General features: G+C 39.1%; 51 protein-coding genes (2 of these 51 cut by a window edge). 41 read left to right on the top strand and 10 right to left on the bottom strand.

Annotated features, from left to right (window positions below; all coding sequences use genetic code 11):
* The 6 genes from Q4550_RS18145 to Q4550_RS18120 form a co-directional block, all read left to right on the top strand.
* On the top strand, window positions 1–686 hold the 3' portion of the coding sequence (locus tag Q4550_RS18145) for an aminotransferase class I/II-fold pyridoxal phosphate-dependent enzyme (RefSeq protein ID WP_303535076.1). It extends 490 nt beyond the left edge of the window; only the last 686 of its 1,176 coding nucleotides appear in the window; its start codon lies beyond the left edge, outside the window; the stop codon is at window positions 684–686.
* Between the two features lie 73 nt (window positions 687–759).
* A complete protein-coding gene (locus tag Q4550_RS18140; protein WP_303535075.1) occupies window positions 760–2,592 on the top strand; it encodes a polysaccharide biosynthesis protein in 1,833 nt (610 codons plus the stop codon).
* A gap of 19 nt (window positions 2,593–2,611) precedes the next feature.
* On the top strand, window positions 2,612–3,841 hold the full coding sequence (locus Q4550_RS18135) for a glycosyltransferase family 4 protein (RefSeq protein ID WP_303535074.1): 1,230 nt from the start codon (window positions 2,612–2,614) through the stop codon (window positions 3,839–3,841).
* Window positions 3,842–4,035: 194 nt separating this feature from the next.
* Window positions 4,036–4,710 (top strand): YdcF family protein, encoded by a 675-nt coding sequence (locus Q4550_RS18130; protein WP_303535073.1) that lies wholly within the window; start codon window positions 4,036–4,038, stop codon window positions 4,708–4,710.
* 26 nt (window positions 4,711–4,736) lie between these two features.
* Window positions 4,737–5,852, top strand: coding sequence for an acyltransferase family protein (locus Q4550_RS18125; protein ID WP_303535072.1), 1,116 nt, complete (start codon window positions 4,737–4,739; stop codon window positions 5,850–5,852).
* Window positions 5,853–5,916: 64 nt separating this feature from the next.
* Window positions 5,917–6,264, top strand: a complete 348-nt coding sequence (locus tag Q4550_RS18120) for a helix-turn-helix domain-containing protein (RefSeq protein ID WP_303535071.1) — start codon at window positions 5,917–5,919, stop codon at window positions 6,262–6,264.
* A 222-nt stretch (window positions 6,265–6,486) separates the two neighbouring features.
* Here the strand turns inward: Q4550_RS18120 and Q4550_RS18115 are convergent, their stop codons facing one another.
* Window positions 6,487–7,845, bottom strand: a complete 1,359-nt coding sequence (locus Q4550_RS18115; RefSeq protein WP_303535070.1) for an SLC45 family MFS transporter — start codon at window positions 7,843–7,845, stop codon at window positions 6,487–6,489.
* Between the two features lie 566 nt (window positions 7,846–8,411).
* Here Q4550_RS18115 and Q4550_RS24595 point away from each other — a divergent pair.
* The 14 genes from Q4550_RS24595 to Q4550_RS18045 all read left to right on the top strand — a co-directional run bounded on the left by Q4550_RS24595 (window position 8,412) and on the right by Q4550_RS18045 (window position 23,748).
* Complete coding sequence (locus Q4550_RS24595; protein WP_303535069.1) at window positions 8,412–9,128, top strand: GntR family transcriptional regulator; 717 nt, start codon at window positions 8,412–8,414, stop codon at window positions 9,126–9,128.
* Between the two features lie 179 nt (window positions 9,129–9,307).
* Entirely contained in the window at window positions 9,308–10,486 is a 1,179-nt protein-coding gene (locus Q4550_RS18105; RefSeq protein ID WP_303535068.1) for an SIS domain-containing protein, read from the top strand.
* 23 nt (window positions 10,487–10,509) lie between these two features.
* The gene (gene nagA, locus Q4550_RS18100; protein ID WP_303535067.1) at window positions 10,510–11,658 is read left to right on the top strand and encodes an N-acetylglucosamine-6-phosphate deacetylase; all 1,149 of its coding nucleotides are present in this window, start codon (window positions 10,510–10,512) and stop codon (window positions 11,656–11,658) included.
* A gap of 8 nt (window positions 11,659–11,666) precedes the next feature.
* A complete protein-coding gene (gene lacD, locus Q4550_RS18095) occupies window positions 11,667–12,638 on the top strand; it encodes a tagatose-bisphosphate aldolase (RefSeq protein WP_303535066.1) in 972 nt (323 codons plus the stop codon).
* A 234-nt stretch (window positions 12,639–12,872) separates the two neighbouring features.
* Entirely contained in the window at window positions 12,873–13,325 is a 453-nt protein-coding gene (locus Q4550_RS18090) for a PTS sugar transporter subunit IIA (RefSeq protein ID WP_303535065.1), read from the top strand.
* A 2-nt stretch (window positions 13,326–13,327) separates the two neighbouring features.
* Window positions 13,328–14,062: an SIS domain-containing protein gene (locus Q4550_RS18085; protein ID WP_303535064.1), complete on the top strand. Its 735-nt coding sequence runs from the start codon at window positions 13,328–13,330 to the stop codon at window positions 14,060–14,062.
* A 13-nt stretch (window positions 14,063–14,075) separates the two neighbouring features.
* A complete protein-coding gene (locus Q4550_RS18080) occupies window positions 14,076–14,345 on the top strand; it encodes a PTS sugar transporter subunit IIB (protein WP_303535063.1) in 270 nt (89 codons plus the stop codon).
* Between the two features lie 79 nt (window positions 14,346–14,424).
* Window positions 14,425–15,795 carry a PTS ascorbate transporter subunit IIC gene (locus Q4550_RS18075; protein ID WP_303535062.1) on the top strand — a complete coding sequence of 457 codons (1,371 nt, stop codon included), beginning with the start codon at window positions 14,425–14,427 and terminating at the stop codon, window positions 15,793–15,795.
* Window positions 15,796–15,826: 31 nt separating this feature from the next.
* Window positions 15,827–17,200: a hypothetical protein gene (locus Q4550_RS18070; RefSeq protein ID WP_303535061.1), complete on the top strand. Its 1,374-nt coding sequence runs from the start codon at window positions 15,827–15,829 to the stop codon at window positions 17,198–17,200.
* A 603-nt stretch (window positions 17,201–17,803) separates the two neighbouring features.
* Window positions 17,804–18,856: a M14 family metallopeptidase gene (locus tag Q4550_RS18065; protein ID WP_303535060.1), complete on the top strand. Its 1,053-nt coding sequence runs from the start codon at window positions 17,804–17,806 to the stop codon at window positions 18,854–18,856.
* 269 nt (window positions 18,857–19,125) lie between these two features.
* A complete protein-coding gene (locus tag Q4550_RS18060; protein ID WP_303535059.1) occupies window positions 19,126–19,920 on the top strand; it encodes an SDR family NAD(P)-dependent oxidoreductase in 795 nt (264 codons plus the stop codon).
* Window positions 19,921–19,959: 39 nt separating this feature from the next.
* Window positions 19,960–21,432, top strand: coding sequence for an FAD-binding oxidoreductase (locus Q4550_RS18055; RefSeq protein WP_303535058.1), 1,473 nt, complete (start codon window positions 19,960–19,962; stop codon window positions 21,430–21,432).
* 10 nt (window positions 21,433–21,442) lie between these two features.
* A complete protein-coding gene (locus Q4550_RS18050) occupies window positions 21,443–22,876 on the top strand; it encodes an FGGY-family carbohydrate kinase (RefSeq protein ID WP_303535057.1) in 1,434 nt (477 codons plus the stop codon).
* Between the two features lie 155 nt (window positions 22,877–23,031).
* The gene (locus tag Q4550_RS18045) at window positions 23,032–23,748 is read left to right on the top strand and encodes a MurR/RpiR family transcriptional regulator (protein WP_303535055.1); all 717 of its coding nucleotides are present in this window, start codon (window positions 23,032–23,034) and stop codon (window positions 23,746–23,748) included.
* A 64-nt stretch (window positions 23,749–23,812) separates the two neighbouring features.
* Here Q4550_RS18045 and Q4550_RS18040 read toward each other — a convergent pair whose 3' ends face one another.
* From Q4550_RS18040 to Q4550_RS18025, 4 genes are all read right to left on the bottom strand, one after another.
* Entirely contained in the window at window positions 23,813–24,151 is a 339-nt protein-coding gene (locus Q4550_RS18040; RefSeq protein WP_194218542.1) for a hypothetical protein, read from the bottom strand.
* Between the two features lie 24 nt (window positions 24,152–24,175).
* A complete protein-coding gene (locus tag Q4550_RS18035; protein WP_303535054.1) occupies window positions 24,176–26,026 on the bottom strand; it encodes a DUF6792 domain-containing protein in 1,851 nt (616 codons plus the stop codon).
* 4 nt (window positions 26,027–26,030) lie between these two features.
* On the bottom strand, window positions 26,031–26,630 hold the full coding sequence (locus Q4550_RS18030; RefSeq protein WP_194218544.1) for a hypothetical protein: 600 nt from the start codon (window positions 26,628–26,630) through the stop codon (window positions 26,031–26,033).
* A 388-nt stretch (window positions 26,631–27,018) separates the two neighbouring features.
* The gene (locus Q4550_RS18025) at window positions 27,019–27,684 is read right to left on the bottom strand and encodes a hypothetical protein (RefSeq protein ID WP_303535052.1); all 666 of its coding nucleotides are present in this window, start codon (window positions 27,682–27,684) and stop codon (window positions 27,019–27,021) included.
* A 119-nt stretch (window positions 27,685–27,803) separates the two neighbouring features.
* On the opposite strand from Q4550_RS18025, the gene Q4550_RS18020 reads away from it, so the two are divergent.
* Window positions 27,804–28,706, top strand: coding sequence for a DUF1672 family protein (locus Q4550_RS18020; protein ID WP_303535051.1), 903 nt, complete (start codon window positions 27,804–27,806; stop codon window positions 28,704–28,706).
* 116 nt (window positions 28,707–28,822) lie between these two features.
* Here Q4550_RS18020 and Q4550_RS18015 read toward each other — a convergent pair whose 3' ends face one another.
* A complete protein-coding gene (locus tag Q4550_RS18015) occupies window positions 28,823–29,308 on the bottom strand; it encodes a MarR family winged helix-turn-helix transcriptional regulator (protein WP_303535049.1) in 486 nt (161 codons plus the stop codon).
* A 166-nt stretch (window positions 29,309–29,474) separates the two neighbouring features.
* Between Q4550_RS18015 and Q4550_RS18010 the strand changes: the two genes are divergently transcribed.
* A complete protein-coding gene (locus Q4550_RS18010; RefSeq protein WP_303535047.1) occupies window positions 29,475–31,127 on the top strand; it encodes an alpha-keto acid decarboxylase family protein in 1,653 nt (550 codons plus the stop codon).
* A gap of 277 nt (window positions 31,128–31,404) precedes the next feature.
* Here Q4550_RS18010 and Q4550_RS18005 read toward each other — a convergent pair whose 3' ends face one another.
* Window positions 31,405–32,139, bottom strand: coding sequence for a PIG-L family deacetylase (locus tag Q4550_RS18005; RefSeq protein WP_303535046.1), 735 nt, complete (start codon window positions 32,137–32,139; stop codon window positions 31,405–31,407).
* Window positions 32,140–32,248: 109 nt separating this feature from the next.
* On the opposite strand from Q4550_RS18005, the gene Q4550_RS18000 reads away from it, so the two are divergent.
* From Q4550_RS18000 to Q4550_RS17920, 17 genes are all read left to right on the top strand, one after another.
* The gene (locus Q4550_RS18000) at window positions 32,249–33,373 is read left to right on the top strand and encodes an acyltransferase family protein (RefSeq protein ID WP_303535045.1); all 1,125 of its coding nucleotides are present in this window, start codon (window positions 32,249–32,251) and stop codon (window positions 33,371–33,373) included.
* A gap of 247 nt (window positions 33,374–33,620) precedes the next feature.
* Entirely contained in the window at window positions 33,621–35,072 is a 1,452-nt protein-coding gene (locus tag Q4550_RS17995; RefSeq protein WP_303535044.1) for a cell wall-binding repeat-containing protein, read from the top strand.
* A gap of 127 nt (window positions 35,073–35,199) precedes the next feature.
* Window positions 35,200–36,465 carry a LysM peptidoglycan-binding domain-containing protein gene (locus Q4550_RS17990; protein ID WP_303535043.1) on the top strand — a complete coding sequence of 422 codons (1,266 nt, stop codon included), beginning with the start codon at window positions 35,200–35,202 and terminating at the stop codon, window positions 36,463–36,465.
* Window positions 36,466–36,727: 262 nt separating this feature from the next.
* Window positions 36,728–37,255 carry a sigma-70 family RNA polymerase sigma factor gene (locus Q4550_RS17985; RefSeq protein WP_303535042.1) on the top strand — a complete coding sequence of 176 codons (528 nt, stop codon included), beginning with the start codon at window positions 36,728–36,730 and terminating at the stop codon, window positions 37,253–37,255.
* Window positions 37,256–38,191 (top strand): hypothetical protein, encoded by a 936-nt coding sequence (locus Q4550_RS17980; RefSeq protein WP_303535041.1) that lies wholly within the window; start codon window positions 37,256–37,258, stop codon window positions 38,189–38,191.
* Between the two features lie 28 nt (window positions 38,192–38,219).
* Window positions 38,220–38,747, top strand: a complete 528-nt coding sequence (locus Q4550_RS17975) for a DUF6241 domain-containing protein (protein ID WP_303535040.1) — start codon at window positions 38,220–38,222, stop codon at window positions 38,745–38,747.
* A gap of 441 nt (window positions 38,748–39,188) precedes the next feature.
* Window positions 39,189–39,443, top strand: coding sequence for a hypothetical protein (locus Q4550_RS17970; RefSeq protein WP_303535039.1), 255 nt, complete (start codon window positions 39,189–39,191; stop codon window positions 39,441–39,443).
* 214 nt (window positions 39,444–39,657) lie between these two features.
* Window positions 39,658–40,896 (top strand): multidrug effflux MFS transporter, encoded by a 1,239-nt coding sequence (locus Q4550_RS17965; protein ID WP_303535038.1) that lies wholly within the window; start codon window positions 39,658–39,660, stop codon window positions 40,894–40,896.
* A 216-nt stretch (window positions 40,897–41,112) separates the two neighbouring features.
* Window positions 41,113–42,171: an acyltransferase family protein gene (locus tag Q4550_RS17960; RefSeq protein WP_303535037.1), complete on the top strand. Its 1,059-nt coding sequence runs from the start codon at window positions 41,113–41,115 to the stop codon at window positions 42,169–42,171.
* A gap of 504 nt (window positions 42,172–42,675) precedes the next feature.
* The gene (locus tag Q4550_RS17955) at window positions 42,676–45,624 is read left to right on the top strand and encodes a CDP-glycerol glycerophosphotransferase family protein (RefSeq protein ID WP_303535036.1); all 2,949 of its coding nucleotides are present in this window, start codon (window positions 42,676–42,678) and stop codon (window positions 45,622–45,624) included.
* Window positions 45,625–45,927: 303 nt separating this feature from the next.
* The gene (locus Q4550_RS17950; protein ID WP_303535035.1) at window positions 45,928–46,932 is read left to right on the top strand and encodes a LacI family DNA-binding transcriptional regulator; all 1,005 of its coding nucleotides are present in this window, start codon (window positions 45,928–45,930) and stop codon (window positions 46,930–46,932) included.
* A 201-nt stretch (window positions 46,933–47,133) separates the two neighbouring features.
* A complete protein-coding gene (locus Q4550_RS17945) occupies window positions 47,134–47,889 on the top strand; it encodes a sugar phosphate isomerase/epimerase family protein (protein ID WP_303535034.1) in 756 nt (251 codons plus the stop codon).
* A 42-nt stretch (window positions 47,890–47,931) separates the two neighbouring features.
* Window positions 47,932–49,212: an extracellular solute-binding protein gene (locus tag Q4550_RS17940; RefSeq protein ID WP_303535032.1), complete on the top strand. Its 1,281-nt coding sequence runs from the start codon at window positions 47,932–47,934 to the stop codon at window positions 49,210–49,212.
* Window positions 49,213–49,266: 54 nt separating this feature from the next.
* The gene (locus Q4550_RS17935; protein WP_303535030.1) at window positions 49,267–50,205 is read left to right on the top strand and encodes a carbohydrate ABC transporter permease; all 939 of its coding nucleotides are present in this window, start codon (window positions 49,267–49,269) and stop codon (window positions 50,203–50,205) included.
* Window positions 50,205–51,026, top strand: a complete 822-nt coding sequence (locus Q4550_RS17930; RefSeq protein WP_226615551.1) for a carbohydrate ABC transporter permease — start codon at window positions 50,205–50,207, stop codon at window positions 51,024–51,026. The genes Q4550_RS17935 and Q4550_RS17930 overlap by 1 nt, the downstream gene beginning before the upstream one ends.
* Before the next feature lie 25 nt (window positions 51,027–51,051).
* Window positions 51,052–52,155: a Gfo/Idh/MocA family protein gene (locus Q4550_RS17925; RefSeq protein WP_303535028.1), complete on the top strand. Its 1,104-nt coding sequence runs from the start codon at window positions 51,052–51,054 to the stop codon at window positions 52,153–52,155.
* Window positions 52,156–52,158: 3 nt separating this feature from the next.
* Complete coding sequence (locus Q4550_RS17920) at window positions 52,159–53,202, top strand: Gfo/Idh/MocA family protein (protein WP_303535026.1); 1,044 nt, start codon at window positions 52,159–52,161, stop codon at window positions 53,200–53,202.
* A gap of 100 nt (window positions 53,203–53,302) precedes the next feature.
* On the opposite strand, the gene paaK is transcribed toward Q4550_RS17920, so the two are convergent.
* Window positions 53,303–54,643, bottom strand: coding sequence for a phenylacetate--CoA ligase PaaK (paaK, locus tag Q4550_RS17915; RefSeq protein ID WP_303535024.1), 1,341 nt, complete (start codon window positions 54,641–54,643; stop codon window positions 53,303–53,305).
* 291 nt (window positions 54,644–54,934) lie between these two features.
* Here paaK and Q4550_RS17910 point away from each other — a divergent pair, with 291 nt between their 5' ends.
* Complete coding sequence (locus tag Q4550_RS17910) at window positions 54,935–55,750, top strand: alpha/beta fold hydrolase (RefSeq protein ID WP_303535023.1); 816 nt, start codon at window positions 54,935–54,937, stop codon at window positions 55,748–55,750.
* Between the two features lie 210 nt (window positions 55,751–55,960).
* Window positions 55,961–56,338, top strand: coding sequence for a hypothetical protein (locus tag Q4550_RS17905; protein ID WP_303535021.1), 378 nt, complete (start codon window positions 55,961–55,963; stop codon window positions 56,336–56,338).
* A 112-nt stretch (window positions 56,339–56,450) separates the two neighbouring features.
* Here Q4550_RS17905 and Q4550_RS17900 read toward each other — a convergent pair whose 3' ends face one another.
* Window positions 56,451–57,101 (bottom strand): DUF1796 family putative cysteine peptidase, encoded by a 651-nt coding sequence (locus Q4550_RS17900; RefSeq protein ID WP_303535020.1) that lies wholly within the window; start codon window positions 57,099–57,101, stop codon window positions 56,451–56,453.
* A 117-nt stretch (window positions 57,102–57,218) separates the two neighbouring features.
* Window positions 57,219–57,671, bottom strand: partial view of a cyclase family protein gene (locus tag Q4550_RS17895; protein ID WP_303535019.1) — the 3' portion only. The gene runs 198 nt beyond the window's last position; 453 of the gene's 651 nt are visible here — the last part of the coding sequence; the start codon falls outside the window, past its right edge; it ends in the stop codon at window positions 57,219–57,221.

Below are 57,671 nucleotides of genomic sequence, written 5' to 3'. Positions count from 1 at the left end.
CGGCTGAATCACTTGGTTCGTTATATAAGCATCATAAAAGCGGAAGTATGGGGAAGTTTGGTGTTTATTCATTTAATGGAAATAAGATCATTACAACATCTGGTGGAGGTATGCTTGTATCCAATGATTTAAAAGCACTTGATCAAGCAAGGTTCTTAGCAACTCAAGCGAGGGATAAAGCGTTACATTATGAGCATAGTCAAACAGGCTATAATTATCGTATGAGTAATATACTTGCGGGAGTCGGGATCGCGCAAATGGAAGTGATTAATGAACGAGTGGACCAGAAGAAAGCGATTTTTAATAGATATCAAAGGGAACTGGGAGGATTGAAGGGACTATCATTTATGGAAGAGGCTAAAGGAACCTTGCACAATCGCTGGTTATCTACTTTACTACTTGATTCTGAGCTATACGCTTGCACCCCAGAAGAAATCGTAATAGAACTCGAAAAAGAAAACATCGAATCGAGACCACTTTGGAAACCATTGCACCTACAGCCGCTTTTTAAATCTAACAAATTCTATCCACATACTAAAGATAGACGTATTTCAGAGGAGTTATATGAGAATGGGCTTTGTCTTCCTTCAGGAACGGGGATGACAAATCTTGAGCAAAAGCGAGTAATTGAAGCACTTGAAATGCTTTTATTAAAGAAGTCACAACCCTCTATTCTTCATGCATAACTGGTATTAAGTAATGTTGCACCATTCCGTTCTTAATAAAGAATGATATACCAAATGAAAGGAGCGAATCGAATTGAACATTCAAAATAAATTGTGGTACGCACTTTTAGTAGACTCCATTATTGTATTTACATCTGTGTATATTAGCACCATTTCATTGTTTCCTGTCTCAGAGGTATTTACAACTCCTCTCTTGATCATAGCGACAACACTTATTATCAGTCATCATGTATTCGCTCATTACTATAAAATGTATAAAAGAGCATGGGAATACGCGAGTATAGGTGAATTGATTATTATTTTCAAGGCAGTTACTTTCTCTATTCTAGTAGCGGCATTCTGTCAATTTGTCTTTATGAATGACATCTACTTTCGAGTGTTAGCTTCTACATGGATGATTCAAATCTTCTTAATAAGTGGGTCACGATTCTCATGGAGGTACTTCAAAGATAACGGGATGCTAGGGAACAAACCACAGCTCAAGCCAACACTTATCGTAGGGGCTGGGTCGGCAGGTACTCTCGTAGCAAGACAATTAAGGTATAACAAGGATAGTGGTCTTGAACCTGTAGCATTTATTGATGATGATAAGCGAAAGCAAAATTTAGATATCATGTGTCTCCCTGTAGTTGGAGGGATTGACTCTCTTGAAGAAAATGTCCGTAAACTTGGAATTGATACGATCGTGATTGCGATTCCATCCTTGAAAAAGAAAGAACTGAACAAAATTTATATGGAATGTGTTAGTACTAACGCCACTACTCAGATGATTCCGATGTTTGAAGACCTTGTGACAGGAAAGGTTTCTGTAAATGAGATTAGAAACGTCCAAATACGTGATCTTTTAGGAAGACCTGCGATTGAGTTGGATACGGATTCAATTGAGAACTTTGTGAAAGATGAAGTCATTATTGTTACTGGTGCAGGGGGTTCGATTGGTTCTGAGATCTGTAGACAACTTTCACAATATCAACCTTCACAAATTGTGTTACTAGGTCACGGAGAAAATAGCATTTATTCAATCGAAATGGAGCTACGTTCAAGTTATGGGCACGAGATAGAATTTACAACAGAAATAGCTGATATTAAAGATAGGGATAAAATATTTAAGATAATGGAGTATTACCGTCCAAAAGCCGTTTTCCATGCAGCAGCTCATAAACATGTTCCTTTAATGGAGCGCAATCCAGAAGAAGCAATTAATAATAATATATACGGAACAAGAAATGTTGCTGAAGCAGCAGATGCTGGTGGTGTGGAAACGTTTGTAATGATTTCTAGTGACAAAGCAGTCAATCCAACGAGTGTTATGGGGGCTAGTAAGCGCATCGCAGAAATGATTGTTCAAAATCTTGATAAGAAAAGTAATACGAGGTTTGTGGCGGTTCGTTTTGGAAATGTGTTAGGGAGCAGGGGGAGCGTCATTCCACTATTTAAGGAGCAAATTCGAACAGGTGGTCCGATTACAATTACGCATCCTGCTATGGAAAGGTTTTTCATGACAATACCTGAAGCGTCAAAACTCGTTTTGCAGGCTGGTTCGCTAGCTCAAGGTGGGGAAGTTTTTGTTCTCGATATGGGAGAACCAGTAAAGATTGTCGACCTTGCTAAAAATTTACTTCGACTTTCTGGACTTACAGAAGATGATATCGGAATTGAATTCACTGGAATGAGGCCAGGAGAGAAATTGTATGAAGAGTTATTAAATGATTATGAAGTCAGAGAGAAACAAATTTATCCTAAAATCTACATTGGCAAGTCTGTTGAGATAGATGTTGAAGAAGTGATGAACATGGTTCGCTCGTGCAGAACAGGAGATAAAGATGTTATACGGGAAACGTTGTTGTCGATCGCTAACAATGCACCTGTAGCGGAAGAAGTGAATTCTGAGATAGCTATCATCTGAGGAAGGGATTGAAAGACATATGAATTCTAAAAAGAAAAATGTCTTGCTGGTTGCGCCATTTACCAACCTACCAGGCGAAAAGGGCTTTAACCGGTTTACTTACATTACTAAGAAACTGAGTGACATTGGCCATCATGTCACACTGTTAACAAGTAGTTTTAAGCATGGAGAAAAAGAATTCAGAGATCCTCAAAAGATCAATGTTCTATCAGAAAGTCTTCCTTATAAAATAGTTATTATCCAGGAATTAGGTTATTCAAAAAACGTAGGTTTTGATCGTATATGGAGTCATAGGCATTTTGCTAAACAATTAACAACTTATTTGAAAACTCTTGAACAAAAGCCTGATGTCATTTACTGTGCCTATCCCATGATGGGAGCAGCATACGAAGTAGGAAAGTACGCTAAACGAAATAAGATTCCATTTATTATTGATATTCAGGATGTTTGGCCGGAATCGATAAAAAACACGTTGAAGTTTCCGGATCCTCTCACAGATACCTTACTCTATCCATTAACCGTTTATGCCAACCGAATTTATCAGTTAGCTGATTCAGTTGTGGGGGTTTCGCAAAGCTATATTGAGCGTGTCGAAAAGGTGAACCATCATGCTAAGAATTTTGTACCAGTTTTTATTGGGACAGACCTTAGTCATTTTGATTCATGTACAAAACTTGAAGTGTTCAAAAAGCCCGGGGAGTTCTGGATTACTTATGTTGGAACATTGAGTTATAGCTACGATCTTCCAACTGTTATAAGGGCAGTTGCTCAGCTGAAGAAAAAAGGTTTTAATCAAATTGTTCTTAAGGTTATGGGTGATGGGCCGTTTAAAGATAAATTTGAGCAATTAGCTAAAGAATTGGATGCACCAGTTGAATTCATGGGCTATTTATCTTATGAACACATGGTTCCTACTTTAGTTCGATCAGACATTGCTGCAAACGCTATAAGCAAAGGTGCACAACAGAGTATCACGAACAAGATTGGTGATTACGTAGCAGCTGGGTTACCGGTTTTGAACAGTAGTTTAAATAAAGAATTCTCTGATATCGTTACATGTAAGAAGATTGGTTATAATTACGCTCCCGGCGATGCAAGCACACTCGCCGATCTGATTTTATCACTTTATCATAACGTGGACCTAAGAAGAAGTTTTGGAGCCAATGCTAGACTTCTAGCGGAAGAGAAGTTTGATCGTAGAACAAGTTATCAAGAAATTTATTCTGTAGTGGAAAGTGTTTCTATATGAATAGGACGAGAGAAAAAAATGACTCTTCGATATACTTAGAGCTTTTTAAGGAAATTGGACAATATGTGCAATCCATTGAAAGTCAAAAAAACGAGTCTTTATCTACTCAGTCTGCAATCGCTGATCTGAAAGACATTTTCGTGAAGCATTTAATGCACGAATAATGAAGGATGAAATGAAAATAGGTGATTGAGATGAATGGCCAAAAAGCCTTTTTAAAAAGTAAAAAAAGCGCTAAGGATAAACCTATTTCTATATCAAAACGATCATATAAGTGGATAAAAGGAATAACATTTGTGGCCTTAGCTGTTCTGATAACAATGTTTCTGAATGCTGGGAATTGGCTAACGGTAAATCAAAAACCAGTAAAGGCGGATATTATTATTGTATTAAGTGGAGCGGATGGTCGTTCGGAGGCAGGACTACAGCTCATTGATGAAGGATATTCCGACATTTTAGTCCTTTCAAATGCCTATGGGTTCTCCGAACAGGAATATAATTTAATAGATGATTCCCTTCCTTCGGATTCGGTTTGGAAAGATTACGATTCCTTCAGTACGTTAGACAGTGCATATTACTCAAGAAAGTTAATGGATGAGCAACAGTTGCAATCCGCTATTATTGTTTCATCCGACTATCACTTAAGAAGGGCTAAATTAAACTATGGGAGAGCTTTTAAAGACAGTGAGATAGATTTGACTTTCGTTGCAAGTAAGAGTAAATATCAATCAAGTTTTTGGTGGACTGATAAACATAGTATTGGTGTGACAGGTAGTGAATATATCAAATTGGTCGGTAACTTAGTAGGGATCCATGGCTCATTTGCTAAAAAGAAACTATATGATTTTGACAATTATTTCTTCTCTTGATAATAAAGATAGGAGGATGAACGAACGTGAATAAAAAGGTAATAGATGAAATATTTCTACTCAGAAGTATAGCGTGCTTAAGCATCGTATTCTTGCATGCCTTTGCCAGGTCGTTCTTAGAAGAGAACGGGATTGTAAACTCCATAAATATGCTACTTACCTTTGGTACGCCAACATTTGTATTCATATCGGAGTTTATTCTAGCACGTTCTTATCCTGATAAGCTTCCTTCGAACTTCTGGGGGAAAAGAATGAAATATGTTCTACTTCCATATCTATTATTCGGCACCTTTTATGCTGGGTCTAAGGGGTTAGAGCTTACGCTTAGTTCTGATATAGGTTTTGCTAGTGCCTTTTTACAATACTGGTGGAAACATTTGTTATTAGGAGATTTTCATGGATATTTCATACTTATTATTCTTCAATTCTACATCCTACATTATTATTTTCATTCTTATTTAAAGAAATGGAATCCGAAGATTGTACTTCCAATTTCCTTTCTTATTAGCGCAGTATATTTAGGATTCTTTAACTTTGTACCAGCGGTTCAAACCCCAGTTGGCCAATACGTGTGGGATAAATTTTATTGGATTCCATTCGTTGGATGGGTATTCTACTTTACCCTTGCTTATTATTGTGGGCGATATTATGCAGCATTTATGAAACTATTAAAAGATCATTCAAAAGCAGTAGTTATAGCTCCAATTGTTATCGCTGGAATGTCTGTATTTCTATTTAACCAGGGTATTTTTGCGAAAATATCTTCTAAGCAAATTGATATTCTTTTTTTTGCAACGAGCATGATCTTTCTAATTTACTATATTGGAATGAAAACTCGAAGAATCTCAACTTTTTTTGTAGTCATTAGCCAGTATTCTTTTGGGATTTATTTGTTCCACCCGCTATTTATGGCAGTTATTTATATTGCACTAAGTATTTTATCTGTTTCACTGCATCCTCTAATTGAGACAGTAATCTATTCAGTTATAAGCGTAGGGCTTTCTATAATAGCTAGTTATATTGTAAATAAGGTACCATATGGCTATTACTTTAGTGGCAAGATTGGTATGGGTAGAAAGGATGAGAGTCGAGAGAAAACGACTGCTCCACTCCCAACTGTTCCGCAAAGTGCTACTAAATAAAGAGAGATGATAATTTGAATTTTTTGTTGTTAGAAGGGGTCTGTAACTGGAGGTGAAAAGGTAAATGATAGGGGCAAATATAAAAAAATTTAGATTGGCAAAAGGAATGACACTCACTGAACTAGCCGAGCGCTCAAATGTATCGAAGTCTTATCTAAATAATCTAGAAAGAAATAAAAAGAATAACCCGTCTATCAATGTTCTTTTCCGACTCTCAAAAGAATTGAATATAGATATTTATCAAATAATAGGCGTTAAGAAAGGTGTAGATCATACTCACGATATTTCTCAAGATTGGTTGCTTTTTATAGAAGAGGTTAAAAGGGCAGGAATCGAAAAACAGAGTTTAAGTGAATATAAAGAGGTAATTGAATATATTAAGTGGAGAAATAAAGAGAGAAAGGCTTTGTAAGGTTTGGAAATGGAGAAAGTAGGGCTAGTGGTTTCACACTTTTACCTTTAAAATAATCAAGTTGTGATAGTCGTAAAAACTAACATATGGAAAGCCCCGATTAATTTGGCTTAATCGGGGCTTTCAGTCTGAATAAGTAAATCATATAAAGGGTATCGAGCATATAGAATAAGATAACGTTAGACACTCACACTTTTTGAGCGTTCGTATAAAAATGACTTCCTACTCCGCATAAGTCTCCTTAATAACCGGTACAGACAACGCCCCAACCACAAGTAACACACCTGAAAGTAAAATCATAAACGGCATAGAAGATCCGATCAGCGGGAACAGCACGAAGCTTAAGCATGAAGCAATGATTTGCGGCAAACAAATGCTACCGTTAAAGAGACCAAGATATGTACCCATATTCTTTCCTTTCAGTGCGTTCGTTAAGATCGTGAATGGGAAGGTCATCATCGCGGCCCAAGCGATTCCGATTAACGTAAAGGAAATAACCAGTGCCCACTGATTGTGCACGAAGAAGACAGATCCAAATCCGATCCCACCTAGCAATAAGCTCATGGAGTAATAGAATTTGCGTGAGTTGTTTGGAATTCTGGATAAAGCGAGAGACCAGAGTACGGCGCCAATCGACTGAACGGCTGTTAAAATCCCAAACCAGTTCCCGGCATCTTGATAAGCTGCGCTAGAAGGGTCGCTCGTATTCCAAACATTTAACGCAATGGCACCGGTGCCATACGTCCACAAGTATTGAAAACCCATCCAGCAGAATAATTGAACGAGTGTAACGCTCCAAAATACTTTTGGAGCGCTTCCAAGTAGTTTGAAAATGTTTACCTTTTCTTTCGTCGATTCTTTCGAAATGCCGTGATAAACAGCAAACTCATCTGGTGTATACTCTTTTACTTTCCATACCGTTATCAGACTACAGAAGATAAGAACTCCTGCACCAACATAAAATGAAAGGACGACAGATTGTGGCACAACGCCTTTTGGTGCGCTGTTTGAAACGCCGATAATCGTTAATAGAAACGGGAAAATACTAGCTAACACAGCACCACTGTTTGATAAAAAGCTTTGGATCGAATACGCAAATCCTTTTTGTTCTTTATTCACCATGTCTCCAACCATCATTTTAAATGGCTGCATGGCCATGTTTGATGAGACATCCATAAAGAGAATGGCGATGGCTCCAAACGTCATAGCTGTGACTGCAGTAAATCCGAAACTACCCGAATTGGGCAAGAGACACATGACAATGACAGCAACTACAGCTCCAACGAGTAGATAAGGAATTCGTCGGCCAAGCCCTGGAATCCAGGTCCTATCGGAAAAATATCCAACTAAAGGTTGAACAACTAATCCAGCGAGTGGCGGTAGGATAAAGAATAAACCGAGATTATGAGGATCTGCTCCTAAGGTTTGGAAAATGCGTCCCATATTCGCGCTTTGTAATGAAAAGGCCATCTGAACCCCTAAAAAACCGAAGCTAATTAACCAGATTGTAGTAAGCGGCAGAGCGGGTAATTCTTTTTGATATCGTTTTTCATTCGTTGTGGCAACTTGTTCTTTAAGCATAATTCCCTCCAGAAATTAATGATTAGGTTTTCCCATCAATGTGCAATCGCTTGCACATTGATGGGAAAATAAAAGCTGTTACCGCATGGCGATCAGCATTCTATTAAAGAAGCGATTAGAGCGTTCAACAATAACAGTTGAATCCTAAACTAGCCCCTTCCTGTGCTATATAAAAGATATGTAAGACTTTCGAAAATCTGAAAGAATACCAAATGATGTTTCGTTTAAATAGTATATACTATATGACACCGTTTACGCAACCGCTTGCACATGTTTGGTTGAGGAGATGAAACAGTAGGAAAGGTTAAATCGCGCGATATCATCATTGAATATGTTTTTCTTTAGAATAAGTCCAGTGGGTTAAGGTAATAGAAACTAATAGAAGATGATTTCTTCCATACATATATTTTACTGAATTCTGATTTTCAACATAGCTATATGACGGTTTTGCTTAAGAATAGCGAACCGGTGTTTAAAATTATTCCTTTACCTTTATGTATAAAAAGGTTAGAATAAACTTAACTGGTAATAACCACTTACCTAAAATTCAAAATAGGAGATAAAATGTGAATAGGCAAAAGAGAATTCCTTTATATTTACAGCTAATGGATGACATTATAAAGAAAATTGAACTTCAAAAGTATCGAGAACAAGAAAAGTTGCCATCTGAAAGGGAACTTTGTGAAATGTATGGAATGAGTCGTATTACTGTGAGACAAGCGATGCAAGAGCTTGAGAGTGAGGGCTTTATTTATAAGCAGCATGGAAAAGGTACTTTTGTAGCTCCTAAATCTTATAGTCAAAACTTGGTGAAATTATATAGTTTTACAGAAGAAATGAGAAAGATAGGCAAAATCCCAACAAGCAAGGTACTATCATTTGAGATAATGAAAATAGAAGGCGATATTGGAAATAAGATAGGGTTAGAAAAAGATGAAGAAGTTTATAAAGTTGTTCGACTTCGATTAGCTGATGAAGAACCCTTGATGTATGAAACTTCGTATATGCCGCTATCGAAATTCCCTGGGCTAACTCAAGAAACCCTGGATACTTTGCCAATGTATGAGGTGTTCTACAATGATTATGGTGTATTAGTAAATAAAGCGGTTGAAAGTTTTTCTCCAACTTTGATAAGAGAAGATGAGGCAGAAAGTCTACAAACAACTACCCAGCAAACTGCAATGTTGATAAAGAGGTTTGCTTATTCCAATGAAGAAATTGTAGAGTACACCGTCACTGTTGCTAGAGGAGACAAATTTGAATATACGATTGAGTTAACATGAAACGATCTCCACTGATAGCTCTTTCCCTTATGCTAATGAAGGGTTCCCGTGTGATGCTCAATTATAGTAATTGAATGTATATTGCGTAATTGGTCATCACAGGTGTAATTGAGCAAACGTTCATTATACTTTTTACTCAAACTGGTTATGACGACATTACCAAATTGGAGGTAAGGAAAATGTTCAATCTATCTAAAGATGATGTTAATGAAAAGGGGGCTTTACATACAGCTACGGAAATTTATCATCAACCCGAAGTATGGAGAGAACTGATCATTTCTTTGAAAGATACCCAGCCTGCTTTCAGTAACTTTATGGAAGGAATTAATAAGAAGCATAAACGAATTGATTTTATTTTAACGGGTGCAGGAACTTCTGCCTATGTGGCAGAAACAGTCGCTCCAGTACTAAATAAGTGGAGCGACAAGAATATGGTTTTTAATGCCATACCAACGACTGATATAGTTTCGAACCCGAGTGAATTCTTATCTCCTGAAACAGCAACCGTTATGGTTTCTTTTGCACGGTCTGGGAATAGTCCTGAAAGCAAAGCTGCTGTGTCATTGGGTCAGCAATTAGTAAAAGACTTTTATCAAGTAGTGATTACGTGCAATCAGGATGGTCAGCTTGCGAAAAATGTCGAGTATGATGAAAAAGGTTTCACTGTGCTTATGCCAGAAAAAGCTAATGATAAATCGTTAGCGATGACAAGTAGCTTTACATCTATGCTGCTGGCAGCTTATGAACTGTTCATACCAGAACAAGGGAAGGACCTGGAAACAGGTCGGTTGATCGAAGCAGGTGATAAGCTCCTTAAACAAGTAGACGATGTCGTAAACACGATTCTTAGAAATCACTTTGAACGTGTCATATACCTTGGTTCAGGTATTCTAGGTAAGTTGGCTCAGGAGGCCTCCCTAAAAATGCTTGAGTTAACTGGAGGGCGAGTGATTGCTCTTCATGAATCTACTCTAGGTTTTCGTCATGGGCCGAAATCAGTATTGAATAAAAATTCCATAGTTATTGTTTTTGTTTCCCAAGATGAGTATACAAGGAAATACGATCTTGATATGATCCGCCAGCTTCAAGAAGAGAAAGCCTGTTCTATGGTTGTTGCTTTATCAATTCAAGCTGACAAAGAGATAGAAGAACTGGCCGATTTAGCTTTCTCCCTTGAAGAAAATGAAGGAGAAGAAGCAAGTGATTTTCTTTCTGCTCTCACGTACATTCTATTTGCTCAAACACTTGCGATGAAAAAATCAATTCAGTTAGGTATTACTCCGGATAATCCTAGTCCAACAGGTGCGATTAACCGAGTGGTACAAGGGGTGACCATTTACAAGTATGAGGATGAGTAAGTAAGGAATTGGAGGTGATGAAATTGCGCTATTTCATTAAAGCAGATCACTTTTTACTTGAAAATAAAGTAATTGATAAAGGATATTTACTGATTGAAAACGGAATCTTTTCTTCCATAGTTCATGATGTTTCTTCGGAAGATAACGTCGTAGATTGGTCTGGGTTTTCAGTTGCTCCAGGTTTGTTTGATACCCATATCCATGGAATCGATGGTTATGACATTATGGATGGAACTGAAGAAGCAGTGAAGAAAATTTCTATATCATTGGCTGCCCGGGGGGTTACCCGCTTTCTACCTACTACGCTGACATCTTCTTCTGAAGATTTGAATAAGGCAATAATGGCAGTGAAGAGTATGGTTCAACAGGGATTACCAGGTGCTCAATCAGAAGGAATATTTCTAGAAGGACCGTATTTTACGGAAACCCATAAAGGTGCACAAAATGAAAAATACTTCAAAGACCCTTCTTTAGAAGAATTTAACGAATGGCAGAAACTTGCAGATGGAATGATTAGGAAGATTGCGTTAGCACCCGAAAGAACAGGCACGCAGGAGTTTATCCGAAGCGTCAAACGCTCTGGTGTTCAAGTGAGTATTGCTCATACTGATGCAGATTACGTTTGTTGTGAAGAGGCCATTGAGAATGGAGCAAATAATTTCGTTCATTTATACAATGGGATGAAAGGGATGCATCATAGAGAACCAGGTACAGTCGGTTCTGCGCTAAGATCAAAAAACTCATTTGTTGAAATCATTTGTGATGGGTTACACGTCCACCCAGAAGTTGCAGCGTTAACTTATCAATTAAAACAAGATCGTCTCATGCTTATTACAGATTGCATGCGAGCAGGTGGGATGCCTGATGGGGAATATACATTAGGAGAGTTTCCAGTTGCAATAACAGATGGAGTCGCGCGTACTGAAACAGGATCTCTCGCTGGTAGTACTCTTGAACTGATCGATGGCGTTAAGAATTTGTGTGAGTGGACAAAAGAAGAATTAACAGATATCTGGCATCTAGCTTCTCTAACACCGGCGAAAAGTTTAGGTTTGGAAAGTAAGTTTGGTAGTATTGCGGAAGGAAAAAAAGCTGACTATGTTGTACTTAATTCAAATTTAGAAGTAGAGTGTACTGCTGTTAATGGTAAAGTTATTTACTCTCGAGAATAGAAAGGGGAATGACATTGAATAGTGGTGTAAAACAAAATCGTCTCAATAGGTTAATGAACGATCACGGGTTTTTTAGTGCTCTGGCTATTGATCAAAGAGGAGCTTTGAAACGCATGATGGGAGAAGATACTGCTAAAGAGGAAATTGAAGCGTACAAATCGCTTGTCTCTTACCAATTGACTCCACACGCATCAGCAATTCTATTAGATCCAGAGTATGGATGGCCAGCAGTTGAAAAGAAAAATGAAGAATGTGGCCTTCTTGTTGCTTATGAAAAAACAGGCTATGATACTGATGAACCAGGTCGTATGCCAAGCTTACTTCCTGAATGGTCTGTTAGAAGACTAGTAGAAAAAGGTGCGGATGGCATTAAGGTTTTGCTCTACCATGATGCTGATGGAGCACCAGAAATTAATGAAAAGAAAGATGTTTTTATTGAAAGAATTGCTTCTGAATGTGTGGCTGAGGAAATTCCATTCTTTCTTGAAATTCTTACTTATGACGAAAAAATTGATGACATGAAGGGCCTAGAATATGCCAAAATAAGACCTAGGAAAGTTATCTCATCGATGAAACATTTTTCTGAAGAACGCTTTCATGCAGATGTTTTGAAGGTCGAGGTCCCGGTCAATATGAATTATGTAGAAGGGTATACAAAAGAAGATGCAGTTTACTCGAAAGAAGAAGCGGCTGAATATTTTAGGGAGCAAAGTTACGCTACTCCACTTCCTTTTATTTTCTTAAGCGGAGGTGTTAGTGCAGAACTTTTCCAAGAAACGTTAAAATTTGCTAAACACTCGGGTGCAGATTTTCACGGCGTTCTTTGTGGACGAGCAACATGGAGTGGTTCTGCGTATGAATATAAACAGTCAGGGCAAGAAGCAGCTGAACAATGGTTAGCGACAGAAGGCAAGCGCAATATAATGGCTCTCAATGATGTTTTAAAAGAAACGGCTGCTTCGTGTAAAGAATACATCTAATGAATTGAATCGGGATAGTGAGCATCAATCAATCTTAGGATGAGACAATTGATGAAAATTCCTGTGACATTACGTAACGAAAACTACGTGGTTCATTAATCTGTATGGTACTATTTTTAGCTATAAGGAGGAAAAATTTTTTTCTAAGGGTTTTCTAAAGATTAACTGGTTATGACGACATAACTAGTTTGTGGTTATTAAGTAAATTTGAGAAGGATAGGAGAGAAGAGAATCATGATAACGACCATGTTAAATACTTCAACGATTAGGTTGAATGAACAAGTAGCCAACTGGGAAGAGGCAGCAAACAAAGCAGGGAATTTATTACTTGAAAATGATTCTATTAACAAAGGTTACATTGATAGTATGGTTCAATCTGTTCATGAATTTGGTCCCTACATAGTCATTGCACCAGGGATTGCATTGTTTCACGCTCGTCCTGAATCAAACGTGAAAGAAATTTGCTTAAGTATGATGACTCTTGAGAACCCTATTGAATTTGGAGCAGGTGACAAAGATCCTGTAGATTTGATCTTTGCATTCGGTGCTCTCGATCATGACTCTCATTTGCAATTAATGGCTGAATTAATGAAAGTTCTGCAAGATGGAGAACTCCTTGATTCAATTAGGAATGATAACGATGTTGAACATGTTCTAACAATGATACAAACCAAAGTGGAGGGATAACCATGTTGTACAAACAATTTTTTGGCAATATCGAAAAAATGCTACGTCAGGTTTCTGAGGTAGAAGAAGAGAATATTATTCAAGCGGTGCAAATAATTAAGGAATCGATTAAAGAAGATGGCGTGCTTCATGTTTTTGGATGTGGACATTCCCAAATGTATGCGATGGAGTTGTTTTATCGGGCAGGAGGATTAGTACCAGTAAATGCTGTCTTAGCTCCTTCCCTCTCACTTGAACCATCTGCTCCAATTAGTACATTTTCAGAACGACAGGAGGGGCTTGCTAAAGTAATTTTGGACAAAGAAAATGTCCATTCGCAAGACGTAATGCTCATCGTTTCTACATCTGGAAGGAATGCAGTTCCAATTGAAATGGCAATTGAAGCGAAAAAGAAAGGTATGAAAGTTATTGCCCTTACTTCCCTTGCTTTCTCTAAAGAAGTGGAGTCGAGGCATCATAGCAACGAAAAATTATTCGAAAAAGCAGATGTTGTTCTAGACAATCATGGTGAACCCGGAGACGCCATTATGAGAACGGAAGGATTAGAATCTAAATTTGGTTCAACTTCTTCGATTATTGGGTTTACGATATTACAATCCATTATTGTGCAGGTGATTGAGGATTTAGTAAAAGATGGAGTTGAACCACCGATTTATGTTAGCTCAAACCTTGATAAAGGTGATCAAATTAATAAGGAATTTATCCAAAAATATCGTGATAGACTAACATGCTTATAATGGAGGAGATCAAATGGAAATTTTAACTGTATGCGGAATGGGATTTGGTACGAGTTTAATGTTGAAAATGACGGTGGATGACATTCTAGCAGAAGAAGGGGTTAAAGCTGAGGTTAGTGCGCTGGATGCAGGGTCAGCCAAAGGGAGGTCAGCAGACTTAATTATGGCCTCTGCAGACTTAGACTCTGCACTAGAAAGCGTCGATGTTCCCAAAATATATATTCATAATTTAACAGATACGGACGAAATAAAAGAGAAATTACTTCAATATTTGAATAAATAGTGAATGATAAGTGCATCTAGGCGTATGTCTAGGTGTACTTGTAATGATTTAAGGCCGTCAACGAAAGGGAGTGTGCAAATTGTTAAAAGCCATTGCTGAGATACTAACGGTGCCAGCGATTACGTTGGGCTTAGTTGCTTTACTAGGTCTCTTGCTTCAAAGGAAAGAATTTACTGAGGTTATTAAAGGTACAACGAAAACAATATTAGGGATATTAATATTAGGCGCCGGTTCCTCCTTAATTGTCACGAACCTTGTCCCCTTTGCCACGATGTTTGAAGAAGCCTTCAATTTAACAGGAGTTGTTCCAGTAGATGAGGCTGTTATTGCAGCTTTAGTAGATTCAGTAGCTGCTATTGGTAGAATGACTTCTTTCATCTTACTGTTTGGTTTTATAACCAATCTTCTATTAGCACGTCTCTCTCCATTTAAATATATCTTTTTAACAGGGCATATGATGTGGATTCTTGCTGGTTCACTTGCATGGGCTTTTCACGACTTAGGAGTATCTGAGACAAACGGCATCATCTTTGGATCTATCATCCACGGTATGGTATTAGTACTGCTACCAGCAATAGCTCAGCCTGTCGTTAGAAAAATAACAGGAAACGACAAGGTGGCTTATGGTCATTTAACGACTACTGGAGTAGTTCTTTCTGCTTGGATTGGTAAACTATTGGGAGATAAAAAGAAAAATAGTGAAGAGATGAAGATGCCTGAGAAGTTGAATTTCTTTAAGGATACAGCGGTATCGATTTCACTAATAATGTTTTTAATTTATATTATTACTGCACTATTTGCTGGACCGGAAGTGGTGGAACCATTTTCAGATGGTCAAAATTATTTAGTGTTCAGTACATTGAACTCCCTTGGATTTGCAGCTGGCGTACTCGTTCTTCTTCAAGGGGTACGAATGTTTCTAGGCGAAATCGTCCCGGCCTTTCGTGGTATTGCCCTTAAGGTGGTGCCAGGGGCGAAACCAGCGCTTGATGTTCCGATATTCTTTCCATATGCGCCTAATGCGCTTATGCTAGGGTTCATTTTCTCTATTATTGGAATGGTAGTTGGTATGCTTCTCTCTACGCTATTCGGTACGATTGTTCCACTACCGTCTATTATTGGAGGCTTTTTCACAGGGGGTATGGCAGGAATATTTGGGAATGCTTTAGGGGGAAGACGCGGAGCTATGATTTCTGGAGCTGTCTATGGCATTATTTTAACAGTTCCAGTCGCTTTGTTCTATCCACTCTTTGGATTACAAGTTTATGGTGTTGAAGGACTAGCTCTGTTAGTACCCGATGTGATCATTGTAATGGGGCTTATGAAACTCTTTTTTGTCTTAAATATTCCACTTGTTGGCTTTGGTTTGGCTGTGTTAGCTTTCATTATTTGCAGTGTGCTTTATAAGAAGAAAGCGGTCGAGCCAATTAATAAGACCGAAAGTATGTGATTAAATTCAAGCAAGGAGGCATTCTAAGATAATGAAGGGTTTAACACTAAGAATGGGTATGTTATGCATGTTAACTTTCGCCGTATTTATAGGACAAGGAGATTTGGCTCTGGCCAAAAGCGATAATGCTAATCTCCATAAAGATTGGAAGTTGAAATACCACGAGAATTTTAATCGAAGTTTGTTGATTGACGAGGCTCCATGGGTTATCGATAATTATGGTGACCAAAGCCCTTGGAATGTGGATCATCTGGACGATGATGGAGAATTTTATCAAATTAAGGGAGGAGAAAATTTCGAGGAGCAACTTAGTAGTTTTAACTTACTAAGAAAACGAGTGGATTTTGGTAAGGATGGTTGGCTTACGGCCGAAGTTGCGACAAGAGATTATAATAAAGACGGAACGCCAGATACAGAAGCTTCCTTTAAAAATGTGAAATTAGATAAAGGGAAGCATGCGGCTGAATTATCAACAAGCTTTGATTCAGGATTAATTATTCGTTCGACTGAAGAGCTTCCATCCGAATACCGAGTTGAGTATGTCCTTAGAGGTATTGATTTTGGAGGGAAAAGAGACGGATCATTCGATTATGATGGTAAGCATAATGGCTATACATTAGATGAGCGAAAATCGAATTTCCCGTGGAAGCGTAGCGGTGATTTTTCAGGTGAACCTTCTCATCAAAATCAAAATTTTGGAGAAGTGACAAAAGAAAATGGCTACTACTTCCTTTCAATCATGGATTATGCAAACCCGGCTCCACATAACAATGTGTTTATTCATAATCATAGAAAAGTCGGGATGGATGCCTATAATGTGAGTGGCTCATGGGCGAGCAGTTATGGCGTTTGTAATCCAGATACAGGTGATTTATATAGCCAAACTAGTGAAGAGAGCTCGAATAATGCAATCAATAGTATTTTCTTTGCTGGAGATACGTTCCGTGATCCTTCTATTGGTTATAACTCCTTTATGTTTGAAACAGATTGTGGTTCTTTCTCAGACAAGGATTCTCCTTATTCGATCGTATCGAATGCGGAAATACAGCCTGAGTTAATGCCAGAAGAATCCTATAAATTTGCCATTGAACGGAATGAAACTGGATATGTAATGGAGATGACAGGAAACTTTAAGTATAGTGGGTACAAAACACTGCGCTATGAAAGAAATTTTGTTGAAGATGATAGACCAATTTGGCACTATAATAACTCACCTGAAGAATATGATGGTGAGTATAATTCTTCATTGACATTTACTGGCCCATATGGCAGTTATTCAGTAGAGCAATGGCCGGATGATTCAGCTTATCCTGATTACTTTATACTTGGGATTCCTCATCTCAATTACTATGAGGGATCTGCGGTAATTGATGATATTAAGCTTTATGTACCTAAAGAAGGTTAGATTGGATAAATAAACTTAGTGTATACATGAATTAAGAGGTTTTATAAACCGTCTATAACCCCTGAGCTGTGGAAAAACACAGTACAGGGGTTATTTTATTCAATTGAATCAAAGGAGATCCTCGATATAATAAGAAATTTATTTTATCAAATCTCGAGTAAGCGGAAAATTTACAAGCCATTACCTTCTTATTATTCCGAGTATGAGTGAGTTAACTAATGGATGTGGGTGAGAAATTTGAACTATGTAAACATTTGAGCCTAATGAGAAGAAGTAGTCATCAATTAGTGAAATTTGTTTTATAGCTGGTGAAAATGGATGAGTAAAGTCTCACAGAAACTTTAGTGTTTATTAATCTCTATGTAAAGCGACCTATAAAAATTAAAATCTACTAGTTCAAACGTTTCGTTTTAAATTTAATCCAAAGGAGTGTAGGTGAAAAAACTAGAAATCCTTAGTTATAGACTTTTTATCCAGAGGAGGAATCTGATGAGAATGAAAGAAAATGAATTTATTATGTAGCGAGTTTGTTGTTTTCAACTGATACATAACTTTGTGAACGGGAACAAAATGAGTCGATTATAATTTTATAGGAGGATAAATATGAAGAAACAAATTCTTACATTAACAGTAGCAGGAACGATGCTTGTGTCTGGCTCCTTTTTAACAGGGAATACGGCTTTAGCGGGAGATAACGGACCGAATGGACCGAACTATGGTGGCAATGAAACGATTAAAAATGAACGCCTGCATTCTTATGAAGAAATGGTGAGCTTTTTAGAAAAAGTTGATAAGCGTTCTGAAGCGTTGGAGCTTGAAGTGTACGGTCAGTCGGTTAAAGGGAGAGATCTTTACCTTGCTAAGTTTGGTACCATGAACCCAGATAATCCAACGATTTTATTCTTAACACAGCAACACGGAAATGAAACGTTAACGACGGAAGGCGCTCTTGAGATGATTAAGTATTTATCGTCAAATGGAAAGAATGTGCAGAATATCCTTGATAATGTGAATGTGCTGATTGCACCTCGACTTAATGTCGATGGGGCAGAAGGCGATGTGAATTTTTCATTAGAAAACTATGTTTCTGGTACGCATACACGCTATAACGCTAACGAGGTTGATCTTAACCGTGATCATGTGGATCGCGAGCAGCCCGAAACGAAGGCGCTACACGAGAATGTGCTACAAAAATATTCGCCGGATTATATGATTGACCTTCATCATCAGGGAACACAAACAACGTTAGGCGACACGGGCGAACTTGTGTCTGGATCTATTCTTTATCCTACCAACGAAGACGTTGATCCAGAAGTGGTGGAGCAGTCTAAAGAACTTGGATCCGTTGTTTATAACGCCGTTGAAGCAAAAGGATATGGTTTACTTTCGAAGTATCCAGGAGGAAGTGCGCCAACAATTAGTCGAAATGGACTCGCGATGGAATATGGCATTGCAACACTTCTTTTTGAAATGCGCGGTATGGCCGATCATTATCGCGATGATTATGTTCTCGGGCAAAAGAGTAATGGTTATTTAATCCAACAAGCGTTTACGGCAATGAAAGCGAGTCTAAATGCCCTGGCAGATGATTCAATTGATTCTGCCGACACTACTTTCTGGGATACGCTTCCGGAAAGTAATTATGATGGGGAATAAATAAAAAAAACTTACGATATAAGAAAAAGATAGTTTAAATGGAAGAGACAAACCTAGTAGAGATTAGAGAGGTTTGTCTCTTTTTTCTTGTTTTAATGTAAAAGGAATTATAGGGGTAACACTAACTTTTGGTCTTTAAGAAAATTTTCCTTTTTTATGACTTAAATAATCTATTAAAGAGAAATTTCTCTATAAAATACTTGATATTGAAGTAGTGAAGTCTTAAACTAAACGTAGTTAAACAATTCTGAAAGGTGGCTAGATGGAGTATGAACCCCGATTTAAATCAAATTACTGATTTTACGATGGATTTTTTTAATCTTAAAGGAAAAGTTGCAATTATCACTGGAGGCAATTCAGGTATAGGGCAGGGGTTTGCACTTGCATTAGCGAAAGCTGGTGCCGACATCTTTGCTGTTAGTATGGCAGAAGATGACGACCAGACGAAGAAGCTGATTGAAGCAGAAGGTGTTCGTTATCATTTAATGCTTGGCAATTTGACAGAAGACGGTTTTTGTAAAGCGATTGTTGATGAATGTTTAGTAGTTTTTGGACAAATCGATATTCTTATTAATAACGCTGGGATTAACATCAATGAGCCTGACGTTACAAAGTTTACGAGATTACATTGGGATAAAATGGTGTCGGTTAACTTGGATGCGCCGTTTGAACTGTCACATGAAGTAGCGAAGCAATTGATTCCACAACAAAGTGGAAAAATCATTAACACGTGTTCTCTGTTTTCGTACCTTGGGGGTCAATGGTCTCCGGCCTATGCTGCTACGAAACATGGTTTAGCAGGCTTCACAAAAGCGTATTGCGATGAACTTGCTCAATACAATATTCAAGTAAACGGCATTGCGCCGGGTTATTTTGCAACAGACGTAACGAAGGCGACAAGAGAGAATGTAGAAAGCAACCAGCGTATACTCGATCACATTCCGGCAAATCGTTGGGGGAACATTCAGGATCTCATGGGAGCGGTTGTTTTCTTGGCATCTGACGCTTCTAACTATGTAAATGGAACGTTACTTAATGTCGATGGTGGCTATCTCGTACGATAAATTCTATTAAACTATCATAATAAAAAAGGAGAATCAATTATGAAAAACCTATTAGAAGAATTAAAAGCTCAACTTTCTGAGGATCAAATCGTAACAAATGAAGAGGCGCTCTACGACGCATCAGCCGATCGCTATAAGAAATACGCAAAAACGAAAAATGTACTTGATGTTCCAGCACCACTTGCGATCGTGTTCCCTCATTCAACGGAAGAAGTTAAAACGCTTCTCATGTTCTGTAATGAAAATAACATTAATGTGATCCCGAGAAGTGGGAAAACAGGCACTGAGGGTGGACTTGAGAACTGGAAAGAAACGACGCTTGTCATTGATGGTTCTAAAATGAATGAAATTATTAAAATGGATACGTACAACATGCAGGCTACGGTTCAGTCTGGCGTGAAGCTTCAAACGCTTGAAGATGAGCTACGTAAATTAGGCTATACGACCGGTCACTCACCGCAGTCCAAGCCAGTTGCTCAATATGGTGGCCTTGTTTCAACAAGAAGTATTGGTCAGCTTTCCACTTTGTATGGTGCGATTGAAGATATGGTTGTTGGTCTTGAGTGTGTATTCCCAGAAGGACAAGTTTCAAGGATTAAGAACGTCCCTAGACGTTCTGGTGGCCCGGATATTCGCCACATCGCAATTGGGAACGAAGGTGCACTTTGCTATATCACAGAAGTAACAGTGAAAATCTTTAAGCACAATCCAGAGAATAATGCGTTCCACGGCTACTTGATTAAAGATGTTGAAACTGGGATCAAAGTGCTACGTGAAGTCATGGTGAATGGTTACCGTCCATCTGTTGCGCGCGTTTATTCTGAAGAAGATGCAAGACAGCATTTTAAACATTTTTATAATGATAAGTGCGTTTTGATTTTCATGGCGGAAGGTCCAAAAGGAATCGTAGAAGCAACTAATGCAGGTATTGAAGAAGCGGTTGAAAAGTTCCAGTCGGGTATTGTTGAAAAAGTAGATTCGTCGCTAATTGAAAACTGGTTCAATAACTTGAACTGGGATGAAAGCCGCATTGAGCGCGAAATTCAGGATATGATTGATCACAATACTCATGATGGATTTACAACAGAAGTGTCGGCTGACTGGGAAAGTATCCCGAAACTTTATAACAATGTTATCGAACGGATTAAAAATGAGTTTGATCGTGCAGATGAGCTAACGATGCTTGGCGGTCACTCTTCTCATAGCTACTTGAACGGAACAAATATGTATTTTGTTTACAACTACACAATTAATTGTGCACCAGAAGATGAAATGCGCATTTATCACCACCCGATTCACCAAATCATTATTGAAGAAACGTTGAAGCTTGGCGGCTCTATGTGTCACCACCATGGAATTGGGAAGTATCGTTCTGAATGGACAAAAGAAGAGCACGGTTCTGCCTATTATATGCTTGAGAAGTTAAAAGAAGCGTTTGATCCAAAAGGCATCATGAATCACGGTACGATTTTCCCTCAACCTAGCGAAGTGAAAAAGTATATTAGAGGCTAGGAGGGAAATCATGGCGAATCGATACATCATGGGGATTGATAATGGATCACAAAGTACAAAAGTAGTGATCTTTGACCTAGAAGGAAATGAAGTCGCTTATGGTTCACAGGCGTTAAGGGAAACCTTAACACCTGAACCAGGCGTCGTCATTCACCCAGACGATGACTTATGGGATAGTGTGTATTACGGTGTGAAAAACTGTTTAGCGAATTTCGACGGTAATCCGAAAGAAATCGAAGCAATCGGATTATGTACGATCCGATGCTGTCGCGTTTTACTAAATGAAGACGGTGATTTAGCCCATCCAGCGATTAGCTGGATGGATGATAGATTATCAAAACCGTATGAGCACAAAGACGATCGCGTACAGTATGTGACAACAACTTCTGGCTATTTAGGATTACAGCTGACGGGAGAATACAACGATACGGCTGGTAATCAGGAAGTATTTTGGCCGATTGACCGTGAAACGTTAGATTGGTCGACGGATGACGCCGTAATTGAAGCGAACGGCTTACGAAGAGATATGCTGTTTAACCTTGTGAAACCAGGTGAAAAGCTCGGTTCCATTCGTAATGAGCTTGCAAAGGAATTTGGTTTAAGCGAAGGCATTCCAGTCGTTGCTACTTCGAACGATAAAGCGGTGGAAGTGCTGGGATCAGGTATTCAGAACGACAGTTCAATCATGATTTCATTGGGTACTTTTATTTCTTCCATGTTATTAAGAGACAACTATTATGAGGACGCGAAAAACTTTTTTCCAACCTTTGCATCCATTCCTTTTAAATACGTCTATGAATCTAACGGTATTCGACGTGGATTATGGACGGTTAGCTGGTTTAAGAAGTTAATCGGTGAAGAGCTTGTAACGGAAGCAGAAAAGTTAGGGATCTCGGAAGAAGAGTTCTTGAATCGTAAGGCGGAAGAAGTTCCTGTTGGTAGTGAAGGGTTGATTACGATCCTAGATTGGTTAGCTTCACCTGATAAGCCTTATCGAAAAGGGTTAATGCTAGGCTTCGATCAACGACATTCTAGGTACCACATTTATCGTTCGATCCTGGAAGCGATTGCATTTAATATTAAAAACAACATTGATAAGATGTTAGATGAAATTGATGTTGAGTTGAACGAGGTTGTCGTCATTGGCGGCGGTTCAAAGAGCGATGTGATCATGCAGATTATCGCTGATTTGTTTGGTTTACCTGTTCACCGACGCATGGGAAGTAGTAGCGCGTGTCTAGGTGCCGCGATTAGTGCAACGAAGCATTTAAGAGTGTATGATACGTTCCCAGAGGCGATCGAGCAAATGGTAAAAACGGAAAAAACGTTCACTCCAGTGCAGAGTCATTATGAATTCTACAACAAGTTGAACGAAACAGTTGTGAAAAACGTTAGAAAGCATACGGATGAAATATTAAAGCTTTCTTATCCGATTTTTAATTAAGCCTTCTTAGGGAATCATGTTATGGTAGACCTATTGTAAATTGTGACATGAGCGTTTCAATTAGGAGAAAAGCAATCGTTATTTTCTAATAGGAAATGACGGTTGCTTGTTTTCGCTGCGCGAGTCAGGAGCAAAGTGAAAGGACTGGAAGAAGTATGATCAAATTAGATACGAATCATTTAACGAAATTAGAAGAAGAAGTTCACGGCAAATTATCGGATGTTGTTGCTACAAACGATAAGTTAAAAATAATTGATGCTGCTGAGCTATGTGACGTTTCTCCTTCTAAAGTGTCAAAACTCGTACGTAAATTAGGCTTCGATAACTTTAAGCAGTACAAGCTTTACTTTAGCGGGCAGCAAATCAACCTTGAAAAACAAAAAAAATCAAACGAAATTGAGCGACTAATGCAGTTTTTGGAAAACTTCGATCCTGAACTTATTGATGATTTTGTTTCTGTTTTTCAAAAGTATAAGAAGGTGATCATCTACGGTCTTGGCCCATCTTTTATTAGTGCAGAGTACTTTGCGTACAAGCTGACAGTTGTCACAAATAAAAATATCACCGTAACACAAAGTGAAGACTTTGCAAGCCGACTGGCAGATGAAGACACGTTACTGATCGTTCTTTCCGTTACAGGGAAATTCTCATCGTTTGAAAATTTATTTACAGAAACAAAGCAAAACGGTGCAGATATCATGCTGATTCTAGAAGAGTATGTGAACACGTTAAACTCGATGGCGGATTATATTTTCTATTTATCGAAGTTTAATCAGGATAACAACCTGCTTCCTTTTGAAAAAACGAGAACGGTGTTTTTTATTTTTATTGAAGAAGTGATTGCGAGGATTAGTGGGGGAGGCGAAAGGTGAACACGGTATTAGAAAAGCGTCTTACTTCATAGGGGAATGAGGTGAGACGCTTTTTGTGTACAAGTTAAGCAGAAGGAGTATCTTCATAAGTAATCGTTAGACTCTGAACCTTTAGATCATCTGCCTGTCTGTCTAAAGATTTGACAGCCTGTTCAGACTGGTTTTCTAAAGCTGTTAGCAGAGTGCGGTTTGTCATTGTATAACGCTCGGTTTCCTCTACCATTGCTTTAACAATTTCGCCTTGCTGATCTTCGCTAATGATAATAGTCCGTACCAAATTTAGAAACTGTTCGTCGATATGATGAATGTCGTCAATGGCATCCTGAAGCTGTTTTTGCTTATGTAATAGACTTGTGGATTCAAGAATTCGTTCTCTTACTGTTAATGAATGTAGTTCTTTCAAGAAAAACCCTCCTTAGGCAACTCATTAAATGAGTGAAAAAAGCGTAGAAACTCGGTCATCTTCGTGAAACAAATCTTCAATAGCTTTTCGATACTTTTCGATATAGTCATACCCCTTAGTTACTTGTTTACGAAGAGCAGACAGCTCATAGTCGAAATCAACACCTTGAAGAGGAGGAATAGATTCGTGAACAGAGATATGACGAATGGTTTTACTTAATCGACTGAAATAGATGTGCTTTCGAAGATACATGCTATAATGAGCTGGATTTTGCTCAATATCATTTACTTTCGTAAAAACTTGATGCTTTTGTTTTAAGTATTCTTCCTCGATCTCTCTATTCACAGCGAGCTCAAACCTTCGGATTGCCTCTTCTTTTTCCTGAATAACCGTTTTTCCATCCCGATACATGCGGAGAGACGCGGATATATTCACCAAAATGGTCTCACCATTCTGACTTGTGGAGTAAACCATATCTGTACCCTGATAGGATTTATTACCAGACCTAATGGCCTCAAGCATTTCAGCTATGCTATGACTGGATACGATCGTATCCATAAGTTTCTTGTATTCTTCTTTATTTAAAGTCTCAAGCTGCGAGAGAATCTGCGTGTAATTATGATAAAGTCTGGAAGCCAAAATTGCATCTCCAGCGATAGGCGGTGGTTGGGGAATCACTGAATCGAAGCGAATCTGATCCATTTTCCAAATAATATCCTCAATGTCTTGTAAATCTTTCTTTACTTTCTCAAAGACATGCACAAGCTCGGTTTTTTGGTCAGTTGTAATATAGTTGGCTTCTACTAACTTTCCGAAAATGGTGTCGGCGTTTTGAGTAATGACCTGAACATTATCGAGAAGGTCAGGAACTTTTTCGTTCATGCTTTCGACCATATCACTAAATTTTGATTGGTCGAGCAGATATGTGCCAGAAATATTTGCGATTGGGTTGCCGTTTAATAGTTCAGGATCGAAACCTACCAAATCCTTAATCACTTGATCATTTCCATCTTTTTTAGAGGCAACCGTAAAATTAATGGCAAGCTGCTGAAAGTCTTCAATAACATGGTCAGGAATTTCATCAACCAATTCACGAATGCCTTTATAAGTTGGGTTTGTATCGATCATGTCTACTTCCCCAAGAGTAACAAATCCTCTTACACCACTTGCCCCATATAACGGATCATCATAGGAGATGGTTTGATGAACCCTTTTTGCTTTTTGGCTGTAGTAATCTTTGGTGAAGGCTTCGAGGGCTTTGGGGTCTATAGTGTAGATAGCATTTCGGTTATCAGGCGAAATGGAAAATGTTTTTGCAAGTTCTCTTTGGAAATTAGTATCAGCCTCAAATAACTGATAGTAATTAGTTTGTGCACCATTTACACTATAGACTTCATCAAATGTGTTGTATAAAAGTAGAGCAGTTGTATTATTGTTATGTGCTAGTGAATGAGAAAGTCCGATTATCGGGACAGTATTGTCTTTCTCCGAAATTTGAAATTCATTTTTTACATCTTTAACAAATTCATTTGTCATCTGCGCTTGTGAATAATCTTTACCAGCAAACATAGCTTTAATGTTATAAGTCCAATCGTCATTTCCTTGGGAGCCCTGTGAAATAACATATATTTCATTGATATCATTTTCTTTTGATTTAAAATGAATTGCTGTACCGTCATAACCTGAAGTATCTCCTTCAAGTCTGACAGACTCCGATGAGTGGAAGATATCTATGTTAGCAGGAAGAACTTCCCCGAATTCTTCAAGATAAATTTGTTGTACTTCTTGAATGAACTCTTTATGGGAAAGATTGCTATACTCCAATTCTGTTATTCTTAGACGAAACTCGCGAGAATTTGATAGTTGAATCGTCATAAGTTTACTCACTTTCCGTAATGAATTTAATGGATTCTAGCCAATGATAGATAGTGGTTTTGTAATCTTTCTTAACTTGATTACAGTGACTGTCGGCATTACCCTTACTACACTCTGAAAGTGTTGTCACTTCAATAGCTCCATTATTTTCTGTGTTCTGAACCATGGCGACTACTCCAAAGTAACCATCTTCATCTTCATAAAAAGCTCTTTGTATAGTGCGTCCATCAAGTTTTTTTTCTTGAAATTGAAGAGGGAGGTCAAAATTTTCTTCAAGCGTTTGCAAGCTAGACTCCATAAATTCAGCTTTCATAAATTGATAGTATTTAATATTGATTCTGGTACTGACATTATTATCTTTTAGACCAATACTATATTTTTCAGTACCGTCTTGTACATAATATCCTCTTTCATCTATAACGCCCTCTTGAGGAAAATTCATACTATAAGCACCAGTTTCAGAAAGAAAAGGATAAAATCCTTCTTCTGTTTCGTTAATTGATTGAATGAACCCCTTAGTAAATTCATCTTCAAATGCTTTTACATTCGGCAGTTTCTCTGTATCTACTTTCTCTGGATCCGTTGTTTGATTTTCTTCACTCATTTGACAGCCTCCTAAAAATATAGATAAAACCATGAGTAGACTAATAATTAATCTCATTGTGATCCTCCAGCTTCATATGGTTGTTATAGGGCTCTTATTAAAAGATACAATAGATATCCTTTTCTTGGAATGTAACTGAGAGATTTTTTTGTTTGGTCAGCGAAGTAGAGACATTAGTACTAGTTGTGCTATGTTTGATTTATTGTCGTTTTGATGAATGGATTTTTTCTGTTAAGTGTTTTTTCTCCTATTGCTTTCTGTACAATCAGGAGTATTTGCTTAGACTAATGAGAGAACTCTTAGAGTAGAGAGGTTAGTTGGTTTGGCGATAACCTCCCCATTATTATAGTGAGATGCCTGTTAACGTTCGCGGTGTTTTGATTTGTGGTTAATTGGATGTTTCGTGTGTTTCTTGATTAATAAAATGAATGCTTTCAATCCAGTTAGTGAAGGAATTTTTTTTGCTTTTTATCACTTCTTCACAATTTGATAGGTCCACTTTACATTCTGAAGTGTAAGTTACCTCAACAGCCCCGTATCTTTTAGTATTTTGGACTAGGGCCACGTATCCATAATAACCCTTATCAGTCTCGAAGTAAGCTGTACTTATTGTACGATCATCCAATTCCCTTGTTTCAAAATTAAGTGGGGATTTTGAATTTTTTATTAGCGTTTCAATTCTTGATTCTCTCAATTCTTTCTTCATAAATTCAAGGTATTTTATAGATATTTCAGAATCAGTATTTTTACCTTCTACACCAACAAGGAAACTTTCAGAGCCTTTTTGTATGGAATATCCCATCTCACCTATTACTCCTCCGGAAGGGAAGTCCATTGTGTAGTGGTTGGTATTTGATCGAAAAAGATAGTATCCCTCCCTTGTCTCTTTAATGGATTGTAAGAAACCTCTCGTAAACTCATCTTTAAAAGCTCTTACTTTAGGTAGTTCTTTAGGATCAACTTTTTCAGGATCAGTTGTTTTGATCTCATTACTTATTTGACAACCTGTTATAAGAAAAGAGAGAAGAATGATTAGAGTAATTGGTTGTTTCATTGATACCTCCAAGTTAAAGGTTATATGTCTCTTCTATTAAAAGATACAATAGATTTACTTTTATTGGAATGAATAGTGCTAATCCTACTTTTATTTTATTTATACGAGAGGAGTAATTAGTGAAAAACTTTCTTTTTCTCTTCAGGATTCTTAGTCTGTTATTCATAAGTGAGTGTGCCAATAAAGAAAGCAGCACCATAAAAGATAGAGTAGAAGAAAAATACTTTCTCTCTGTTCAAGAATATACAGGGGAAGGTTATACGCTTGCGAAAGGTGAAAGAAACGGTGAGATTGCGGAAGAACATAGCGAAGAGGTTGATCGGGCAGTAAAGCAGTATTTTAAGAGAAACTATCATACCAAAGTAAAGGTACATAGCATCGTGGGAGCAGTAGACGGTGCAATTGTTTTTGTCGAATCGGTGGGCAAACCACATTTCTACTCCTATGCAATTATCTCTGTCGATCAGCAATCAGAGACAGTAGATTCTACTGGGGTTTGGTCGCAAGAAGGTCAGGTTGGAGCTGCTATTAGTAGTGGATTATACACGTGGATCTATGAAGATGAATTTCAGAAACTTGATCAGTATTTAGATGGAAAAGTGAAAGAGTATCCTGTAGTAGGTATCTCTGAAGAAGCTAACCAAAATGGTGTGGGTAATTATCATACAACCCCTTATTATAAAGTAGTCATTTACGGTGGTGTTGTGCAAGAAAAACTTTTGAACGAGTATCTTGAAAATTCGGATCTCCCAAAAGATGAATGGGTCAATATGTTAGAAGGGGAATCAATCAATCCGGCTATGGTTAGTGTTCTTATTCAACTGTATATGGAGGAACCTGGTGTTGAACCAAACAAGGAAATATTCGATCAAATCGTGAGTGATTTATCCGATATGGACGGACTACCGATTGGAAAGTATAGTTTTTTACTGCATGATAATACAGTTGATAAAACGAATGGACAGAATAATAAGGAAAACACCCTGGAAAGAAAAGCTCCGGATTATATAATAAAGAGGTAAAAGTGTTTTTATTGATCAATTGTATATTTTAACAAATATCTTAAAAGCGGCTAGTTTATGAGTTTGTCATAAAGCTAGCCGCTTTTTTTCTCTCCAATAATTTACTCAAAACAACATCATTTAGAGTTATCTGGTTCATTTTTTAACTTGTTCTTCCACGCTTCAAACCCATCCCGTTCGACCGATAATTTCTCCATAATCGTTTGCCAAGCATCGACTTGTTCAGGCTTTAGTTCTTGGAAAATGGAAGTGAGGTGCTGTTTTTGTGTGTTGCTCAGCTTTTCCTCTAAATGTTCGCCTTTATCCGTTAGAAACAGCTGTTTAACACGGCGGTCGTGTTCCGCTTCTGATGTTGTGACAAGTTCTTTTTCGATTAAAGTTTTCATTGGTCGATGAAGCGCCTGTTTGCTTACTTCTAACAGTGATAATAATTCATTCACACTAAGTCCAGGAAAACGTGCAATGAAAAAAAGAATGCGGTGGTGCACGCGTTGGATGCCGTACTCTTCAATCATAATATCTGGTTCTTCTGTGAACGTTTTGTAGGCGAAGTAAAACATGGCTAGCACTTCGTTCATTTGTTCGTTCGTTTTTTCCTCCATCACTACCCCCTGAAGCATTGAACATATCGCATTAGTTGTAGTTCTTAGTATACCACTGCGCTCATTTCGTCACCAATAAAGAGTCAACAAGTTTGACCTATATCATTCTGTTTGATACCCTCTTATTGAGTCAACATAGTTGACATTATTAAAGGAGTGTTCAATGATGCAACAAACATATACAGTAGGAAATTATTTATTAGATCGTTTATCTGAATTAGGGATTCGCCATATGTTTGGCGTACCCGGAGATTATAATCTTGCGTTTCTTGATACGATTCTTGAGGATGGAAAAATGGAGTGGATTGGGAATGCTAATGAGCTGAATGCAGCTTATGCTGCGGATGGGTATGCAAGAATGAATGGTGCGGGTGCACTTGTTACAACGTTTGGCGTTGGAGAACTCAGTGCAGTGAACGGAATTGCTGGCGCATATGCTGAACGCGTGCCGGTGGTAAAAATAACAGGCACACCAACAACGGCTGTGATGAAAAATGGATCGCTTGTTCACCATACGCTTGGTGATGGGAAGTTCGATCGCTTTGCGAGAATGTATGAAGAAGTAACGGTGGCGCAAACGACGTTAACGGAAGAAAATGCGGCACAGGAAATCGACCGCGTCCTGCAAACATGCTGGATGGAAAAGCGTCCGGTACATATTAATCTTCCAATTGATGTGTACAATAAGCCGGTTAACAGACCAGCTTCACCATTGCCTTTATCGTTTGAAGGAAATGAGGAAGTGCTGGATGAAATGGTGCGTGAGATTACGAGAGAAGCAAATGAAGCGACTCAGCCAGTCATTTTAGCTGATTATGAAGTGGACCGTTTCGGAGCACGTGAAGCATTGCTTCGTTTTGCAGAAAAAACAGGTTACCCTGTTGCGACATTAAGCATGGGAAAAGGAGTCTTCCCAGAATCTCATCCTCAATTCATTGGGGTTTATAATGGTGAACTGAGCTCTCCGGAGGTACAAAAACGAGTAGACGAAGCCGATGTTATTTTTCAGATTGGTGTAAAGCTTAGCGACTCGATTACGGGTGGTTTCTCTCATCAATTTACGGAAGAAAAGGTTGTCGAGATTAATCCTTATGGCGTGAAGCGGAAGGAAGCAAAATACGCTCCTATTTCAATGATTCAGGCGATGGATGAACTAGCTGCTCGTCTGGATCGATATGAGGGAGAAGCGGAGCCAACGCGATTTGCAGAGGAGGAGGTTTCTTCAAGTTCAAATGAAATCACGCAGAAGTGGTTTTATGAGCGAATGGCTAAATTCTTGAAGAAAAACGATGTCCTTCTAGCTGAGCAAGGAACGTCTTTCTTCGGTGCAGCGACGATGTCTCTACCTGAGGGAGCGCGTTTTATCGGTCAACCGCTCTGGGGTTCAATTGGTTATACATTGCCCGCTTTACTTGGCTCACAGCTCGCAGACACTGAGCGACGAAATCTTTTGTTTATCGGGGATGGCTCATTCCAGCTAACAGCACAGGAACTATCGACGATCATGCGTCATCGTTTAAAGCCAATCATTTTCCTTATTAATAATGATGGTTATACGGTTGAACGCGCGATTCATGGACCTGAGCAAGTTTATAACGATATTGCGACTTGGGATTATCAAAAACTTCCGCATGCATTTGGATCGGAGGAGCACTTCACGACGTTTAAAGCAGAGACGGAGGAAGAGCTTGATCAGGTGCTCGCTAGTGCTAATGCAGAAGATGAGAAGCTTTGCTTTATCGAAGTTGTCATGCATCGTGACGATACGCCTGAGCTGCTTTCAAAGTTAACGAAGAAGTTTGCGGCGCAGAATAATTGATTCGCTTTTGTAACGAGTATCGCTTAATTATTGAATGTGTTTTTCTTACATGAAAGTTTATAGTATTTTATAGTGTTAAGAAAAAGGGCTTCTTCATAAACTATTATGAATGAAGCCCTTTTTCTATCATTTTCAATATAGTGTATCTAACTGTTGTAATCGTTATCATGAGTTGTTAAAAATAATATTCTCTGAAAGATTGTAGAGCTCTTGCGCTCAATGAAGAAATTCCAATTGTTAAGAGAAGATACTTAAATTTATGGCGAAAATAGGTGTATTATTTATGCCAACGACTTTCCTTATACGTTTCAGCTTTCTTAAAATAAGATCTTACAGAATGATACCCAATGCTATAAAATCCTTTGTCAGGCATCCAAACTCGATAAGCATTTAAGCTATTGTTGTACTCATCCGTCCGATTTTTTGGAACGGTATATGCTTCATCATATTCCAGGTTTTCAAATTCCTGAATAGGAAGGTAGTAAAGAGCGGATTCAATGGTCCCTTTTTCAACTAACTCTTTTAAAGCTAAGCCAGCTGCCGCATGATCTCGATGCGGATCTTCGTAGGATAAGGTGTGGTGGCTTGCTGATGGATACCGATTATCCATTTCTAACATGATAGTGGTTACATCTTCTTTTTTTATTTCACCATCTGGAAGATCATAAACAAAAACATTCTCAACCTCAATCTCTAACTCTTTAGCAGATCTTCTAAATTCCATTACTCGTGAGTCGCCGAATTCTTCTACTGTAATGGGAGTTTCCTTATTTTCAATTAACATCTTATTAATGCCTTCTAGTGATTGACTGGCTTCTCCGTGCGATAGTAATACAACAGCTACTGTGTTTCCTTTATCAAGTTGTCGAAGGATAGATGGACCAAGGCTTAAAACCTCATCATCGGCGTGAGGAGCATAAAAGACAGAAGTCTCTGAATCACCTTCCATCACACTACAAGCACTAATAGGACTGATAAATAATAACAGTAAAGACAGGTAGATAACTCTCATCTGAACCCCCAATTGGAAAATTGTCACTTTTCAATTCTATCAAAGTTTTTTTGGCTAGTGTATACTTTCATAGTAGGAGAAATAAGAATGTGTTTGAAAGGAAACTGGTATGGCTAAAGCTCAAAAAATCAAAAAGAAAAGAATCTATTCCCTTGACATGTTGAGAGGGATTATTGTTGTTTTATCTGTTTTTTTAAGCACGATCCCCATCGGCAGTATCGAGTATGAAATTCTTCGTCATGCTGAATGGTATGGGGTAACCATTATTGATGTGATTCTGCCTACTTTCATCACGATTTTCGGTGCAAGTATGGCCATTGCATATCAGCGCGGAGTAAAGTGGGAGAAGATCCTAAAACGAACAGTTCGTCTTATAGTATATGGCATTATTTTTACGATTGTTGTAACGTGGAGCCTTGATTTTGCTACATTACGATGGACTGGTGTTTTACAGATGTTTGCACTTTTGGGGATCATAACTGTCATTATTACATATTTTGTGAAGTCTCCGCTTAAACTTATGTTGATTGCTTTTTTGATTTCTTCGATCTATGGCGGAGGACTTCTTACGATTGGACAATCGTGTGAAGATCAAATTCCTCAGCCAGACTGTAATCCATCCGGTATTATCGATAGTGCCGTGTTTGGAGAAAATCACATTTATCATCAAGGGGAACGAGGATATGATCCTGAAGGGTTAGTCACGAGTTTTTCAGCCTTATCGAATGTCCTATTCGGCTTTGCTATTGGAAAATTAATCATTTCAAGAAAAGAAACAGGAGCATGGAAAGAACTATTAGGGATTGGTTTGCTTGTTATTGCTTTATCTCTAATCTGGCATCAATTTCTCCCATACAATAAGAGGTTATGGACGCCTGCTTTTGCTATGCTTGCTGCTGGACTAACTTCTACTATGTTATCAATCTTGTATCTCCTTTTTGATAAAGGAAAGGTAGATGCTAAAGAGACGTTTATGAAGCCAATCGTTTGGTATTTAGAAGCCTTTGGAAGAAATAGTTTTTTAATTTATTTTGGGAAATTTATGCTGGCTTCTTTCTTAATACACCTTACCATGAAGGATGACGGAGTGAGCAAATCATTGTTTAGTGTTCTTTATGACGATGTTGCTTCTCTTGTTCCACACCCACAACTAGCCTACGCTTTGCTTAATTTGCTGTTCTGGACTGCTGTCGCTATTGGCTGTCACAAAAAGAAATGGTATTTGAAAGTGTAAGAAATATGAATAGACGTTAGTGAATTTTTAGTATAGTCACCTTATTTGAGAGTTCGGACCATTGTTATTTTGGTTCGAACTTTACTTTTATGAGCGATTAAAACTGTTATATGTAAATGTAACCATCTATTAGTCAAATTAAATATTTCCCATCCTTCGACAGAACCTCTCATGGTTTCAGGTTTCTAGTGCCTATATAATAGAGTGGTGTTTATGACACTATTTGGGAAAAATGGGGGATGGTTGAATGAGGAAAGTGGTATTTTATCTAGTTGCTAGTCTTCTAGTATTAAGCGGATTAACGTTGCCGGGAAAAGCTTATGCAGCTAGTGATAGTCATAATGAGTGGAAGAATGAAATTAAGAAACTGGAACAGGACAAAGGAACTGCTTTTTCGAAAGAAGATTTAAAGAAAATTGAATCACAGGTAAAAGACAAGCTAACGAGTGATCCTAACAAGGTGAAAACACTAACGGATTATTGGGAGAATGAACCGAATGATACGTTGGATCGAGCGAATCTGTTAAATCTCGATGATACGGTGTATGGCACGTTTGAATGGGATGATATTGACGTCTATCAAATTGAAGTAAAAAATCCGATAGAATTGGTTGTTTCAGGCGCTTCACAGCGTGGGATTGACCTCGGTTTTCTTCTTGTCGATGGAAATGGGGACGGGTTAACTCCAGATGCTTATGAGATTTACGACGGCGTTCAAGTTCAACTATATGTGATTCCAGAAGGAACTTATTATATAGGAGCTCTTGATTTAAATGGCGGTGGTTCAGATAGCATGTATGCTTTATCTGCCATGAATATGGAGTATATTGATCGCATCTCAGGCGACGATCGATATGAAACAGCGATCGAGATTGCTAGAGCAGGGTGGCCAAATGGAGCAGATAATGTGGTTCTTGCTACCGGTTCTACTTTTCCAGATGCACTAGCAGGGGCTCCTCTAGCATTCCAAATGGATGCACCGATCCTTCTAACTCCAAAAGCCAAGCTTGATAAGCGCGTAAGGAATTTAATGAAAGATTTCGGCGTGAAGAAGGTTACGATTCTTGGTGGACCGAATGCTATATCGTCAGCGGTAGAAAATGAATTAAAAAAAGATATGAAGTTAACCGTTAATCGAATTCAAGGAGAGAATCGATACGAAACGGCAGCGGCGATCGCAGATACGCTTCTACCAAATCGAACGGCAGTCGTAGTTGATGGTGGGAACTTCCCTGATGCTCTTTCCATGGCTCCATATGCAGCTATGTACGGTCACCCAATCTTTCTAACGGATACAAATGAATTATCAAAAGCAACAAAGGATGCTATGTCGGGTTATATGAAAACGTACGTGATTGGCGGCCCGAATGCAATTAGTGAGAAAGTGAAAAAACAACTTCCATCGCCAACAAGGATACAAGGAAATGATCGTTATGAAACATCAATAGCTGTTACGAAGAAGCTGAAGCTACCAACATACGGCGTCTTTGTAGCGACGGGTGAAGAATTTGCTGATGCTTTGACTGGGTCTGTATTAGCAGCTAAGTTTGGTGCACCTACGATTCTAACTAAGAAAAATCAACTACCAGAGTCTACTTATAAATTCTTCAAAGAAGAGCAAACGACTGATTATATTATTTTAGGTGGAACAAGTGCTGTTGGACCTGGTGTAGAGAATGATATTCTTTCGTTGGATTGATGGTTGAATGGTGCCTGTCACCGCCCGAATTATGAAAAGTTATGTCGAAATATAGGATGATTCATGAACTTCTCCTTCCCAAAATACACTAACAGTATAGCCTGTTGCATAATTGGGAGGAGATTCAATGGCGATCCACACAGTAATAATGGGGGATAATCTATGGCGCATTTCCATGACCTACGGTGTCCCAATCTCCACTTTAAAGACGGTGAACGGCCTTGTTTCTGATCGGCTTGTCCCTGGATTAAATTTGTATATCCCAGATCAGGAGTTACCTGAGCGATATTATCAAATTAAAGAGGGAGATACGTTTTGGAACCTTTCTCAAAAATATAAAACATCCGTTCAAACGATCGTTGCGGCTAATCCTACGATTAATCCGACAACGATTCCAATCGGAGCAAGAATTCGAATTCCTACTATGCAGAAATATCCTATGGAAACCCTCGTCTTCTTTGATGCAATAGAAGGCTCTCCTTACTTAGAAACGTTGAATGAAATAGCCGATTCTATAACCTATTTAGCTATCTTCACTTACTCATTCACGGCTGAAGGCGAGCTGATTACAATCGATGATGATCTAATCTTGCGGCAAGCGAAACAGTTGAACATTAAGCCGTTACTTGTCATCAGTAATTATGACGTGCAAATGTTTAGTGCGGAGTTAGCTGCTACGGTTCTTCAAAATAAAGAAAGAAGAGAAACGCTCGTTCGAAATCTCGTTGCGAAAGTAAAAGAGAAAGGGTATGCAGGGATTAGTATTGATTTCGAATTCGTTCCACCTGAGAGAAGAAATGATTTTACCTCCTTTTTAAAAGAGTTAAAGAAAGAGCTTGGTAATCTAACGCTCCAGCTCAATGCGCATGCTAAAAGCAGCGACATACCTACAAACCGTTTAGTCGGTTTTCTTGACTACAGGGCGGTTGGTGAGGTTGTGGACATTGTTTCCATTATGACGATTGACTACGGATACGCGATTGGTCCAGCTGACCCAATCTCACCTGTGTGGTGGATCGAACAGGTATTAACTTACGCCACTGGGGAGATCGATGCTCGTAAAGTGATGATGGCGATGAGCCTGTATGGATATGATTGGACTGTGCCGATTAAGTCTAAACCAGCTCAAATGATTTCTGCGCAAATAGCCCAGAATCGAGCAGTCAATGCGTGGATTCCCATTCAATACAACCAAACCGCACAGGCGCCAAACTACCGCTACACCTTTGCAAATACGTCGCACTCAGTTTGGTATGAAGATATCCAGAGCGTCACAGCCAAATACAAACAAATGCAAGTTTATGGTTTGCTTGGTACGACTTACTGGAGGCTTCGCTTTTCGTTTCCGCAGAACTGGGCGTATGTGAAGAAGAATATGCTTGTGCGAAAATAAAAGAGGTATTCAAAATTGTATCATTCGTTCTTTGAAGAGCTGATCAATTGGTTAAAAGAATATAAGTCCTTGAAAACAATATGTCAACTCAAGAACCCCAGGAACCTCAGAACTTCCTGCGGTTCTTTTTTTGTGTTGCATATCTTTAACTAGATAAAATTTGAAATTATTTCTGGTCGTAAACTGCTAAAGATGGTATATTTTTGAACCGATAACGAAAAGTAAGTCGTCTATCATACAGGTGAATCCAGGGGGGAGCTAGTTGGGGGAGAAAAAAACAGACAATGAGTGTGAGAGAAATGAAATCGTTAGGGAGCTGATTGATGACTTTGCCGAGCAGATCAAGCGGCTGGCTTATACATATGTGAAAAATTGGGCGGTAGCGGATGATATTACACAGGAAGTGTTTATTTCTTGTTTTAAAAACATAGGGCATTTCAGGGGAGAAAGCAGCTATAAAACTTGGTTGTTTAAAATTACAGTCAATCGATGTAAAGATTATTTGAAGAGTAAGTGGTTCAGGTCGATGGTTCCTTTTCGCGGGGATGAAAAGGTGGAGGTGGCGGCTGGTCTTGACGCCGGTCTTATTCAGAAAAGTGAGGAAGAGAATATTTCTCTGAAGGTACTAGATCTCCCGGTGAAATATCGAGAAGTGATCATTTTATTTTACTATGAGGATTTAAGTATTCAAGAAATTTTTAACCTCACTGGTATCAAGGTAGAGACAATCAAAACAAGGTTAAGACGAGCGAAATTACAACTTCGTGATATGTATGAAGGGGTTGAGTAAATGCATGAAAAGCTAACAAACCTTCGAAGGAAAATGAACAGAACGGTATTGAAAAAGGGAGAATTAAGCGGAACTGATAAGGAGCGGATTTATCATGCAGTCATTCATTCAAACAAGCCGAAGCGAAAGATTAGAAGATTCGTGCCTGCCTTTTCTTTAGTTGGTTGTTTGATACTTTTACTTATTTTCGGTTCTTACGGATTTACTACTTATATTGCAACGGAACAAAGTCTAGAACAGAAAGACACAGAGCAACATCTTTCTGTAGGTAATCATGAATCAGAAAATAAAGTAGTGGACGATCAGACTGAATTTGATCAAAGAATTTTTGAAAATGATCACTACCAACAAATTTATGATTACTTAAAAGAATGGGAACTCCCAGAAGAAAATCGATTATCAGGGGAAGATACGGAGTCTCCTTTGAGTGTGAAATATAAGAATGGATATAGTTTTACAAAAGACACTGGTTATATTTCAAGTATTGATTGGGGAGACAGAGATCCTGAAATCGACGATCGTCCCCTTCCTACAGAAAATCAATATATGGGAGTGGTTATGGGATATATAAATGAAAAGGCTTCTGATATGGAGGTAGAACTTTTCCCTCCTATCACGACACGGGTTTATGATGAATCTAATAATCTAGTAACGTATGTAAATCCAGATGGAATTCATGCTATTCATGATCGGGTTATCATGTTAATGGAACGATTAGAATTAGCCATGCAATATTCTAATGAGCTGCCAGCATTAAAAAAAGAGATTGAAAAAATACATGAAAAAGCAGAAACACTGGCAAATGAATCTTCTTCTGTTGAAGATGATAGCCTGGGTAGAGCAGAAGAACTCAATCAGCAGCATGCGAAGATAGTTGACAGTCTAGTGCGATTATCAGGGGTTATCGATCGAGCGAGAGAAGATAAAATAGAATAGTGATTTAATTTAAGGAGTTGCCATGAAAATGCCATCAATAAAAGTACTACTTATTTCCATAATATCCGCCATCCTTCTCACGATCGGACTTGCATACTGGTTTATATCAGATATTAATACAAATTTAGCCGAAGAAAAAGGACAGCCAGAAGCTTCTGAAGAGAAGTCCAAGGAAGAGATTGATCCAGACCGCTACATCGATGACGATGGGGATTCAACTGAGGATAACGAAATTCCAAGCGAGAATCGTTTTATGAATATCCTCCATGGTATGACGCACCAAAAAGTTTATGCCGATGATAAGTGGACGCTAGTTGAAATGACGGATGATCGTATCGAAGAAATGCTAGGCACACTCGATCAAGTAAAAGATCAGGGCACATATGAGCATTATGATTTATACTACACCGCATTAACAGAATGGAAAAACGGGAATTTTGAAAATGCTGTAGACGTTCAGAATCAAATTTGGAGTATGAATAGCGGTACGGTAGGAAGAGCAACACGGTTATTAAGCGCTGAAGAAGAGAGCGCATTTGTTGAAGAACATTATTAAAAAGTAAGATTTAGCTAATATTAGTAGAATGATAAGTTATGAAAACTATAGTAAAAGATGTGAGATAAATGATGAAACTAGAAGTTTCCGAAACAGAAAAGTCCGTTTTTCTTGATGGATTAAGGTTGAGGTACAACAAGGAAAGCGGAGCAATTCACCTGAAGGTACTTGGAGCGAAGGAACTTCATTATGTAAAAAAAAGGTTCAGATCTGTATGAGCCGTTTCTTCAATAGGTTAAGAGGGGTTCAAAAGGCGATTAAATAATGGTGCGGCAGCTAATCAAACGTTTGTTTAGCTGCCGCCGTTTTATTTTGGTGATGAAACTTGTGGTGAAATCACTAAGTGACTTCAAGTCATTTGTCTTTAGTGGCCTTTCTATTTATTCACATCCATTTAATTACCAGTTCGTGATAAAATAAGAACAAAAAAGAGGTGCTCTCATGAATACAAAGAGAGACAGTGGGATTAAAGTGGCCGCCTTCTTAGTGGGGTGGATGATTCTTATTTTTGGAGTAATCACTGGCATCATTGTGTGGAATGTATCTCAATCCTGGTTTGATGGTGTGAACGTTATTGGGAGTAGCTTATTCTTTGGAGTTATTCTGCTTGGACTGTCTCAGATCATGACTTACCAGGAGCAACAGCTAAGTGAAACAGAAGAACTAAAACGTATGATAAAAGATCGGCGAGAATAAAGAAGGTTAGTTCATATATGAGTGCTAAGGGGTAAAAGGAGTAAGTCGGTTCTACATAAATGGAGGTTAAGGATACGCTGAATTCACAAATTCATTATCTCTTTTCTGTTACTCTTCCCATTAAATTTTTCTTCAAAATAATAAAAAACTTGACCCTCCAGTTACTGGAGGGTTTATGATTGTTCTGTTATAAGATATTGAGGGGAGAGCAATTATGAAACAAGAAGAATTAACAGCGACCTCAAGCGGCTCAAAGAAATCCATTTATTTCTTTATTTTTATACTTGGTGCTCTTAGTGCGTTTGGTCCTTTAACAATTGATATGTATTTACCTGCACTTCCTACGTTGGCTGATGATTTGCAAACCAATGCGTCTATGGCACAGCTAAGTTTAACAGCTTGTTTAATTGGTTTAGCGTTAGGGCAAATCGTGGTTGGACCATTTAGTGATATACAGGGAAGGCGTAAGCCACTCATCATTTCACTAACTATTTATACGATCGCGTCGTTACTTTGTCTGTTTGTGACGTCGATCTGGCCATTCATTGCCCTTCGTTTACTTCAGGGACTTTCCGGTGCAGCCGGAATGGTGATTTCGAGAGCGAGTCTACGTGATAAGTTCTCAGGAACAGAGATGACAAAGTACTTTGCCCTACTTATGCTTGTGAATGGAATTGCACCAATAGCTGCGCCAGTTGCAGGCGGACAGCTTCTCCAATTTTTATCATGGCGTGGTGTTTTTGGCGTATTAACTGTGATCGGCGCCATTATGTTTTTTGCTGTTCTATTTGGATTAAAAGAAACACTGCCTGTTAGTAAGCGGAAAACAGGAGGGTTCAAAGAGGTTCTTCAGACGTACGGACTTCTTTTTAAAGATAAAATCTTTTTAGGTTATGTGCTCGTTCAAGGGTTTGTGATGAGTGCGATGTTTGCGTACATCTCAGGTTCCACATTCGTGCTTCAAGAAGTGTATGGACTTTCTGCTCAAATGTTTAGTCTAGTTTTTGCGTTGAACGGCGTTGGGCTAATCATCGCGACACAAATCACAGGAAGGCTCGCCGGAAAAGTAGGAGAGAGTCGCCTACTTGTTTACGGTTTATCGCAAGCTATGATCAGCAGTCTTTTATTGCTAATGGTGATCGCAATGGATGCACCTGTTATCTATGTTTGCATTCTTTTGTTTTTCACCGTCTCAAGTGTAGGTGTGGTGAATACATCCGTCTTTTCACTAGCACTTGAAAATCAAGCAGAGCATGCTGGAAGTGCTTCTGCATTACTTGGTTTGTTACCATTTCTTCTCGGTGCTATTGTTGCCCCAATAGTAGGATTAGGGGAAGGTGGTTTATCAATGGCTCTTGTGATTGCAACATGTGAACTGATTGCGGTAGGAGCATACGTCTTTCTTGTTAAACGGAACAAGAAAGTGTATCTTGTTGCGAAAGAAGCGAGTTGATGGAATGGGTTAAGACTGCTGGTGCCTGTCACTCCCCGTTATTTGTCGAATGCTATTCTTGCTCTTTCGAGAATATTATTTAGTGCGGATGAAGGATTTGTAAGGATCATGTCAGCTCTATTAATCTTTTGTAAAGAATAGCCATTACCCCTCCACAGTAAGAGTCACATCCTTATAATAGAGGTATCAAGTCAAACCACAACGGGATGTGAGCTCATGCAGAGAACGAATCAAGGTCAAAGCGAAGTCATTTTTCTAAGTGCGATTACTTGCTTGTTTCTAATTCTAATTCATGTTTTGGAAATGTTTTTCTTTGGAGAAAGACAGTCTTTAAATGAAATTAGTTCTACTACCTATCAACTCAGTCATTTTGGAATCGCGATGTTTGCGGTGATCGTTGGCTTATATCTATTTAAACAATCGCGGAAGAAAGAGAAGCGATTAGGTGCTTTTGAAGTTTCTAAGGTTACTCTTCTATTCGTTCTCTGGAGCCTTTTCTATCTTGTTCTTGCAAAAGTAGCCATGAACGTAGAGATGTTTACCGGTTGGAAAGATTCTATTCTTACTTTTGCCATGGGGGATTCATTTTATCACTTGTCTTTTATTTCAGTTATTCTACAATTTCTTTTATTTCTCCCTTTACTGAAGCTTGTTCAAACTAAGGCTGGTTGGTCGATTCTATTAGTTGTTACTGGAATGATTCATTACTATTTCGTATCTCCATTCTTAACTGAAGGTAATGCATTTCTGGCACAAGACGGATTGCTTTTGAAATGGCTCTTCTTCTTTGTTCTTGGAGGTTACTTAGCTCGGCACTGGGATTCTGTACAGAACTTTCTAGAGAAATTCAATCGATTCGGACTTGTACCATTGATTGGATTAATTGTTTTCGAGGTTACCTACTATTTGATGTATGGCTCTATCTATCAGGCAGAATGGTTTCTTATGATAACGGTGCCTGTGATAGCGGTATCCTTGTTGGGGATTTATCAGTCAGTTAGAAAAGTGGTGCTGTTGGATATTTTCTTGCACTCCATTGGGGAAAACACAATAGGACTCTACTTTATCTTCCCATTCATTATTTTCGCGTATTCAAGTATTTTGCCAGATGCGGTATGGCAGAAAGAATATTTTGTACTTGTCTTCACCTTAGTGCTTGGAACCTCGGTTTTCATTAGTAAGCTAGTAAGGTTAATTGTCATCAACATCGAGGGGATAAAAGGCCCTGTTGTTAAAACAAAAATGCTGAATCAACAGGAACTTGGAATTAATTAAACGTTTGATTAATACATTCGAATGAACGTAAAGCACCCATCATATTTAAGTGATGGGTTTTTTTGTGTATCATTACCTCTGTTAGAATTAGTGTGAAAAGAATCGGATCTCAATCTCCGAGAATAGACGCATGCATGACTAATTGACTAGTTTTTAGTCAGATATGCTTGAAAACGAATCTATAAATGGTAATATTAACGTTATGTGTTGGTTATCATTGGTTTTCAATGGGTATAAATGGAATGTGAAAACGACTAACCAATCATTCGACTTTACATCTCTTTTAAGGGAGTAGAGTTTTTTACTGTTATTTCAATCAAACGATCTTTTGTTTTGAAAATAGAAAACGAAGTCTTTTTTTAATTTATTTTTTGTAAAGAAATTGTAAATTCCGTTCAGGCTATTGTTATGGATAAAGATTTATGATGCGTCTAGTTGAGTGTAAAAATAAATAGCTGTTTTGCCTAATTAAAAGGAAAATCAAAGGTACAAAGGAAGAGGTATATGCTTGTTAAACGTCATCAAGTTGAAAAAAGAACTATTGCACTAAACGATGTGCGATGGGATGGAGAGATGTTAAGTTTCCAGATAAAAAATGAAGAAATTCATGATTTAGAATCTCTCAATCTATGTCTTATAAATCGTAAAAATGAAGAATATATTTGGCCGGATTTTAAACAAGAAAGAGTAGGTTCTTTTATTAATTTCAGCTTATTTAAAGAGAATTTCAGTGGGTTAAGCTCAGGAAAATGGGATTTCTTTATAATAAATGGTCGAAGTAAAAGTATGGATAGAAAGAGGATTGGTGTCTATCAAGCTCCGATAGCTTCTAGAGCACAAAGGTATTTGAAACCGATTGTTGAAATGGAGGAGAACTCTTGGATTCCTTATCTTACGGATCGGAATGAACTTTCCTTGCATATAGGGAGTATAAGTGAGTTAGAAAAAGTTAGTTTTGAAGTTGTTCATTTCCAAAGTCAGGTCATCTCCATGAAAGAAGAAGACAACCGTCTCATTCTACATATCAATCAGTACTTTCCTTCTTCACCAGTAATGGTTCACACGAATGATTTAACTTCCCGAAAGATCCCTTCATCTTATCATCCAGAAGATAAATCTGTAACAATGCATAATGAAAACACGAATGACTTTGTAAATGGAGAAGGTGAGCTTCAACTTCATTTTAAGCGTGGAAATATTCTTGAAGTTTATTCGTTAACTTTTGAGAATAGTCTAGTGACCCCAATCGAGCAACCTTCATCTACAAAAATAGTGAAAGGACAGCTTCATGCTCAGAACCTACGTGTTACGCGCGATAGCATCTTATTTGATGTTTCTACGAATTGCATCGAATATGCGAATGAAATTCAATTTTATTTGAAGAAACGTAAAAGAGATGAAATCGTGAATTTGGAGGTCTCCCGTCATTCACATGGTTCGGTGGAAGAAATCGGTGTATCTATAAGCCAATTCAGTGGATTATTTACTAATACAAGCCGCTGGGATCTTTTTGTTGAAATTCGGTACGCTAACCTAGTTGAGGTAAGAAGAGTCGGGAAGTATAATAACCCTCTCAATCACCTTGAGCGGCATGTCGGCCATCTTCCTATAACGGAGGATCTTTATCTTTCGCCTTATTTAACAAACGATCATGAATTTTCATTTTATGTTAGTACTGAGGAGCAATATTTAAAAAGTAAGTATCCGGGTAACGTTTCTCTTCATCGTTTGAACCTTAAACAAAACGGTGAACTGCAGATGACGGCTACGATTTCAATGAAAAGAATTGAAAGCTTCGAAGTAGACCAGCTCGTCTTAAGGCTACGTAGTGATAAGAGTAAACGAGTAAGTGTACCGTATCATAAAGTGGTGGAAACGTCCGGTAATAAACAAAAAGTAAGTTTCCGCATTCCATTAAATGAAGTTGAATTTGAGCAGTTTTATTGGGACTTTTTCATTTCGGTAAAAGTAAATAATCATGAGACGAGATTAATTAGAGTAGTTAGTGATAATTTCCTTATTCATAAGCAATTGAAACATCGGATGGGGAAATTCACTTTAAATCAATCGAATGGTTACATGATCTATCCCTATATCACGATTAATGGTGGGGTTAGTATCACTTATCGCTATAAAGGCGAATATGAGAGCTTAAAGTATAAAGTGAATGAGTACATCGCGTACTATTTGTATATCCTTTTCTACTGGAATGCGTTTTGGAAACCTACCTGGTTAATTCATGAGAAATATTCAGAAACAGCGCAAGATAATGCCTATTACTTCTTTAAACATTGCTTTGAAGAACATAAAGATAAGAAGGTTTACTATGTTATTAAAAAAGGGTCTGAAGATGAACGCAATTTAATTCCTTATAAGGAACGAGTCGTTTATTTCATGAGCATTAAACACCTTTTCTTAATCCTATCTTCCAAAGTGATTGTTTCATCTGAAGCGAAGGGACACGGTTATGCCTGGAGGGTGGCTCGTGGACCGATTCGTGATTATGTGAATAGTAAGCGCTACGTCTTTCTACAGCACGGTGTGTTGGGACTGAAGAAGGTAGAAAATACGTTTAAGGTTGGTTCAGCGAATTCAGCTGATTTATTCGTTGTGTCCTCCGATTTTGAAAAGCAAATCGTCATGGACCACTTTGGATATAAAGCGAAGAACATTATTGTGACGGGCTTATCAAGATGGGATGTAGTAGAAGACCGTTCCCAAGTGCCAACCGATAGCGGGAAAAAAGAGGTCTTTCTTATGCCGACCTGGCGGAATTGGCTTGATGAAGTAGAAGAAGGCGAATTTGTGCTATCCGATTACTATAAAGCTTATAATGCTCTCCTAAACTCTAATGAGCTACATGAAACGCTAAGGAATAATAATTTACTTCTCAATTTCTATGTTCATCCTAAATTTATGCCCTATGTCTCTCATTTTACTAGTGAAAATGAGCATGTAAGAGTTATTCAATTCGGTGAGGAAAAGATTAATGATCTCCTGATGCGCTCCAGTATGTTAATTACTGATTATTCCAGCGTGGCCTGGGAGATGTACTATCAGAAGAAGCCAGTGTTATTTTTCCATTTCGATTTGAGTAAGTATAATGAATTGCAGGGAAGTTATATGGATCTCAACAAAGAATTATTTGGTGATGTCGCATACTCTTCCGCAGAGTTAGTTTCGAAATTCGAGGAGTATGCAAGCACGAATTTCGCTGAAAAACCTGAAATTAGCAGCAAACGATTTGAGTACTTTAACTATATTGATGATGGTAACAGCTCGAGGATCTTTTCTGAAATTAAGAAAAAAGAGAAAGAAGTAACAAGAAGAAAAACGCTCAAAGAAGTGTTGAAGAGCAGCGATGCTGTCTCCACAATGTGGCGAAGGTATAAAAAATACCCGATTGTTAATCAAGTAGGTGGCAAACTTCTCGCAACGTTAAAGTCACATTAAATTTGAGAGTCCAATGGTTAGGTTACATTGGGCTCTTTTTTTGTGGATTTGTTTAGAATGAATTTTAGATCCGAGGAGAAGGGGGTCAAAGTATCATAAATGCACTTCAATTAATTTAATAAAATAAATTTTCTGAAATCTATTGAAGTTTCCATATTTATTCTCTATAATAAGCATCAGTTGCAGGAAATAGATAAATCGTTCACTAAATGTAATCCATTACATTATTACTTGAATTCTTACTATCAGCCATTTATAGTTTAGAATAAAGATACTATTTTAAACACTAGGGAGATAATTGAAATGGCGAATATGACAGATGTAGCAAAGCTTGCGAATGTATCAACAGCTACTGTGTCCAGGGTAATTCAAAATCCTGATGCTGTAAAAGAAAAAACGCGAATGAAGGTGCTTCAGGCAATTGAAGAGTTAAACTATCAGCCGAATGTTCTAGCTCGTTATTTTAGAAGAACTGAAACGAAGACAATCCTCGTTATGGTGCCTTCTATTGAGAATAATGTTTTTCCGCAAATGATTGCCGGAATTGACTTGGTCGCCCATCAATCGGGTTACAAAGTGCTTCTTGGAAATACTTATCAAGATCCGGATAAAGCTTACAGCTATCTTGAAGAGTTGAAGCAGAAACAGGTAGATGGGGTGATATTATTAACAACGAGGTTGGATAATAACGTTATTACTGACATCGCTGACAAATACCCTGTTGTGCTTACATCTGACTTTATTGCAGAACTCAACGTTCCTACTGTAGCCATTGATAATATTAGCAGTGCACGTAATGCGGTGGAGCATTTACTGCAGCTTGGACATCAACGAGTTGGAATGATTACAGGTCCGTTAGATATTCCGTTAAGTCGGGATCGGTTAAAAGGTTATCGACAGGCGCTTCTTGAGCGCGGCATAGGAATCGATGGGGTTCTTATTCAAGAGGGAGATCATCATTATTCATCTGGTTACAATCAGATGAATAAGTTTCTTGCATTGGAAAACCCTCCAACAGCTATATTTGCTGCAAATGATAGCATGGCGATGGGGGCTGTTAAAGCGGTTAAAGCTCACGGGCTTCGAGTACCAGAAGACATTGGGGTTGTTGGTTTTGATAATATCCAGTTCTCAGATATCTTTGAGCCGTCGCTTACGACAGTAGCGCAACCTTTTATGGAAATGGGACAAAGATCTATGGAACTACTTTTGAAGCAAATTAATGGAGAAACCTTAACGAAAAAGCAGCACGTGCTTGATACGAGACTTATTATCAGAGAGTCATGCGGTTATAAAAAGCAGGTTTAGTCTTAATGACTATTCTGTTTCACAGAAATGTAATCGTTTACTTTTTAAGAGTTGATGAAACCTTTATTTACAGCCTATCTAGCAATTAATTATATCCATAAATGTAATCCATTACATTTATGGAGTCGACTATTTCCAGGAGGTGAAGAACGGACTATCGGCTGAGGTAAACAAATCAACTTTTTAAAGGAGAGATAGTAAATGGCAAATATACCTGTTGCAGTACAGATGTATACGTTACGAGAGGAAAGTGAAAAGGACTTTATTGGTACTTTGAAAAAGGTTTCGGACATCGGTTACCAGGGTGTGGAATTTGCTGGGTATTACGATATGTCTGCAAAGGATTTGAAGAAAGTAATGGATGACCTAGGATTAATGGCAGCTTCTAGCCACATTCCTCTCGATAAACTAATGGAAGATTTAAGTAGTGTGATAGCGTATCAGCATGAAATTGGGAGTACCAAGCTTGTTTGTCCGTTTATTGCACCTCAAATGCGAACAGAGGAAGGGTATTCGGAGCTCATCCGAAGCTTGAATGACATTGGACAAGAGTGCTCGAAAGAAGGGATCACGTTATGTTATCACAATCATGATTTTGAATTAGAGAGGCTGTCGAATGGTAAAACGGCGCTTGAGACCATTTTAGATGAAACGAACCCAGAATGGGTGAAGGCGGAGTTTGATATTTACTGGCTCACTCGGGCTGGGGAAAATCCGGTAGAGTGGATGAAGCGATATCAAGATCGCACGCCTCTTGTTCATTTGAAAGACATGACCACGGATGGGGAGCAATTCTTCGCTGAGCTCGGCACAGGAGGGGTTGACCTTAATGGAGTCCTCAATCAAGGCGATGTGTCTAACGTTGACTGGTGGATTGTTGAACAAGATAAATGTAAGCGCTATCCTCTGGAAAGTATTGAAATGAGTATGAACTATTTCCTTAGTAAGCATTCTTGATCAGTTGCTATCTAGTCATTACTACAAATTAGGGGGTAAAGCATGAAGAAAGTAACGGCTTTATTATCAGTTTTGGTGTTGTTGCTGTTAGCGGCATGTGGGGGGAACCAGGGAGCATCTGGAAGTTCTGATTCTGGCAACGGGGATGAGAAGGTGATTGAAGTTTGGCACATTGAAACGGGTGAACGAGAAAAGCTTTTTCAGGAAGTAGCGAAGCAGTTTGAAGAAGAACATGATGGTGTGAAGGTGAAGTTACTCCAAACACCAAACGATGCTTACAAGCAGAAACTAGCTGTCTCGATGTCAGGTGGAAATCCACCAGATATCTTTCAGAGCTGGGGTGGCGGCTGGTTGAAGCATTTCGTTGATCAGGGAAATGTGCAGGATATTACTGAAAATATCGATCAAGATCATTACTTAGAAATGGCATTAAATAACGGTACATTCGATGAAGAGGTGTACGGCGTTCCATTAGGTTTATCGCTCGATGTGATTTTCTACAACAAAGAAATCTTTGAAGAGTATGACCTTGAAGAACCAAAGACGTATGAGGAATTTACTGAAGTGATTAAGACGCTGAAAAAGAATGACGTGACGCCACTTGCGTTAGCGAATAAAACGAAATGGCCAGGAGCGTACTATTTAATGAATTTTGCAAGTCGCATTGGTGGACCAGATTTATTCGAGAACGCATTTAATCGCGAAGGACGCGGTTTTGATGACCCTGCTTATGTTGAAGCGGGTGAGTATATTCAAAATCTCGTCAAGATGGATGCATTTAATGCTGGTTTTAATGGTATTCCTTACGATGAAGGACGCGGTCGACAGCTCATGTACTCCGGGCAAGCTGCGATGATGGATATGACGATTTCTTTCTTAAATAACGTGAGAGAAGAAGCTCCACAGTTCGAGGAGAAACTTGGTTTCTTCGTATTCCCGACGATTTCAGGTGGGGAAGGAAATGAAACACAAGTCGGTGGTGCCACTGGACCGGTTTGGTCAGTTGCAAAAGAATCTAAAAATCCTGATTTAGCAGCTGAGTTTATTCAAGCGTTAACGAGTAAAGAAACAGCACAGAAATTTACGGATCGCACGGGAACGCTGTCAGCTGTAAAAGATGTTGTTCCTGAGGATGAATTTGTAAAGCAGTTCTATGATGTAGCTCAGAATGCTTCTCATATTCAAATGCCTTATGACCAGACACTTCCTCCAGAGCTTGCTGAACTTCATAAAGATACGACACAGGCTCTATTCGGTCTATCAATGACGCCAGAAGAAGCAGCTAACAAAATGGAAGCCAAGGCAGAAGAGCTTCTTGAATAAGTGAAGGAGGGGTGAGCCCCCTCTTTCTTATCTACAGAAGGGAGAGCTTTACATATGGAAACAGCTGAAGTGGCGAGAAGAAACGAGACGACGAGAGTGGCTCACGGAACGAAGAAGCGCAATATGAGAAAAGCACTCACGATTGGTTTATTCACAGCGCCGGCCCTTATCGTTTATCTTGTCTATGTGATTTACCCCATTTTATCTACATTAGGTTATAGCTTCTACAGCTGGGATGGAACGAATGATAAAACGTTTATTGGACTCAATAATTACATTCAATTATTTAACGATGCCGTCTTTTGGACTTCGCTTACGAACAATGCATGGGTTGTTCTGACGTCTGTCTTTGTGCAAATTCCACTTGGCATGATCATGGCGCTGATGCTGTTTGCACCAATACGAGGCATTCGCTTGTTTAGTAGCGTTTATTTTCTACCATTCTTAATGTCTACGGTTGCGATCGGCCTCTTATGGGTGTATATGTTTGACCCGATCAACGGCATTATTAATCAGATTGTGAATTTACTTGGCTTTGAAAATGTGGCATGGCTTAGTGATGAAAACACATCGTTGATTGCGATTTTGCTAGTAGTCGTTTGGCAGTTCTCACCTTTTTATATGATCCTATTTAAGGCAGCTATGGTCGGGATAGGAGAGGAACTCTATGAATCTGCCCAAATTGATGGAGCGAATTCCTGGCAGAAGTTCTTCCACATCACGTTACCTTTGCTTATGCCAACCATTGTGAGTTCATCCATTCTAGCCATTGTTGGATCCTTAAAGGCTTTTGATATTTTCTATATTATGACTGGTGGCGGACCGAATCACGCAACAGAACTGATGGGCACTTATATGTTCAAGCAGGCTTTTATTAACTTCAACATGGGCTATGCAAGTGCGATAGCGTTTCTAATGTTTCTCATTGCGCTCGTTGTTACTGTACTGATCCAAATTGTTGATTATAACCGCAAGAAGAAAGGAGCTTTCTAATGGTGCAATCACTCAGGAAGATGCCTTTGTATCTAATCGGATTATTGCTTTTGGTTTTCACAGGTTATCCATTTGTTTATATGATTTCGACCTCATTAAAAGATCAGAGCACTTTCTTTGAAAGACCATTTGCTATTTTTACCTCGATCGAGTGGGGTAACTACGCGGATGTATTCCAGATGGGGCTAACTCGTTATTTTTTAAACAGTATCCTAGTTTCGGTTGTGGCAGTTGTGGCGGTTATGTTAATTGCTGCTCTAGCAAGTTATCCATTAAGTAGAATGAATTTCAAGTTTAACCGTGGTTTGTTTCTTCTCTTCATATCTGGAATGATGCTACCAATTCATGCCACGCTTATCCCGATCTTTAAGCTGTCTCAAAATATGGGTTTGTATGATTCGTTGCTAGCTTTAATTGGACCTTATATTGCTTTCAGTTTACCGATTTCCATCTTTATTTTAACGCAATTTATGCAAGAAATTCCGAAGTCATTAGAAGAAGCTGCTAAGATTGATGGTTGTTCTCATTTCGGGATTTTTTGGCGCATTATTCTTCCGATGTTAACGCCGGCTCTTATGACGGTTTTTATCTATAATTTTATTCATCTGTGGAATGAATTTATCTTTGCGCTCGTTCTCGTATCTAGCCCTGAGAACATGACCCTACCATTAGGATTACAAGATTTCTATGGAGAGTTTTCAGTAAATGTCCCTGGTTTGATGGCGGCATTAACACTTGCGAGTCTTCCGATGCTCGTTGTGTACTTGTTCTCACAAGAAAAAGTAGTAAAAGGACTAACGGGTGGAGCGGTGAAAGGTTAGGGAACTTGGAAAGGAGTGGGAGAGTATGGAGGAAATGAAAATTGGTGTCATCGGCTGTGGCAACATTAGCGACATTTATTTAACAAATCTTCGAGAATATGCGAATCTCGAAGTGGTTGCAGTAGCTGATCTGAATCACGAAAAAGCAGTTGAGAAAGCAGATAAATATGAGATTCCTCGTGTTCTGGATGTGAACGCCCTTTTGGCAGATCCGACCATAGAACTCGTTCTTAATTTAACGATTCCTGCGGCACATGCAGAAGTTAGTTTACGCATATTAGAAGCAGGAAAGCATGTGTATTCTGAGAAACCGCTAGCGATAAAGCTTGAAGACGGGCAAAAAGTGTTAGCAAAGGCGAAGGAAAAAGGTCTTTTAGTAAGTGTGGCACCTGATACATTTCTCGGTGGTGGACTTCAGACGTGTAAAAAACTAATCGAGGATGGCGCAATCGGGGAACCAGTTGCTGCGACCGCCTTCATGCTGGGTCACGGACCGGAAAGCTGGCACCCTGATCCAGCCTTTTTCTATCGAGAGGGAGCGGGGCCGATGTTTGATATGGGTCCATATTATTTAACTGCTCTCATTCATTTAATTGGACCGATTCGTCGACTGACAGGATCGACGCGGATCACCTCGCCTGAACGGGTAATTACAAGCGAACCGAAGTCTGGAGAGACGATTAAGGTCGAGACGCCGACGCACGTTGCAGGCATTTTGGATTTTGAAAATGGCGCGATCGGTACGATCATCACGAGCTTTGATGTATGGGGAGCGAAAACTCCTTTTCTAGAAATCTACGGTACGAATGGATCGTTAAGTGTACCTGATCCGAATACATTCGGCGGTCCGGTACTAGTAAGAAATGCGGGAGAAGTTGAATGGAAGGAAGTTTCCCTTACGCATGGATCGATTGAAAATAGCCGTGGGCTTGGTGTGGCGGACATGGTGAACGCATTACGAGAAGAGCGGAAACCACGAGCAAATGGTGAACTTGCTTATCATGTACTTGAAACGATGCATGGTATACATGAATCTTCAGTGGAAGGTAAGCATTATGAGATGACGAGTAAGTGCGAGCAACCTGATTCAATGCCAAGTGACATTTTATCTGAGACGATGGAGGGATAGGGAATGAAAAAAATGAAAGTAGCGGTTATCGGTTGTGGAAGTATTGCGAGACGGCGTCATTTGCCGGAGTACAATGCAGAGGAAAATGTGGAAATTGTAGCGGTTTGTGATGTGGTGAAAGAGCGCGCAGAGGAAATGGTGAGCGTGTATGGCGGCACAGCATATACTGATTATCTTACATTGCTTGAAGATGATGAAATAGATGCAGTGAGCGTGTGTTTACCAAACGCGTTGCACGCACCTGTATCAATTGCGGCATTGAAAGCAGGGAAGCACGTTCTTTGTGAAAAGCCGATGGCGACTTCAATTGAGGAAGCGAAAGCAATGAATGAGGCAGCGGAGATAAATGGAAAAAAGCTAATGATTGCTCATAATCAGCGATTCGTCGCGTCACACGTGAAAGCGAAGGAATTGATCGAAGGCGGCGAGATTGGAAAGGTCTACAGCTTCCGGACAACGTTCGGTCATCCTGGACCTGAACGGTGGAGTATTGATGGAGCGGGTAGCTGGTTCTTCGATAAAGAGCGAGCGTTTATCGGAGCGATGGGAGACCTTGGCGTACATAAATCAGATCTCATGCGCTACTTACTAGGGGAAATTGTGGAGGTTGGCGCGTTTGTAGAAACGAAGGCGAAGGATAAAACGGATGTGGATGATAATGCGGTGTGTATTCTTAAAACGGAGACGGGAGTGATTGGCACACTCGCAGCAAGCTGGTCTTACGTTTCTGGTGGCGATAACTCAACCGTAATCTATGGGGAAAATGCGGTGCTTCGCTTAGAGGATGATCCGGAGCATTCACTGGTTGTTCAGTACAAGAACGGTGACGTTGTGAAATATGAGCTTCAGAAAATCCAAACAAATGAAGCGGGCGGACAGCAAACGACGCACGTGGTTGAGAATTTCGTGGATTGCATTGCGAACGATACTGTACCAGCCGTCGGTGGTGAAGAAGGAATGAAATCGTTGCAGGTGATTCTAGCTGCACTGGAAGCGAATGAAACGAAGCGAGTAGTTGAGGTAGGGGGCGAGCGGGCGGTTATTTAGGGGGTAGGTGGTAGGTCGGTAGGTTGGTGCCTGTCACCACCCGAACTATGTCACTAAATGTCGAAGAGGCTGACGATTCATCTCGTCAGCCTGTTTTGAATTAATGAATAGAAGTTTTAGGAATAATTTTTGTGCGGGCATCTAATACTCGCTTTGCTTTTCCTTCTGAGCGAGGTATTGAGTGTGGCTCTTTCAATTGGATATCTACTGATATAAGCGTTTTCATTTTAAGAGTTTTTCCAAGACTCTCAACAAGCTTCACCGCCATAGGATGGTTAAAATTCATTTCTAGCTTCTTATAAAACTCCTGCTCTACTTCGACATGCAAGGTTACGTGATCTAAGTGGCCTTTTTTCTGCAAGTGGATTTGATAGTGCGGAACGAGTTCTTCTAGATTACATATATACCGTTCGATTTCAGAAGGAAAAACGTTAACTCCTCTGATAATGAGCATATCATCGATACGTCCTTTTACACGGCTCATTCTTGTGGTTGTTCTGCCGCAAAGACACTTTTCTCTCGTAATGGATGAGATGTCGCCTGTTCGGTATCTTATTATTGGAAGAGCTTCTTTTGTAAGGCTAGTGAAAACCAGTTCGCCGTATTGTCCCTCGTCGACTTGATCGAGAGTATCAGGGTTAATGATTTCAGCGATAAAATGATCGTCTGCGATGTGGAGGCCATTCTGACATTCTGCACATTCCATTGCAATGCCCGGTCCCATTACTTCACTTAATCCATAAATGTCCGATGCTTTCAGATGGAATAATTTTTCGATCTGAAATCTCATTTCTTCCGACCATGGCTCAGCGCCAAGAATGGCGTATTGTAATGAGGTTGAAGCTGGATCAATGCCTTGCATCATCATCGCTTCTCCAATGTTAAGGAGATAGGATGGAGTGGAGCAAATGATTCTGGGCTTAAAATCTTGAATTAGGGTAATTTGATTAGCTGTATTTCCGCCTGATATTGGGACTGTTGCGCAGCCAAGTCGCTCTGATCCTGCATGGAGACCGAGGCCACCTGTGAACAGTCCATATCCGTAGGCGTTGTGAAGGATGTCTCCCTTTTGTCCGCCTGCGAGTGTGATCGATCTTGCAACAATATCGGCCCAATTTTGAATATCATTCTTAGTATAAGCGACTACGGTAGGTTTACCGCTCGTCCCTGATGAAGCATGGATGCGGACAACTTCGTCCATAGGACAGGCTAGCATCTTGAAAGGGTAATTTTCTCTTAAGTGATGTTTCTTTGTGAATGGAAGTCGTTGCAGGTCGTCGAGTGACTGGATATCATCTGGGGTAATATGTATGTTCTTAAAAGTCTCGTGGTAGAAAGGGATGTTCTGATAGGCGTGCCTGACTGTTCGTTTTAATCCTTCTAATTGATGGGTATGCATCTGCTCGGTATTCCACGTTTCTCGTTCTGAGTAAATTGCCATACGGTTACCTCCTTGTATGATACAAATTAAACGACTGCGAGTATAAGTGTCATATTAAAGGTACCTTTTTATGGAAGAATGGTCAATGAGATTTAGTAGAATTGTGTCTTTGGTCGTGGTGTGGAGGACGGTGCCTGTCACCGCCCGATATATGAAAGAATTTGTCGAATGTTTCTCTCTTCACTATTGTTTTGATATTAGGCAGTTATAAAAGAGGGATATGCTGTTTAGTAGCGAACTTTGTTAGGAGTTATACCATAACAAAATTCATATTAAAGGAGATGGTTTACCTTGTCGTTTATCGAAGTGAACGAAACACCGCTCTATTATGAAGATTATGGTCCAAAGGATGCACCGGTTTTGGTATTTAGTCATTCGTTATTCTTTAACTCAGATATGTTTCAACATCAGGTGGAGCATTTTTCGAAAGATTATAGAGTCATTTGCTATGACCACCGCGGTCAAGGGAATAGCGGGAGGTCTTCTTTAGAAAACCTCGATATGGATACGCTTACAAATGATGCTGCTGCGTTGATTGAAAGTCTTGGGATTGAGAAGTGTCATTTTATCGGTAATTCGATGGGTGGTTTCATAGCTCTAAGACTTGCGGCTAGAAGGCCGGATCTTCTTCATTCGTGCGTTGTTCTTGGAAGCTCTGGTGAAGCAGAGTACAAGAAAGAGGAGTTCCAGCCGCTTGTTACACAGCTTCAGAAGAATGGAGCGGAGGAAGTTGTGGATACGCTGATGTACATCATGTTTGGTGATGCATCGCTTGGGTCGATGGAATTCGAAAGAGAGCGTAACTACTGGAGAGATTATATGAAAAAACTTGGGCCATCCATAGGAGATGCGGCTCACCAGGTTATTCATCGAAAGAGTGTGCTTGAGGAGCTGGAAGGCATAACCGTGCCGGTTCTTGCTGTTGCAGGCGAGCAAGATCATGCGTATACGATTAAACTGTCCGAGAACATTGCGAAAGCAGTTGAGAATGGACGATGCGAGGTAATTGGGAGAGCGGGTCATTCGGTAGCGCTTGAGAAGTCTCCGGAAGTGAATAAGGTATTAGAGAAGCATCTTGTAAGGTTAAAGGTTCGTCAGGGAACTTAAATATTTATACTTACTGGAGAGAATTCTCCATCTAATGTTTGGAAGAATTTTATTTCATAGAATGATTTTGAGAGCCTCGGTTTGATCGAGGCTCTCTTTTTATTTGGGGTAGAAACAATTAGGATGTGATCGGAAGATAGGGGAATAATGTGATGGTATTTGTAGCAAAATAATTAGGTAGGTATACCATTTGTTGGGAGGTTTTTAGTGATGTGGAAGAAAAGAAACGGTTTTTGGAGTATAGTGACTGCTGCTCTCCTATTGCTTACTTTTTCTACGAGATCAAGAAGAGGAGCTAGAAAAGCCATTCTTAAAGGAGCGGACGCAGCGATTGACTTAACGGATCAATGGAGAGGAAAGGCTTCTAAAACGACTAAGAGAAGTGAACGTGGAAAAGATGATATCGAAGTGGCACGATATCCTTCGTATGTAGGTTATGAAGCGAATCGAGGATTAAACGACCGAAAGGGTGCGGAGAAGGTTCGTAAAGTAAACCCCACTCGCTTCAAAAACGCTAAAAACGTTATGAACGATGAAGTGATGCCTTACCATATGGCGGAGATTGCTGAGGAGTTCGATTTAGATTAAGAGGTGCCTGTCACCGCCCGAACTGTGCAACTATTTGTCGAATGAAAACAGAGCCCGCTCTCGCAGAGAGAAGGGCTCTGTTTGTGTATGATCGACCTACTGCGAGAATAAGTTAGGGCTTTAATAAGATGCCATCTAATATCTTGTCCCACATCAACGTGTTATCTGGTTGGTTAGGGACTTTTAGAATACAAATATCCTCCATCGGAACGTGTGTATCCTGAACGATTTCGAGGAGTGGATCAGGGGTGAGCATGAGAATTTGAAATGATCCGTTGACGCATTTCTTTAATGTTTGTTGCATTTCGATCGCTTCTGCATGGTTACCAGACCATCTGATAAATAGAATGGAGGAAGCCTGTTGTAATTGCAGAAGAAATCGTTCAATCCGTCGCTCTAGCTTCTGGCGATAGGCCGGATAGGTATCGTTCCATTCTTTATTAGGAAGAATGGGGAAATCATGAACGGATAGCATATTATTATGCGTATCTTGAACAAAATAAGCTTTTGAATTTTGAGCAACTTCGTTATCGTCGAGGAAGTTTGCTTGTCCATCTATGCGTTGTAAATTTTCTAGTAACATGAAATCCTTAAACTGATTTTGAATCACTCGATTAATGTCAGATAGTTTCGGAGTAACAATCCAGTCAAAAGGCATTGAAAATTTCCTTAAGTGATTTCTTCTTAGATGACCTGCAGGACTGCATGAACTACCCAAACTCACGATAAGATCGTACGGTTTTTTAACCTCGTCTAAATTCAATAAAGCACCTCCTATAAAATGAATTACTACTAGTAGATGCTTTATTGATCGAGTTGGTTTGTGTTGGTACCTAAAATGTTGATAAGTGGATATTGAAATCGAAGTAAAGGAAGATTTCTATTCCACTTCCACCGCAACTGCCCTCACAGGTGATCCATCCAATCCTTCAAGTTTTAACGGCAGTGCAATGATGAGCGGATTTTCAAAATCGATCTGGTCAAGGTTACATAGATTCTCTCCGATAATACCGTTGTTGGACGTAATGGCTTCATGAACTGGAAATGTTGAACCACCTGGTTGATCAACATTAAGCGCATCAACAAAGAAAGTGGTGACGCCTTTTTCTAGTAGTGTATTAATAATCTCGACGGATAGGTAAGGGTAGTTAAAATAAGTCTGTGTTCTTAGATGTTTTGACCAGCCTGTATGGAAAAGAGCGATCGTTCCTGGAACGATGCTATCGATTTGGTGTGCTACATCGTTTAATGTGATTTGTTCGCCTGGCTCTTTGCCTGTTACATCAATGACGTGACCGGGTCCCATCACTTTCATTAAACTCGATTGATCGAT

Origin of the sequence: Anaerobacillus sp. 1_MG-2023 (assembly GCF_030547345.1) — a bacterium.
Classification (GTDB): Bacteria; Bacillota; Bacilli; order Bacillales; family Guptibacillaceae; genus Guptibacillus; species Guptibacillus hwajinpoensis_B.
Note: the sequence above shows the minus strand (reverse complement) of the source record. Positions and strands in the feature narration are given on the sequence as shown.

Bases quoted from the DNA above. Each gene is read 5' to 3' on its own strand.
- Q4550_RS18135 (WP_303535074.1), top strand. From the start codon at position 2,612: ATGAATTCTAAAAAGAAAAATGTCTTGCTGGTTGCGCCATTTACCAAC.
- Q4550_RS18130 (WP_303535073.1), top strand. From the start codon at position 4,036: ATGAATGGCCAAAAAGCCTTTTTAAAAAGTAAAAAAAGCGCTAAGGAT.
- Q4550_RS18120 (WP_303535071.1), top strand. From the start codon at position 5,917: ATGATAGGGGCAAATATAAAAAAATTTAGATTGGCAAAAGGAATGACA.
- Q4550_RS18115 (WP_303535070.1), bottom strand. From the start codon at position 7,845: ATGCTTAAAGAACAAGTTGCCACAACGAATGAAAAACGATATCAAAAA.
- Q4550_RS18105 (WP_303535068.1), top strand. From the start codon at position 9,308: ATGTTCAATCTATCTAAAGATGATGTTAATGAAAAGGGGGCTTTACAT.
- lacD (WP_303535066.1), top strand. From the start codon at position 11,667: ATGACATTGAATAGTGGTGTAAAACAAAATCGTCTCAATAGGTTAATG.
- Q4550_RS18090 (WP_303535065.1), top strand. From the start codon at position 12,873: ATGATAACGACCATGTTAAATACTTCAACGATTAGGTTGAATGAACAA.
- Q4550_RS18085 (WP_303535064.1), top strand. From the start codon at position 13,328: ATGTTGTACAAACAATTTTTTGGCAATATCGAAAAAATGCTACGTCAG.
- Q4550_RS18080 (WP_303535063.1), top strand. From the start codon at position 14,076: ATGGAAATTTTAACTGTATGCGGAATGGGATTTGGTACGAGTTTAATG.
- Q4550_RS18070 (WP_303535061.1), top strand. From the start codon at position 15,827: ATGAAGGGTTTAACACTAAGAATGGGTATGTTATGCATGTTAACTTTC.
- Q4550_RS18065 (WP_303535060.1), top strand. From the start codon at position 17,804: ATGAAGAAACAAATTCTTACATTAACAGTAGCAGGAACGATGCTTGTG.
- Q4550_RS18060 (WP_303535059.1), top strand. From the start codon at position 19,126: ATGAACCCCGATTTAAATCAAATTACTGATTTTACGATGGATTTTTTT.
- Q4550_RS18055 (WP_303535058.1), top strand. From the start codon at position 19,960: ATGAAAAACCTATTAGAAGAATTAAAAGCTCAACTTTCTGAGGATCAA.
- Q4550_RS18050 (WP_303535057.1), top strand. From the start codon at position 21,443: ATGGCGAATCGATACATCATGGGGATTGATAATGGATCACAAAGTACA.
- Q4550_RS18045 (WP_303535055.1), top strand. From the start codon at position 23,032: ATGATCAAATTAGATACGAATCATTTAACGAAATTAGAAGAAGAAGTT.
- Q4550_RS18035 (WP_303535054.1), bottom strand. From the start codon at position 26,026: ATGACGATTCAACTATCAAATTCTCGCGAGTTTCGTCTAAGAATAACA.
- Q4550_RS18030 (WP_194218544.1), bottom strand. From the start codon at position 26,630: ATGAGTGAAGAAAATCAAACAACGGATCCAGAGAAAGTAGATACAGAG.
- Q4550_RS18025 (WP_303535052.1), bottom strand. From the start codon at position 27,684: ATGAAACAACCAATTACTCTAATCATTCTTCTCTCTTTTCTTATAACA.
- Q4550_RS18015 (WP_303535049.1), bottom strand. From the start codon at position 29,308: ATGGAGGAAAAAACGAACGAACAAATGAACGAAGTGCTAGCCATGTTT.
- Q4550_RS18010 (WP_303535047.1), top strand. From the start codon at position 29,475: ATGCAACAAACATATACAGTAGGAAATTATTTATTAGATCGTTTATCT.
- Q4550_RS18005 (WP_303535046.1), bottom strand. From the start codon at position 32,139: ATGAGAGTTATCTACCTGTCTTTACTGTTATTATTTATCAGTCCTATT.
- Q4550_RS18000 (WP_303535045.1), top strand. From the start codon at position 32,249: ATGGCTAAAGCTCAAAAAATCAAAAAGAAAAGAATCTATTCCCTTGAC.
- Q4550_RS17995 (WP_303535044.1), top strand. From the start codon at position 33,621: ATGAGGAAAGTGGTATTTTATCTAGTTGCTAGTCTTCTAGTATTAAGC.
- Q4550_RS17990 (WP_303535043.1), top strand. From the start codon at position 35,200: ATGGCGATCCACACAGTAATAATGGGGGATAATCTATGGCGCATTTCC.
- Q4550_RS17980 (WP_303535041.1), top strand. From the start codon at position 37,256: ATGCATGAAAAGCTAACAAACCTTCGAAGGAAAATGAACAGAACGGTA.
- Q4550_RS17975 (WP_303535040.1), top strand. From the start codon at position 38,220: ATGCCATCAATAAAAGTACTACTTATTTCCATAATATCCGCCATCCTT.
- Q4550_RS17970 (WP_303535039.1), top strand. From the start codon at position 39,189: ATGAATACAAAGAGAGACAGTGGGATTAAAGTGGCCGCCTTCTTAGTG.
- Q4550_RS17965 (WP_303535038.1), top strand. From the start codon at position 39,658: ATGAAACAAGAAGAATTAACAGCGACCTCAAGCGGCTCAAAGAAATCC.
- Q4550_RS17960 (WP_303535037.1), top strand. From the start codon at position 41,113: ATGCAGAGAACGAATCAAGGTCAAAGCGAAGTCATTTTTCTAAGTGCG.
- Q4550_RS17955 (WP_303535036.1), top strand. From the start codon at position 42,676: ATGCTTGTTAAACGTCATCAAGTTGAAAAAAGAACTATTGCACTAAAC.
- Q4550_RS17950 (WP_303535035.1), top strand. From the start codon at position 45,928: ATGGCGAATATGACAGATGTAGCAAAGCTTGCGAATGTATCAACAGCT.
- Q4550_RS17945 (WP_303535034.1), top strand. From the start codon at position 47,134: ATGGCAAATATACCTGTTGCAGTACAGATGTATACGTTACGAGAGGAA.
- Q4550_RS17940 (WP_303535032.1), top strand. From the start codon at position 47,932: ATGAAGAAAGTAACGGCTTTATTATCAGTTTTGGTGTTGTTGCTGTTA.
- Q4550_RS17935 (WP_303535030.1), top strand. From the start codon at position 49,267: ATGGAAACAGCTGAAGTGGCGAGAAGAAACGAGACGACGAGAGTGGCT.
- Q4550_RS17930 (WP_226615551.1), top strand. From the start codon at position 50,205: ATGGTGCAATCACTCAGGAAGATGCCTTTGTATCTAATCGGATTATTG.
- Q4550_RS17925 (WP_303535028.1), top strand. From the start codon at position 51,052: ATGGAGGAAATGAAAATTGGTGTCATCGGCTGTGGCAACATTAGCGAC.
- Q4550_RS17920 (WP_303535026.1), top strand. From the start codon at position 52,159: ATGAAAAAAATGAAAGTAGCGGTTATCGGTTGTGGAAGTATTGCGAGA.
- paaK (WP_303535024.1), bottom strand. From the start codon at position 54,643: ATGGCAATTTACTCAGAACGAGAAACGTGGAATACCGAGCAGATGCAT.
- Q4550_RS17905 (WP_303535021.1), top strand. From the start codon at position 55,961: ATGTGGAAGAAAAGAAACGGTTTTTGGAGTATAGTGACTGCTGCTCTC.